Genomic DNA, 56656 nt, shown 5'->3' on the forward strand with positions numbered 1-56656 from the left:
TCGCGGGTCAGCACGCCGTCGATGCCGCGCCCGTCGTAGATCATCTCGCCGGGCTCGGCGTCGCGGAGGCGGATCGGGGTGGAGGAGGTGGTAGGCCTCCTCGTCGGAGCTGTCTGCGCCGCCTGCCCATGCGATGTGCCGCTCATCGGCTATCGGACACACCTCGCGGGACGACCCCATCGACACGTGGCGCGTCTTGGCCACCCGTCTCCTCGACATGCCCCGCTCGCGGGGCCGCATCGCCAGCTTCGCCCGTATCCTCCTCGCCATGTCGACCGCCCCTCCCGACTGGACGACATAGCGCGTCCAGCCCACGGGGCGACACGGATGCGGCGGAACGGCCAGGCGCGGAGGTGATGAGGAAAGCGCGAAAGAGGCGTTACGGGAAGCGCGCAATACTCAACCCGGGCGCCACCTGCGCCGTCAGCGGCGCCTCTGCCATGCCCCCATTGCGGCCAGCGCCTTTTCCCAGAAACTAACTCGTCGCGATCTCGGATTCTAAGGTGATGGCCGCTTCGCTTGCCAGCGGGACTTGCCTGCTTGGGCACTTGCGCCAACACTGATTAATAGCAATGCGATTGTCGTGGTCGCTTTGATGGCCGACTGTCAATCGCAAAGGACAGGCCTGCGGCAGTGCATCGACCCACACGCCAACCGTCGTCTTGGAGGCTGACCTGGAAATGGCCTGTCTCGCGCTGTCGGCGGCGCCCCGAAAGTCGGCCATGGCCTCATGGGAGCATGGACGTTACTGGACCCAGGCAGTCCGATTGCACCGCCCCGTCAGCGTTATGTCCGGCTTGCCTCCGGGACGCCGAACCTCCGGAGGGAGCTGCCGTGGGTAACGGCGCCGGGCTCGCCTCCCACCTGCAGGGGCTTGGCTTCAACGCTGCCGAGGCTCTCCAGCTCACACGAGACAAGCGTCGCAGGGGGACAGGCAGGAGCGATGCCGCCGACGCCGAGCTCGCGGCACGACGTGCCGCCGCCGGATGTGGAACGTCGACACCCGAGCCCAGGGATGGCTGGGCCGAGGCCGCTCATGCGTGCCGGGGAGACCTCAGCCGCCACTTCGATGAAGGCCACGAACGCGGTAAGGCCCCTGTTCAGCACGGATCCCGAGGCGATAAGGTCGAAACACTCCCGTATGCCGACCCCGTCGATGATGGTGACGCTCTCGCGTAAGGGGAAGAACTGCGGCGGCATCGTCTGCGATTCGCCCATGGCCTGCCTGCGGGCGCCGGCCAAGACGCGGAGAGAGCAGACGGCCCGGATCCGCGAGCCTGAGGAGCGCGTAGCCTCCCCGGTCAGGGAGAGCGCCCCCGCCCTGCTCGATATCGGCGGCTGCGGGGCCCTGGCCGCCACGGAGCCCGCCGTCGCGGCCGGTGACAATCCGACCCGCATGACATTGGCCACCGCACACATGACATGTTTCAAGGTATTGCCAGGTATCAAGCACATGCATGTCCCACTTGCCAGAAGGCGACAAACCTCCGCTTGAACCGTGGGGCGCATGGCATTGCGTGCAGCGTGATACTACGGGGAAGGGATTTCTTCTATGTGGGGAGAACACCGCCACAGTGCCGGGGCGCTCCTTTGTGAGGGCCCAGAGAGCGAGTCTCGCGAGACGTCCTACCTCGCGTTCGGGGGAGCCGTTAGCCCATCTTGGCGCAGCTTAGGCTCCTGAGGTGGCTAGCTGTTTAGTGCCAAGACGTTGTTTACGTCCGAGTGGTGACAAATAGGGAGGACTCCCGCATGCTGTGAGTCGTCTACGCTTACGGCAGAGGGGTCCCCCCATGTCACAGCATCCTAACGCAAGGCTCACCCCCAAGGGGCGGGAGACGCTCGTCTCCCGCATAGGATCCGGCGTCGGCGTGGCCGAGGCCGCCCGCCAGATGGGGGCCGGCCGGCAGACCGCGAGCAAGTGGCTGGCGCGCAGCCGCCGCGGCGAGGGGGTCTCCGACAGGAGCAGCAGGCCGCGCAGGCTCGCGCGGCTCACCCCGCCCGACGCCGAGGAGCGCGTCGCCGTGGCGAGGTCGTCGATGCTGCTCGCCCCGCTCGCCCTCGCCGCCGTCACGGGCGTTCCCGCCCGCACCTGCGCGAGGATCGTTGCCCGTCGGGGCATGCCCCGCCTGTCCGACGTCGACCGCGTCACCGGCGAGGTGCGCCGCCGCGGCCCCGTCACGCGCGTGCGCTACGAGCGGGAGCGCCCCGGCGAGCTCCTCCACGTCGACGTGAAGAAGGTCGCGCGCATCCCCGACGGCGGCGGGCACCGGGCGCTCGGGCGCGGCTGCGGGTCGTCGCGGGGCGCGGGGCGCTCCTGCCTGCATGTGGCGGTCGACGACTTCAGCCGCGTCGCCTACGCCGAGCTGCTGCCCGACGGGCGCAAGGGCACGTGCACGGCGCTCGTGTCGCGCTGCCTCGGATTCTTCGAGGGGATGGGCGTAGGCGTCGAGCGCGTCATGACCGACAACGGGCCGGGCTATCGCAGCGGCAAGCCCGACGACCTGCTCGGCCCCAGGGGCGTGCGGCACCTGTGCACGAGGCCGTCCGGCCCGTGGCAGAACGGCAAGGTCGAGAGGATGAACCGCACGATCGCGCAGGAGTGGCGGTACGGCCGCGCCTGGGACAGCGAGGCCGGGAGGGCAGACGCCCTCCCGGCCTTCATCGAGCACTACAATTGGGAGCGTCCGCACAGCGCGTGCGGGGGCCTCCCGCCGATGTCCCGCATCGTCGGCGTAAACAACCTGTTGGCACACAACAGCTAGCGCCTGGAGAAGCGGCCCTCTCGACTCAGGGCTCCGAGGCTTGTCGCCGCCGTTGCGTTCGTCGTTGCCTTGCTGGCCGAGGGCGCCCTCGTGTGGTGCGTGATCGTGCGGTACAACGGCTCGATTCTCGGCTGAGGCGCTGCACGTTACCTTCACCGATACGGGGAGCGAAGACAGGGGTCCTGCCATGGCATGGCCTTGTCAGCACTCATGCAATCACACCATCGACAAGCGTGACCACCCGGTCACACTTGGATGCCACACGCTCGTCATGGGTTGCGATGACGGCCCCCGCACCGTTGCGACAGGAGCTTCTCAGCAGTCCCATGACGACATCGATCAGCTGGCCATCGAGGGCGGCCGTGGGCTCATCGGCGAGAATCAACCTTGGGTTGTTGACGAAGGCGCGAGCGATGGCGACACGCTGCTGCTGCCCGCCGGACAGTCTCGATGCGCGGCGGAAGGAGGTGGCCTCGTCAAGACCCACCTTCCCCAATGACTGACGGGCTAGGTCGTGCCTTCGTTGCCGTGGTTGGCGTGGCAGGGCATACTCCAGGGGAATCTCCACGTTGGCGATTCCGCTGATGTCGTCAACCACAACGTACTTCTGGTGGATGGTTCCCAAGAGGGAGTTGCGCAAGCGTGCGCGGTCCCGCTCGTCATCGGGGACGGCCCTGCCCACGAGGCGGACGGTACCCGTCGTGGGGCGCAGCATGAGTCCCGCAATGGACAGGGCCGTGGACTTCCCTGACCCTGACGGGCCTACGAGCGCCACCATCTCTGACTCATGGACCTCTAAGGTGATTCCGCGCAGCGCCTCCACTGGCTCTGGGTTGCTTCGGAAGGTCTTGGTGACGTCCTCGAGCCTTAGAAGGCAGTTCATCCCGATCACTCCTTTCCCGGGGACACCCTGCGCAAGAAGGTGAGGAGGAGCACCGCATAGGTTGGCAGCAGGCTGACCAGTGCGGCGAGGGCTCCCGCGCTCGCCGGCCCACCAACAAGCATCAGGACAAGGCACATCGGCACAGGGAGCGCCAGCACGATCATCGCGAGAAACGACGCCAGGCGGACGGTGAGTGCCAGTCTCGTGGCTCCGCACATGCGTCTGATGGTGAACCCCCTTCTCTCCCGCTCTAGGATCTCCCGTGTGGTGGCCCCAAACGAGAGAAGCTCGAGGAGGAGAAATGCCGCCATCGAGATGACATACAGGCTCGCGCGCACCATCAACGAGGCAAACCTCTGAGGCTGTTCGATGGCAATGCGCTGTGGCACGAGGTAGAGTCCGCCCTTTGCCGCCTCCGCGATGTACTCTGCGATGAAGTCGTCTGACGCATCGAGAAACACTGCACGCAGCACGAGCTCCTCTTTGGCGTATACGTCAAGTTCCGAGAACTCCTCGGGCGTCACCTGCAGAACCTGATGGTCATCGAGCTCGATGCCGGCTGCGGACGGATCGAACCACACCGCGCCGCGGCGCAGCTTGCCCACGATGGGGATCTGCTTGCTCCCCAACCTCACCGATGAGGTCGGCGTGACGTCGGCCCCAACAAAGGCACCAGGGGCAGTGGGAGTCAGGCCGAGGTCCGGAAAGAGGCCGCCTACTCTCCCCCCGGCAACCAGGATGGTCGGTGCGACGAAGTCCTCGGGACTGTCCAGCCCCAGGTTATAGAGTACCGAGGAGTACGCCTCGCCCTTCTCTATCTTCTCGGACAGCATGCCGAGGAGGCGTGGGCTCGTCATGCTCACCGATTCTATGGGGTAGAAGGGGGCGAAGGCGACGGCCCTCTCCCTCCTGATGGCCTCCCCGCCCCGGAGCACTTCCACCTGGGTGATGACATCCCCCAAGACAAGGGACATCGCGAGGCAGACGAGTGAGAATATCAGGGTTGTTCCTACCAGCTCGCGCCAGCGGCGCAATGCCAGGGATGCCCCGCCTATGACTTCGCCAATCATGTGCGGTCCCCGAGCGCGTTTGCTATCGACGAGCGCAAGGCCAGCCAGTTGAGGAACAACAGGGCCGCGGCCGAGAGGCCTGTCGTGAGGCAAAGCCATCCAACGGACCCCTCGGGAGGTGGTGACTGGCTCACCAGTTGCGTGAGCATGCCTGACGCCACCGCCCCCAGCAAGATGCCGACAAGGACGTGTGCGACGCAGCCCGCAAACTCCCTTCTGACCATGGCATGCGCGGAACCGCCCACCATATGGACAAGCCTGAAGTCATCGCTCCGATTGCCCAGAGAAGTCCTCCAGTAGACACCGACGGTCAACAGGCCAAAGGCAAGAAGCAGAGAGGCAATCACAAACATCGGGCTGCTTATCAGCTCGAGCCATACTGGACTTGCACGTAAGGAGGCAATCTCCAGGCCAGAGGAGCGCAGGAAGGGGCGCAGCTCCTCGATGAGCCCCTCGGGCATGGACGAGAACGCATACGTGCCGGGGTCGAGGTGGTCTGCTGCCGCCGGCACGCAAACGGCCTGGAGGATTCCATTGCCACACGAGGAGTCAACGGTCCCGACGACGCGGGAGCCGTTTGGGAGGAGCGTGAGCGACGAGCCATCCTCCCACCTGTCCTCCGAGTAGCTGCCCTCGAACAGGATGGCCTTCGGCCTGTCTTCCGGCACCAGCATTCCTCGATATTGTGACAGCCAGGGGACGATGCCGCTGGGGTCCAGCACCTCCAAGACGGGGTGACCGTCACCGTTGCCATCGATGATGACGGCCACCCCATAGCGCGAGAGTATGTCCGCAAACTGCCCCGCAACGTTGTCGGACGCCGAATCCTCGTCCACTCCAGAGCTCCTCACACCCATCATGACAGGGTTGTCGCCAATTCCATGAGCCCTTGCGCTCCTGTCCTGGAGTGTCCATATGACGGACCAGGCCACGAACGAGGCAAGGACGCTCACAAGGAGGCTGGGAATCAGCGTGTTGCGGTGCATGGCTTCCTCTTACCAATAATAGAAGCCATAGTGATACTTCGTAGTGTATTGATCTCCCCAAAGGGGCGAATCCCAGACGCTGTCCGTACGGCTACGAACTTGCGAGTCATAACGTGAGGATGCCTGAGACGTGTGCATCCTTCCCGTATCGAGAGAAGGTCCAGCTTTCCTGGTGAAACGATGGTAGCCTTGCTTTGCATGTCGTCCACCGTCATTATATGAGGCCTGTATCTGAACATACCCGTTCCAGCGGGCTCCAGCAAGGTCTTCCCAGCATTTAGCATAGTTTTGGCCTCCTGCAAGGGCGGGCGCTGATACCATGACGATAGAGAGAGCCAATCCCGCAAGAATGGCGATAATTTTCCTCATCGCTCCTCCTTAACATAGAACATTCGCTGATCGTGTCATCTGCCCTTGTCTTGCTCCTTACATGAAGCCCTGAAGACGTTTGATCATGCTAAGCCGGAGCCATACGCCCATTGTACCCTCCCTTCTTGAATTACCAGCTATACATGGCAATATTCGAACAGAGGACTGTGGCACCATCTTGTGATTTTGAAAAGTAGTACGAATAGTATCCCGGACCAACATTTGTCCAGACGGTCTCGCTATAGCCATTTCTGCGCACCGAAGAAGAGCCCACAAACGAATTATTCCGGTAGAGACTAATTGTAAATGTTCCATTTATAGGACAACTTGCGGTTAGCTTGATGCCGATGTTGTGACCATCAAAGTACCTTGCGCTGAGCCTATAGCTAATTGCAAAAGAAATTGATGTCCCGTCCCAAGATTGTGTAACGAAGGAAGGAGGACTATCCGCAGAACTCAAATGGATGGCGGTTTCGATCGCGCTTTCGTTTTTCATAGCAGAGTCAGCTGTCGATTCCATTGCGCCTACCCTTTGTGAAGTGAGAAGCTCAAGTGCGAGGACGGGCATAAGTAGTAGGACGAACAGCAGTGGTTTGTTGTGGCTTAGCCTACGAGTTGCCATATGCTTGCCCTCTTCGATGTGAGGAGTGCTTTCGTAGAGGACAATAACAAGGTGAGGTCTTGAAGTCTGTCATCCCAAGGGATGCAATCTGCGTCTAGCCTGTCAAGCCGGCATCATGTTGAAGCAGCTTCCTCAGTTCCCGGACGTTGTGCACGCCAAGCATCTGATAAGTGCGCAACCTATAGGATTTGACCGTTGCCGTCGTCGTCTGACAGGTGGAGCAGATTTCTCGCGTGCTCTGACCTAGGGCGATGCCCAAAGCAACGTTTGCCTGGAGTTCTCCGAGCCCGCGCCCCTCCAGGTATTTCAGGGCTCTTTCGATTTGTCCGTGCGGTGGATGTCTGGGGACACGGGCGGCAAAGACTAGTTCAATGGTGCAGACCAGGCTGATGACGATGGAAGCCAGGCAACCGCATAGGGGGATGTCCGATGGAGGCATGTTGCCTATCTGTACGGAGAAAATGAAACCGAGCCCAACTAGCAGTACCCCATCGACGCCTCTGACAAGAAACGCGTCCATGCCCGCGCACAAGACTTTGGCAGCATGTGTGGTGAGGGGCGAATCCCTCGCCGGCCGCACGATCTCCATCCCAAGGGCAGTGAGACACAGACATAGGCAAGGTACCGTCCAGAACAGATACTCTGGCGACTGGATCCATGACAGATAGACGGTGATTGGAAGCGAAAGTGCACAGAGGGGGAGGACCGCAGAGGCAAACGGCAGACTAGCATCATGTGGCGGGTTCGCATTTCTTGGGGGTCTGGTGCCGAGGGTGCATCCTGAGGCAAGTCTCACGACGGATATCACGACCAAGACGAGTCCTGCCATCCATGCTAGATAACGAGGCATGTCGATGACCGTCGTTCCCCAGATTTCAAGATCGACGGGGGGCCTTAGAAGAATGACCGACAGGAGAGCGAGAACCCATATGATCCTTCGAAGAGTGCTGGTAGGGAAGTCCTCCCTCGACGCCTCATCGGTTTTCTCGGCTGGAGACGGGTGTCTTTCCCCCTGTGCGCCCGCGAGCGATTGGAATTCCCGTTTCCCATCCACGCCAAGCTTTTCATAGCCACGCTTACGGAATGTCGCGACGGTTGATGTAGCGATACCCAGGCGTCCGGCAATCATCCGCGCGGGTTCGTCTGTCAGCGTGTGTGCGAGAACCTCGAACTCCCGATTCGTCAGGGCACCATCGTTATCGATGGTGCGAAGGGTTGCCCTGGCCTTGTCGAAATCATCCGTAGTTGCGCTGCCCATCTCCAGCTCCCCTTTCCGTCTGGCGCGGAATGCAAGATAGGGCAGAGCAGCCAGAACGAGCAAGGAGAGCGGGAGAAGCCATTCAGCAGAGGGTATATAGCTGCAAAAACAGTAGTAGACATCACCTAGGACAAATGACTTGAGCGCAAGAAACGTCAGTTGGCCACAGAGGAGAAGCATGGCCTGAGGGGGGGAGGGCCGCCAGTCTGACGCTGCCCACTGCGAGGTAAGAGCCGCAACCATGCCAAATGTGCCGCACAGGATAAGCGACTCTAGAGCTGAGAAGACACCCATCACTTTCGAAAGCAGGACAGATGCCGCTGGCCACCCAATGCCTATGCAGAACAGCAGTGGTCTGGACGAGCTTGGCGCTCCGCTGTCCTTCGCAGGGGAGGAAAGTGCCCACCCAACAGTAGCGAGGATGAAGCACGAGAACTCAACGAGTGAGAGCGAAGAATTCGCCTTGATGGCAAAGGTCGATTCCAACGGCCCTCTTCCGCGAACGATTGCAATCGTCTCCGCTGCTGCGAGGACGAACATGACGTAGAAGCCCAAAAGAACAACGATACGTCTTGCCCTCTTTAGTCGTGCGGTTCCTTTGGCTGTTGAATGGGCCTCGCATCTGTCCCATAGCACAACACATGCAGCCACGATGCAAAGGGCGAAGACATTGCACTGGCCAGGAATAGCGGGAGCTGAAATGTTTTGTGCGATATAGGGCATGCCGGCCAGTCCCGCAAGCCAGAGGTGCCACTTCCGCTGCGATAGCGCGTGTCTGTCTCTCTGTAACATTGTGGCTCCAACCCCCCCGTGCTCCATTCTCGATTTTCACCGTCGACGCCGATTTTGGTTGACGGGATGCTCATGAACCGACGGGAAAGAGAGGGGCCCTGCAAACCGCCAGACTTGTCCATTAGCGCGACCTTTCTCTTCTGCGCACCTTGAGTGCTCGCAGCGCCCTCCGGGCCCACCCCTCGTCGTGGACCTCGCGGATCGGGATGCCGCGCCTGTCGAGGCCCCTGCGCAGGCGGGCCCTCTCCTCTTCCGTCATCCGCGCGAGCGGGACGGGCACCGCGGGGGTGATGCGGGCGCGTAGCCACGTTCGGTCAGTTGTTGCGAACAACCCTGATCGCCCACCCAGGAGTAGTAGCGCGCGTGTTTCTCCTCAGATGGAACCCGTGACCTCGACAAGCTCGTGACGACCGTCGACTGGCGTGAATTTCCGGTATGAGACAAGGGCCCAGGAGATGATTGATTTTCGGGGCCTCTTGCCGATTGGTGGCCCATACTTGACGAGAGAGACGTCGACGTTGTCATCGCTGACCGACACATCAAGTATGGGATTACTCCCGTGCCACTCCCCGTCGAGGAGGTGGAGCCAAAGCCTCTGAAGGCGTACGGCACCAAGCCAGGTGCAAAAGCTTGCCAGCAGCTCAAACAACAGAATAATCTCTGCGGGTATGAGCAGAATCACCCAAAAGGAGACGAGCGGGTCCTCTGCGACCAGCACGGGCTCTGCGAGCTTGAGGGTCACCCATGGCACGGAGAGCAGCGCGGACACCCCCATGGGGAGCTTGGAGATGGTGAACCTGGCGTAGAACCGCCGGAAGCCCTCGTCGAGGGCGAAGCCGGCCGTGATGGGCTCGCCGCGCATCTAGGTCCCCCTCCCCAGCTTCGAGCTGAGTGCCCGCAGCGCCCTGCGCGCCCATCCCTCGTCGTGGACCTCGCGGATCGGGATGCCACGCTTCTCGAGCGTGCGCCGCAGGCGCTTCCTGTCCGCCTCCTCCATCTGCGCAAGTCCAATGGGTACCGCGGGGGTCACGCGGATCCTTCGGGCATAGCCACCACGACCCCAGGTAATGGGGCACATTGACCAGCCACCCATAAGAATGAGAGCCATGTCCTTTCCCCAGACGGCTTCCGTCATCTCTTCCAATGGGTACGTGTTTGCCAAGGGGGGATAATCTTGAAAATAGTATTTCATTGCCTTGATACGCTTTTTATCTATCACACGAGACGTTTGCAAATTTGTAGCATCTCGAAAATGGTCTACCACAACCGTTGCATGATTGCTCTCTATGGTCACTTTCACAAATGGGTCACCCAAATAGAGCTCGTCTCCTGACAAACGCATCCATATTTGCTGGCGCGATCTTAGGCTCAGCCAGGGGAGAAGCACCATTAGCAACTCGAAAGCAAAATATAACGTGAATAAAATTGAAAGGGGGAAAAGGCATGAGAACGATATCGCTTCCTCAGACAGATGAAAGAGTTCATAGACGATCAAAAGAACCCCGCATGAAAGGCATGTCCCCAGAACGATCATGACCTTCTTTGAGATACTAAATCTCGTATAGAATTGTTGGAAGCTGCTATCGAAAGCAAATTGGGATCTAATGAGGGTATGCATGTGCATGCCGCCCTTTTGGCTGATCATATTTACCCGTCACCCAATCCCTCACAGGACTGCTTGTTACTTTATGTACAGCGTTGCTCCCTCCGAGCGACATTGCAGTACCATAAATGAGGCCAGCACTGGCACCGATAAGGGTTCCTATCCCCGGTGCGAGACAAGTTCCAGCAATTCCAAGTCCAATTGCAAGACCGACACTCGTCCCATCGACCCCAACCCTCTCGAGGCCCTCTGTTGTGGCCTCTATCCTACGCGAGCGCTCATCCAGCCAGAAGTCATCCTCATACTCGTCTGTAGCGGCGAGAAAGGTGTCACCCGCGACAAAGACAGCCGCTATCGCATGTCCTGCAGTACCAAATGCTGCTCCAAGTTTCTCAGAGCATAGCTCAGGTGCCTTATCCGCAAGGTATTCCAATACCCCCTGCTCCCCTCCTACATATGTGCCTGCTGCGGTGAACGCGTTAGACGCATCGCTTCCCTCGTCGTTCTCATCGTATCCCGCAGCCGACAACAGAGCGTTCCAGCTCACCCCCGTGCCATCCAGAATCTCTCCCAACTCATCGCTGCACTGGGGCGTAAGGTAACCGTCCTCGTCCCTCGAGCTGGTCACGAGTCCAGACTGCGCGAGCGCGGCAAGGGCGGCCTTCCGCGCGTCCGGTTCCATCGCCATGATCTCCTCGAGCGCGGCCTCGAGCATCTTCTTTGCGTCCCGGTACTGCTGGGAGTCCTCAGGGAAGGAGCGCATGATGCACATGTCGCGCTGCACCGACTGGGTGTTGACGGTGCCATCCGCGTTCATGGGTTCGCTCGGCTGGGTGTTCTCGGCGACATGATTAAGCTCGTCCGTCCACCCATCATCCCAGTCGTGCCAGGAGCTTGTGGTGGGGTCAAAGGTGCTTCCCGTCAGCGCGGAGACCCCGTGGGCGATGGCGTCCCTGTAGCCAGAGAGCTCGTCCCCCTCGTAGACGTGGTTGGTCTCCTCGCAGTACGAGTAGATCTTCGAGAGCATGGCACCGGCCTTGTCCAGCTTCTCCAGGTTTGTGCCCATGCGCTCGCTGGCATCCTGGAGCTTGGCGGCATTATCGGCGGATGCGTTATTCGGGTCGTATGCGTCGTTGAAGTCTTCCTCTGCGGCGTCATAGAGCGCTTGGGCCTCACTCTGCATCTGCAGCCACTCCTCCTCGTTGGCTGCCTCGAGGCTGCCGAACCGAGAGTTGAGCGCATTGAATACCGTGCTGTCCCCCATGCTGATGAGCCCGTAGGCATAGATGATTGCAGAAAACAGCTTGTCGTAGGCGCCTACGCGCTCCTTGGCCGCTCCCCAGCCCGAGCCCTGGAGCGATGCGTCCTTGACAAAGTTGCGCGCGGCTTCCTGCAGGCGCTCGCACTCTTCGCTGAGGGACTTCATGCTGCTTGTCTTGTCGTTGATCTGCTTCTGAACGGCTGCTGGTCGTATCTGAATCATACAGGCCTCCCCTGCATCCCCAACCATGCGATTGGCTAGTACGAGCCCGCCTGGCTCTCGTCCCACGAGTCGAAGGTGGCGGCAGCCGAGCGAATCGCCTCGGCATCCGCGTTCGCCGCCTCGACGAGCGACCTCATGGCATCTATGAGGTCCCAGGCGGTGGCGTACACACCGCTCTCGGCCAGGGTGTTGTCATCATCGACCCCGGCGAGGTCACTGATCTCAAGCTGCGACTCGAGCGCACTTGCATATGACTCGGCAGTGTCGGAGTTGGACGTGGTCGTGCACATGGGGCACCTCATGCATTCTCTGACGGGCACACACGGAGAGAGCGGTACAGAAGCATTCCCAGCGATGCGGCTCCCATCGCGTGATGCGGTGGGTGGGCCTGCTCCCTATCTTACAACTGAAGTACACAGATGCTTATGTCTTTTTGCGAACGGACGCACCTGGTCCGTGTGGGTGCCAATCGCTGCGTGTGGGTGTCGATCGATCTATGTGGGTGCGATTCTCCCGGATGCAGCCCACAAAACAGCAGGTCGCAGGAAGCTCGCCCGGGAGAAAGACACCCACACGCGGCAAAAGACACCCACACGCAGCGAATCGCACCCACATGCATCCACACGATAGAGGAGGGCGCGGGACGAGTCGCACGAGGCCCATCCCCAGCTACCGCAGGCGGATCCTCTCCACGTGCTGCCAGCAGGCCCTGTGCGCAACCGCCTCCCCTGAGCCGATGGCACCTTTGCTGCCTGGCCTTGCCGGGTCTTGTACGGTCAGGCTCATACCGGGGGTTGGGTGCTCGTTTGAGGAGCGGTTTGCCGGACGGACGGGTCCTCGGAAGCCGTCTTCCGCTTCCTTTGGCAGTTTGCTGGATGGCTCCCCAAGGTCCTCCCTCCTAGAATGCAGGAGGGAGGACATTCCATGGGAGATGGCGCGTGGAAAACGATGGCGTACCTTCTCGGCCACGATGGGGCGACGGCGCATGCCCTCGCGCAGGCCTTGGGTGTGAGCACGCGCACCGTTCGATCGTATGTGCGGCGTGCCAACGAGCTCTTCTCTCCCGTGGCGCGCATATCCTCCCCACACCATCAGGGGTACCGCGTGCAGGTGTATGACCAGGCTGCCTTTTTCGACCTCATCTCCCAGTATCAGTCCCGGCAGGAGGGGGCATGCCCCAGCTCGCCGCGCGATCGCCAGCGTCTGATCGCCCTGCGTCTCGTGGCTGGTGACGACTGGGTCGCCATCGCGGAACTTGCGCAGGCGACGTGCGTCTCCGTGAGGACCCTATCGGCCGACCTGCATGTCGTGGAGTCCATCCTGCGCTCTTGCCGTCTCGCCCTGGACCGCTCGCATGGGACCGTCCGCGCCGTGGGTGGTGAGTTCGACCGGCGCCTCTGCCTGGCCGCCCTGGCGGAAAAGGGGACCCCTGAGGGCATGCTGGACGATGATCCGCTGCGCAGGGTCTGCCGGGCCATGGAGACCCCTGTGCCACCCGCCCCCTCTGACGGCACTCCACCATCCTTTACCACGGATGCCTTGGCCAAGCTCGTCTCCACGGAGCTTGCCCGCGAGGGTATCGTGGCGAGTGCCCTCTCCCTGCGCGCCCTGGCCGTCCATGTGGGCATCGCGGTCCTGCGGGTGCGCGCGGGCCATGCCATCCCGCCCATGCTGAGCTTCCCTGAGCGAAGCTCTGCCATGAAGGAGTACGCCTGTGCAGGTCATATAGCTGCGGCGGTAGGGGAGCGCTATGGCGTGAGGCTCGGTGAGGACGAGGTAGCCTACCTGACCATACACCTCGCATCCAAGGAGACCGTTTGCGAGCATGCCACCCAGGATGAGCCAGCCGGCGCGCTCGTCGTCTCCGACGAGGTCTGGCGGATGGTGGCCCGCATGCTCGAGGTGGTGTGGCACAACTATGCGATCGACCTGCGCCAGGACATCGAGCTGAGGATGAACCTTGCCCGCCATGTGGCGCCGCTCATCGTGCGCCTGCGACACCACATGTCTGCCACGAATCCCCTGATCATCGACATCAAGGACCGCTTCCCGCTTGCCTACCTGATGGCCTTGGATGCCTCCTCGGTGCTGGGGGAGCAGGTGTCCCATGCCCTCACGGATGAGGAGGTGGGCTATCTCGCCCTCGCGTTCGCCCTGGCCCTCGAGCGACGAAAGGCTGGTCGGCCCCGAAAGAACGTCCTGCTTGTCTCGGCCTCCGGTGCGACGGGCGCGAGCCTCCTGGAGCAGCAATGCCGCTCGGCCTTCTCCCCCTACCTGGGCGAGGTCACGAGCTGTGACCTGATGCAGCTCGGCGATATCGATCTGTCGGACGTCGACTACGTCTTCACGACGGTGCCCCTTGGCCGTAGGCTTCCCGTCCCCGTATGCCACGTAGGGGTGTCGCTCACGCAGGACGTCGTCGCGCGGGTGCGCGCCGACCTGGAGTCCGCAGGTGGAGGCAGGGATGCGCCAGACATCTGTGCACCATCGATACTGGACGGAGGGCTCTTCCTCCCTCACCTGGGGGTGCACGACAAACGTGGGGCACTCGATGCGCTCTGTGCCCACCTGCGGCATCACGAGGGACTGGATGAGCGTTTCGATTCCCTCGTCGAGAGGCGTGAGGAGGTCGCGCGCACCACCTTTGGCAGCGGCGTCGCCTTCCCCCATCCCATCACGCCCATAGGTAGCCGCACGGTTGTCTGCGTCGGGCTGCCCGATGAGCCGATCGACTGGAGTGGGGAGGAGGTGCGCGCCATCTTTCTGGTCTCTCCGGCTTCGACGCCGCCGGGCCCGGGGGACGATGGCGCCCGCAGGGCCCTCGTCCGTCTCATCTCGGACCGCCAGGCGATGAACGAGCTGCTGCGTCATCGGGACTACGGGACCTTGGTGCGGCTGTTCGCAGAGCATATCGAGTAAGGACGACGGCGAGGGCCGAACGAGGGGTCTCGCGCACGAGGAGAGGAGAGTGGCCATGCAGGATGACGAGTCGGTGGCAATGGGGCTGATCGTGCATGGGGGCAATGCGCGCAGCGATGCGCTCCAGGCGATCTCCAAGGCACGGGCGGGGGACTTCGAGGCGGCCGACGCCTTGCTTGCCCATGGCGCACGGGAGCTTGCCGTGGCCCACGACATCCAGACCGACCAGCTCTCCGCCGAGGCGCGCGAGCCCGGAGCGACAGAGATGACACTCCTGATGGCCCATGCGCAGGACCACCTCATGAATGCCATGACGGTCCATGACCTGGCGACCCAGATGGTGGAGCTGTGCCGCCAGCTGGTCGGCGGACAGACGCAAGGAAAGGGGAGACGATGAGGAAGGTCTATCTGTTCTGTAGCGCGGGCATGTCCACGAGCATGCTGGCCCAGAGGATGCAGGCGGTTGCCGACGAGCACGAGATCCCCGTCAGGGTCGACGCGTTCTCGGTCAAGCAGGTGGATGACATCTGTGCAAGCGATCACCCCGACGTCATGCTGATAGGGCCTCAGGCGCGGTTCATGTACGACTCCATCCACGAGCGTCACCCCGACATCCCCTGTGCCGTGATCGATCAGGACGACTACGGGAGCCTCAATGGGGATCGTGTCCTTAGGCAAGCGATCTACCTGCTCAAGCATGAAAAGCAAGAAGGAAGGGCATAGGAGGGAGTTCACATGAGTTCGCACACGCGCACGACTTCCGCTGACGGGACGGGAGGCCTCTTGGGGCGAATGGAAAGCTGGCTCATGCCCCTTGCGGAGTCTGTCGGCAAGAACAGGTACCTGCTGACCCTCAGGGACTCGTTCTCGATGATCATGCCGCTTCTGATCATCGGCTCCATGTTCACCCTGGTGGCGAGCTTCCCCATCACGGCTTGGACGGACTTCCTGGCCGCAACGACTGTCGGAGACTACACGCTCAAGACGCTCATCGCCATCCCTGCGAATGCGACCGTCTCGTTGATGTCCATCTTCATCACCTATAACATCGGCCTCAACTTCGCGGGCTATCTCGGCCTCAAGGACCGCCCGTCCGCTGGCATCGTCTCCCTGGCGAGCTGGCTCATCCTGATGCCGCAGATCACCAGCTTCACTCCCGAGGGCGGGGACGAGACCTTCGAGGTGGCGAGCCTCAATCTCGAATGGCTGGGCGCCAAGGGCGTCTTCATCGGCATCATAGCGGGCTTCCTCTCGGTCGCGCTGTACGCCTGGTGCGTCCGGAAGGACTGGACCATCAAGATGCCTGCGGGCGTGCCACCCGTCGTGGCACGCTCGTTCTCCGCGCTGATACCCATGGCCGTCACCTTTGCCGTCGTGTGGGTCGTGCGCGTGGTGTTCGTCCTCACACCCTGGGGGGACGCGTTCACCTTCGTCTATGCGATCCTGCAGCTGCCCCTGCAGCACGTGGGAGGCACCGTCTGGTCGCAGGCGCTCGTGTACCTGTTCGCCCACTTCCTGTGGTTCTTCGGCATCCATGGGACCAACATCACCGATGCCGTCTACAACCCCGTGCTGATCCCGCTCTCGCTCGAGAACGCGTCGGCCCTCCAGGCCGGGATGGCGCTTCCCAACGTGATCAACCAGCAGTTCGAGCAGCTCTTCGCCACCTATGGCGGTGCTGGCTCGACGCTGTCTCTGCTGATCGCCGCCCTCATCATATGCCGCTCCAAGCGCATCCACTCCCTCGCGAAGATGTCGCTCCTGCCGGGCATCTTCGAGATCAACGAACCAGTCATCTTCGGCCTGCCCATCGTCATGAATCCCGTCATGGCCATTCCGTTCCTGCTGGTGCCGATGGTCAACATCTTCGCGACCTACGCCGTGATGGCCGCGGGCCTCGTCCCCATCTGCAACGGGACGCTGCTGCCCTGGACGGTGCCGCCCATCGTCTCGGGCTTCCTCTGCAGCGGGTGGCAGGGGGCCCTCTGGCAGGCGCTGATGGTGGCCGTGGGGGTGCTCATCTACCTGCCCTTCATCGGTGCGCTGGACAGGATGTACCTGAAGGAGGAGGCCGAGGCCGCCAAGGTGGCGTCCCCGCCTGCGCAGGGTGTGGGTGGCTCGCCGGTGGAGGCACACGCCTCGCGCGAGGCCTCTGACATCGATATCGACTCGATCGACCTCGATGCCGCCGACCTCAAGGACCTGTAGGCAACCCGTTGGCGGGCACGAGCGAGGATGAGAGGCCCCGCCCGCACCCGCCTCATGCAGAGGAGGGAGAGGGCTCATGCACCACTTGGGCATCTCCGTGTATCCCGACAAGTCGATCCCGGAGCGGGACGAGTCCTACCTTGCCGTGGCGGAGCGGCAGGGCTTCGACCGGCTCTTCACGAACCTCCTGGGGGTCGCCGAGTCCCCCCAGGAGACGGTTGAGACCTTCACGGCGTTCATGCGCCAGGCCCATGGGCATGGCTTTCGGGTGGCCGTCGACACCAATCCCAGCGTGCTCGCTCAGCTCGGTGCGACGCCCGATGACCTGTCCGTCTTCCATGAGATGGGCATTGACACGCTGCGGCTCGACTGGTCGCTGGGCCCCGAGGGGGACATAGCGGCCACGCGCAACCCCTACGGCATCTCCATCCAGTTCAACGCGAGCTCCATGCTCGCCCTGGACAACCTGATCGCACGTGGCGCGGATCCGCTCAACATGGACGTGTGCCACAACTTCTTCCCAGAGCGCTACACGGGCCTCTCGGAGGAGCGCTTCGGAGAGCTCTCGCGACGTTGGAGGAACATGGGCCTGCGTATCTCGGCATTCGTCTCGAGTGGGGAGCCTGACGCCTTCGGCCCCTGGGAGGTGTCCTGTGGGCTGCCGACCCTGGAGGATGACCGCGAGCGTCCCATAGACCTGCAGCTTCGGCATCTGCTGGCGACTGGCTTGGTGGACGATGTGCTCGTAGGCAACTGCTACGCATCGGAAGGCGAGCTCGCTGCGATGGCAGGGGTCGACCGCACCCAGGTGACCCTGCGGGTGGACGTCGCGCCCGACGCGACTGCCGACGAGAGGGAGGTCATCTGGGGGTATAGGCACGAGACCCGCACGGACGCATCGGCCTACTTGCTTCGCTCCTCACGCCAGCGGGAGCGCTACCGCGACCATCCCCTGCCTGCGCGTGCGGTGTCGGACGGCCTGTTCCACCGGGGGGATGTGCTCGTGGTGAACGACAACCTTGCGCACTACCGCGGGGAGCTTGAGGTGGCTCTGCGCGACATGCCCGACGACGGCACGCGCAACCTCGTGGGATGGGTGCCCCCGAGCGAGCGCTTCCTGCTCGACTACATACGTCCCGGCCATCCCTTCGCCTTTCTGCGGCTCCGGAGCTAGACGGGCGACGGCGGCTAGACGGGCGACGGAGGCCCTGGACTCGGTGTGGCTCGGGGCCACTGTGCCGCTCCCATTACGTGATGCGGTGGGTGGGCCTTCTCTTTTATCCTACCGCTAAGATACACAGATGCTTATGTCTTTTTGCGAACGGATGCGACCTGGTCCGTGTGGGTGCGATTCGCTGCGTGTGGGTGTCAATCGATCCGTGTGGGTGCGATTCTCCCGTAGACGGCCCACAAAACGGCAGGTCGCCGGAGGCTCATCCGGGAGAAAAGCACCCACACGCGGCAAAAGACACCCACACGGGTGGGAAGGGCGTCCACAGGGGAGAAGAGGGGCAGTGCGTGGCAATCACCCGAGCCAAAAGAGAGGGGCGCCGCACCAGCGACGCCCCTCCGGCTCGGCCTCTGTATGGTTGTCTACTTTTTGGCCTTGCCCTGGTTGGCGACGGCCTCGATCTTCTTGGCGATGGTCTCAGGATCGCCGATGTAGTGCTTGTCGACGACGTTCCAGCCCTTGTCGAAGGTGTAGGACAGGGGGACGCCGGTGGGGATGTTGACCTTCAGGATCTCGTCGGGCGTGAGGTGCTCGAACTGCATGTAGAGGGCGCGCAGGCTGTTGCCGTGTGCGGCGATGAGTACCCGCTTGCCCGCCTCGAGCTGGGGCTTGATCTCCTGCTCGAAGTACGGCCAGGCGCGCTTGATGGTGTCGTCGAGGCACTCGCAGTAGGGGAGGTCCTCCTGCGGCACATCGCGGAACATGGCCTGGACGTGCGGATCGCGCTCGTCGCCGGGCGTGAGCGCGGGCGGGCGGACGTCGAAGGAGCGGCGCCAGATGAGCACCTGGTCCTCACCATGCTCGGCGGCGGCATCGGCCTTGTTGAGGCCCTGGAGGGCACCATAGTGACGCTCGTTGAGGCGCCAGGTCTTGTGGACGGGGAGCCATGCGCGGTCGAGCTCGTCGAGCACGATGTTCAGCGTGTGAATGGCGCGCTTGAGCAGGGAGGTGTAGCACACGTCGAAGTCAAAGCCAGCCTCGCGCAGCGCCTTGCCGCCAGCTGTGGCTTCCTTGCGGCCCGTGTCGGTGAGGTCGACGTCGGTCCAACCGGTGAAGAGGTTCTTGAGGTTCCACTCGCTCTCGCCATGGCGCACGATCACCAGGTGCATACGTCCGTCATTCTCAGCCATTGTGGCTCCTTTCGTCGAGGACTGACTCCTTGGGTCCTGCGCTGTGCAAGGACACCATTGCCATCTCTATTACAGCACCTTTTTCGTCGCCTGTGGGTGAGATACTGTAAACCAGTACCCCAGTACCGGGAGCGCCGGCCATGGGGGCTTGGGAGGAGGAACGCACCATGGGGGAGTCCCACCAACGTCTGACCCATCGCGACTATGCCCGCCTTGCCCGGCTTGACGGGCGCGCGCTGGCTGCCCAGTGCTCCGTGGAGACCTTCCACGCCTCCGGCCCCGGCGGTCAGGGCGTCAATACGGCAGACTCCGCCGTGCGCATGCGGCACGTGCCTACGGGCATCGTGGTGGTGAGCCGCGAGCAGCGCTCCCAGCTGCAGAACCGCCAGTCGTGCCTGCGCAAGATCCACGCGGAGCTCAAGCGCCGCGCGCGGCCGCCTACGGTGCGCCGCACGACCAAGCCCACACGCGCGTCGGTACGCCGCCGCCTGGAGGGGAAGCATGCGCGTGCGAGTGTCAAGCGTCTGCGAAGAAGGCCGGGCATGGACGAATGAGCGCATCGTCTACTGGGATCTACCTTCTGCGCCATGTTATCATCCTCAAGGGCTTCCTTGGGGGCTTGGTTCGAGTTCGCAGGGGGCATGGACGCCTGCGGGCTCCTTCGTGCCGGGCTTCCGACAGAGGGACACCTTCGACGTCCGCCGAGCTGCTGTCTAGGGGTGATGTGGGGTGAGCACGTTGTGTCGTTTTGCACAGGGTCGGGCGGCCCTACCCCAATGGGTCCCTGCCCAGTGGGCTATCCTTACGCGCGCACGGGTTTAGTGGGGGGATTCATGGCGCAGCTACGAGATACGGGGTTAGCGGAAGAAGAGGCCTTGTCGGCAGACCCAGCAACGCATGCGAACGAGCTGCTCGCACGAGTCAGGGCCACGGCAGAGGCCACCCCGAATGCGACGGCCTATCGTGCCGCGTGTCGCCCAGAGGTGACGTATGGCCAGCTGTGGGCAGACGCCTGCAAGGTTGCCCGTGCACTCCGGGAGCGTACGGGTGGCCGTGCGCCCGTGATCGTGTACTGCGACAAGTCCGCCCTCGCGGTGGCCAGCTTCCTGGGCTGCCTGCTCTCGGGCCATGCCTTCGTGCCCGTCGACTGCGAGCTGCCCACGATGCGCGTGCACGACATCGCCTCGCAGATCGAGCGGCCCACGCTCCTCGCATGCGTCGATGTTCCCTCCAAACTCTCCGCCGAGCTCTCTGGGAGCACCTTGATCGATGCCCGTGCGGCGGCCCATGCCCCCTGGGAGGCTCCCGTCCCGCCCGAGGGCAGGTGGGTGCGTGGCGAGGATACCAACTACATCATCTTTACCTCTGGCTCGACGGGCCGCCCCAAGGGCATCGAGGTCTCTGCTGCCAATGTCCAGCACTTCATGCACTGGCTGCGCACGTTTCCGGTGGTGCGCGATGGCCACCGTGTCTTTCTGGACCAGGCGCACTACTCCTTTGACCTCTCGGAGTACGAGCTGGTCGGGGCCCTTTCCACGGGTGGCTGCCTGCATGCCGTCTCCGACCACATGTCCGGCGACTACCGTGCCCTCTTTGCGGACCTTGCCGCCTCGGACGTGGAGGTGTGGGTGTCCACGCCCTCGTTCGCGGACTTCTGTCTGGTGGACAGGACCTTTGACGAACACCTTCTGCCCAAGCTCAGGCTCTTCCTCTTCTGTGGGGAGGAGCTCCGCCATGCGACGGCGGCCAAGCTGCGCCAGCGCTTTCCGCACGCCATTGTTGCCAACACCTACGGCCCCACGGAATCCACCGTGGCCGTCACCTATGCGGAGATCGATGATGTGGCGCTCATGGGTGCGGAATCCCTTCCCGTGGGTCATGCGCGCGAAGGCACGGAGCTGCGCATCCTCGACCAGGCGACCGGCGCGCCGCTTGCGCCCGGCGCGACCGGCGAGATCGTGATCATTGGCGACACCGTGGCCAAGGGCTACTATGGCAACCCCGAAAAGACGGCGGAGGCGTTCTTCGATGCCAGGTGCGGGGACGGCACGCCCGTACGCGGCTACCACACGGGTGATGTGGGACACCTGGATGAGAATGGCACGCTCTTCTGCGAGGGGCGCATGGACTCGCTCGTGAAGCTCAATGGCTTCCGCATCGAGCTGGGGGAGATTGAGGGGTGCCTCGAGCAGATGGAGGGTGTGAGCCAGGCCGTGGTCGTTCCCACGCGCCGTTCGGGACGCGTGTATGGTCTGCGCGCCTACGTGGTGCTGGACCAGGGACATCCGTGCCCGAGGGGGAAGGAGGCTGCCCCCACAGCCATCACCGACTTCGCGCGCGCCGTCAAGCGGTACCTGGGCCAGCACCTGCCAGGTTATATGGTTCCCCGTACCGTTCGTGTGCTCGACCAGCTGCCGCTCACTGCCAACGGCAAGGTGGATCGCGCGGCCCTTGCGGCACGCAAGGGGTAGCCATGGTTCTCTTTGGTGTACCTAGCTTCTTCGCCATCCTGGTCGTCGTCGTGCTCGTCGCGGCGGTGTTGGGCCTCACGGGGCGTCCGCTCGCCCCTTGGGGCATGGCTTCCTCCCTTGTGCTGCTCGTCCTGCTGCTGTGGGGCCATCCCGACCAGGCAGTGGCGTTGGCCGTCTTTCTCGTGCTCTCTCTTGGCATGACGCGCTGGCTCATGGCGCGTCCGCAGTCGCAGCCGCGCTTCTATGCGTCCGTGGCACTCGCCTGCGCCCCGCTCGTGACCTACAAGCTCACGGTGTCCCTTACGCCCGCCGGACTCATGGGCTTCGTGGGCATCAGCTATGCCACGTTCAAGTCGATCCAGATTCTCATGGAGACGCACGACGGCCTTGTCACGTCGGATGGCCTCTCCCTTGCCGACCAGCTCTACTTCCTGCTCAACTTCTTCGAGCTTGATTCCGGCCCCATCGACCGCAGCCGTCGCTTCGTGGCCGATGCCCACCGACGCATCCCACGCGACGAGTATGCGGGCATGCTGGCTCGCGGCATCCTGCTCGTCCTGGGTGGCATCGCCTACAAGATGGTGATCGCCGCCTATGTGCACCGCGGCTATGCACTCGTGCCCTGGGGGACGGGCCCTGTATGGCAGGAGCTCTGGCAGCAGGTCGTCATCTGCTACCAGTACGGCCTCTACCTCTTCTTCGACTTTGCAGGCTACACCATGATGGCCATGGGTGTGGGCTACTGCCTGGGCATACGCGTGCCACGCAACTTCCGTGCGCCCTTCCTCGCGAGCGACCCCATGGACTTCTGGAACCGCTGGCACATCACGCTCTCCACCTGGCTGCGCGACTTCGTGTTCATGCGTATCACGCGCGTGCTCATGAGGCATCGTGTGTTCAAGGGCACGAAGGGGCGCCTGCGTACGGCGCAGGTGGGACTCATCGTCAACATGCTGCTCATGGGGTTCTGGCATGGCGTCACGATCGACTACATCGGCTACGGCCTCTACCATGGCGTGCTCATGGCCGTCACCGAGGCCTATCATAGGAGTGCGTTCTTCAAGGCGCATCGGGACGCCGTCTGGCTTACCATGCTGTCATGGTTCGTGACCATGCAGCTGGTGTTCATGGGCTTTGCGCTGTTCTCGGGACAGGTTTCGTTTCTGGTGGGAGGGGCACTCAATGGTTGAGAGGATTTCCGCAGGTGAGCTTGAGGCTCGTATGCTCGACCTCATGGAGGAGGTCTGCGAAGACGCTGCCGTGCGCGACCATCGTGACGACGACCTCTTTGAGAGTGGCATGCTCGACTCCATGGCTGCCGTGGAGCTGCTTGTGGGCATCGAGGACGAGTTTGGCGTCTCCATCGCTCCCACGGAGCTCCCACGCGAGGAGATGAACACAGTCAACAAGATCATCGCCCAGGTAGCAAGCAGGTTGTAGCATGCGAGGGCGTCTGCGCATGCGGCTGGGCGACATGGGCCCTGGCAAGCACCTGCTTGTGGGCGTGTGCGGAGGACTTGTCGTTGCCGCCGTGGCGCTTGTCGTGATGATCGCGGCGCTGCCCGCCATGGGTCCCGCTCCGAGCTGGCGCTTCTATGACTATGTCTATGCCAGTGGCAAGTCCGAGAGCAGCTCGTTCGTCACGAGCAACATGGCCCCCGGCAGCCACCTCGTCTTCGGCTCCTCGGAGCTCTACATCTCCAAGGACACCGTGCCCACCTGCCCGCAGGCGGTGTTCGGGGAGGGTTGTGCAGACATGGGCATGACCTATGTGGGCGAGGCGTTCGACCAGAGCCTGTGGCAGGCCATCGCCGCCGGTGCCTATGCCAACAAGGTGCAGGACAAGAAGGTCATGATCATCGTCTCTCCCCAGTGGTTCTTCCGTGGGTCGGGACAGGAGGGCAAGTTCCCCTCTAAGTTCAGCTATTCGCTCTACCAGGAGTTCTGTGACAATCCCACCATCTCTGACGGAACGAAGGACTACGTGCGGCAGCGCGTGCTCGAGCTGGGCGTGGATGCAGGACAGGTGGCTGCCGCCAACAGGGACACGCCCGCCGATGCGCTCAATGGCCTCCTCTACTATCAGGCCGACCAGCTCTCCTTGCGCGGCAAGCTCGCGAACGTCATCGGCCTGGGCACAGGCAAGAATGCTGACCAACTGGCGGGAAGGGACAACGGCGAGCCTGACTGGCCGACGCTCCTTGCCAAGGGAAGGTCAGAGGGTGCGCAGATGTCCACGACCAATGCGTATGGCATCAATGACTCGTTCTGGCGTCGCAACGCCAACTATGATGCCGAATGGCACCAGACGTTTGACGAGGCGAGCGGCGAATACGACGATCTTGCCTGCTTCCTGCAGGTGTGCCATGAGAGCGGGCTCGATCCGCTCGTGTGCATCGTGCCGCTGCACGGAACGTGGTATGACCATGCGGGTGTGGGCAAGGATGTGCGCCAGTACTACTACCAGCGTATACGCGAGGTCTGCAACGATGCGGGCGTCTCGTACGCGGACTTCTCCAGCTGCGAGTATGAGCCGTACTTCCTCTGTGACACCGTGCATCCCGGTTGGGTGGGCTGGGTACGCATCGAGGAGGCCTTCTATGACTTCATGAAGGGCCGGGACGACGCCTTCCTGGGCGGCGGTGACCGGGGCGTGCCGGCGGGGCTCTCCTCGCCCGACGCGACGCAGCCCGCAGGCGAGGGGGCGTCCTCGTGAGCGGGATCGCCGCGCCGCTGCGGCTCCTCCGAAAGCGGCATCCCCTGTCCGGTGGCAGGGAGCTGGCGCTGGCGTGGTCGGAACGCCACCCCCTGCAGCTGGCTGTGGCCGCTGGCGTGCTCACTGTGGCCCTCGTGCTGATGATCGCATGGTTCCTGCTGTTCTCGGGGCTCAACGGCCCGGTGCAGTTCGTCTACGCGGCGTTCTGACGGGGCACGGGATGCGGGTGCGGCCGTCTTGCCCCCCGTGCCTGGTGCCTCCCCCATTTCCTCCCTCGCCATGCCCGCGGAGTTGGCCCATAATGAGGGGAGGGGAAATGACGCGGTGCCTGTTGGCCCGTGCAAGTGAGAGGACATGCGCCATGCCTGGCACCATGCGGGGGGTCTACACCAACCTTACGAAAATCCGTCGCGATGTGTTTCGCGAGGTATCGAAGGTCTGCTACCAGGCGGGCGAGGACTCGTCCATGACCAATGCCGACATCGACGATGCCTTCGACGAGCTGCCCTTCAAGATCCTTCCTGGCGACGTCGCCACCTACCGCGAGAGCGTCTTCCTGGAGCGTGCCATCATCGGCGAGCGCATTCGCCTGGCCATGGGCCTGCCGCTGCAGGGCGTGGATCGGCCGCAGCGCATCTCGGACGGCTTCAACAACGCGCAGATCGACAACATGTCGTACTACGAGCCACCGCTCATCAACATCATCAAGTTCGCCTGCAATGCCTGCCAGGACAACGTGTACGAGGTCACCAACATGTGCCAGGGCTGTCTCGCGCACCCCTGCCGCGAGGTGTGTCCCAAGCAGGCCATCTCGTTTGTGGACAAACGGGCCCACATAGACCAGGACGCCTGCGTCCACTGTGGCATGTGCGAGCGCACCTGCCCGTATGAGGCCATCCACCATCACGTGCGGCCCTGTGCCGCGGCCTGTGGCATGGGCGCCATCGGCTCCGACGAGCATGGCCGTGCCGACATCGACTACGAGAAGTGCGTGAGCTGTGGTATGTGCCTCGTGAACTGCCCGTTTGGCGCCATTGCCGACAAGAGCCAGATTGCGCAGGTCATCTGGTCCATCCAGCATGGCGAGGAGGTCATCGCCGCCGTGGCGCCGTCGTTCGTGGGGCAGTTTGGCGGCAAGGGCAACGTGGGCAAGTTGCGCGAGGCCTTCAAGCAGCTGGGCTTCTCCGGCGTGGAGGAGGTGGCCCTCGGCGCGGATCTCTGCACCGTGCAGGAGGCCGAGGACTTCCTGGATGAGGTGCCCGACAAGCTTCCCTTCATGGGAACGAGCTGCTGCCCGGCCTGGTCCGTCATGGCCAAGCGGGAGTTCCCCGAGTACGCGGACACCGTCTCCATGGCCCTCACGCCCATGACCCTCACGGCGCGTATGATTCGCACGCAGCACCCCCATGCCAAGATCGTGTTCGTGGGACCCTGCTCGGCCAAGAAGCTCGAGGCCATGCGCAAGAGCGTGCGCTCCGAGGTGGACTTCGTGCTCACCTTCGAGGAGATGGCCGGCATGATGGATGCGCGGGAGATCGACTACCTCGCCCTCGAGGATGACAACAAGAGTGACTTTGACGTCGCGAGTCGTGATGGCCGCGACTTCGCCGTCGCTGGTGGCGTCGCCAACGCCGTGGTCAATGCCATTCACCGTCGCTACCCCGAGCGTGAGGTCAACATCGTCGGCGCGGAGGGGCTCGAGGACTGTCGCAAGATGATGAGGGCTGCGGTCAAGGGCAAGTATCCAGGCTATCTGATGGAGGGCATGGCGTGTCCTGGCGGCTGTGTGGCTGGTGCCGGCACGCTCGTGTCGGTTGTCAAGTCAACGGGCGCGGTGCACCGCTATGCCAAGCGCTCGCCACGCCAGAACTCGACGGAGAACTCCTATCGCATGCTCATTCCCATGCTGGAGCAGGGCTTTACCAAGGACGACGAGGACACCGAGGTGTCCGAGAGCCGCGAGGCCCAGGTGCCCAAGGCATAGGGGACGCCCGTCGTGTGACATACGAACGGCGGGACGTCCGGGGGCGTCCCGCCTGCTCCACTACGTTGCGATTGGGCCCTATGACTCCTTGGCGCCCTTGATTGATTCGTAGAACCTTGCGTGGGAGAACACGTCCTTGATGGTCTGGCCATTCACGAAGGGCAACGCAAGGAACTCGTCTACGGTGTTGACGAGGTCGCTGCAGTCCACGAAGTGGTTCTTGGAGTTGCGCAGGCTGGTGTCCTGTGCGCGCCATGCCTCGTAGTTGGCATCCGTGAGGTAGTAGACATCGCTGTCCACCTGCATGTACACGGAGTGATGGGCGTGCAGGTAGTCGGCCAGATCATCGTAATCGATGTCGAGTGCCTCAGCGGCTTTCTTTCCCATAGCGTGTCCTTTCTCCCAAGGGACTACCTGGATAGATGTGAGGGGAGGAGCCTTTGTGGAGCGAACCCTCGCCTTGAGAGGATTCTACTCCTCCATCCTGCGCGTCCCAGGGCAGGGGAGCAATGGTCTGGCAAGCGTACCGGAGCTTCGGGCGGACGTCTTACGGTTGACAGCGGTGGAGCATGGGGTAAGGGCAACGTGCGAACCACAGGGGCCCTGCCCCACCGCCTGCTTGTATGCCAGCCCCCTGCCGTGCCGCTACATGAGGATGGCCTCGGCCAGCTCCTCCGTGGTGTCGGCAATGAGGGTGGCCCCGTGAGCAACCAGGAAGTCGCGGTCGCGGAAGCCCCACGAGACGGCGGCACACGCACATCCCACGTTGGCGGCCGTCTCGAGGTCGACCTCGGAGTCGCCCACATAGATCACGTCATTCACGCCTACGGAGAGCTTCCTCGTCACGGCCAGTACCGTATCCGGTGCCGGCTTGCGTCGGATGCCCGCGCGCTCGCCCACCACCACGTCGAACATGCGGGGAAAGTACCGCTCCACCAGATCCTGTACGGCAAAGTCACCCTTGTTGGAGACCACGCCGCGGCGCACGCCCTCGCCCGCGAGGATCTCGATGAGCTTCACGACCTGGGGGTAGGGGGCCGTGTGGTCGGCGCTGTGGACGGCATAGTGCTCCTTGAACTCGGCGAGCAACCGTGCCTCCACCTCAGATGAGGTTCCCGCAGGCACGCTCAGGTGCATGAGGGTGCGCATGCCGTTGCCCAAGAACGCCCGCACGTCGTCCCTGCTGCGTTCGGGCATATCGTGCGCACGCAGCGTGTGGTTGACGGAGCCCCAGAGGTCCTCGAGGGTATCGAGTAGGGTACCGTCCAGATCGAAGATGGCTGCCTGGTAGGTCATCATGCCTCCTCTGTGCTGACGCGGGAGATCTGGCTCATGGCAACGCGTGCCGCCTCATCCGGGTCGTCCGTCACGTGAACGAGCTCGATGTCCGCCTGTGAGATGGTCCCGCGCACGGCCATGGTGCCGTGCATCCACCCCAGGAGACCCCGCCAGTAGTCCCTGCCGAACAGCACGATGGGCATGGGTGCCGTCCTGTGCGTCTGCACGAGTGTGAGCAGCTCGAACGTCTCGTCCATGGTGCCAAAGCCACCGGGGAACACCACGGCGCCCTGCGAGTACTTGACGAACATGGTCTTGCGCACGAAGAAGTAGCGAAAGTTCATGCCCAGGTTGACCCAGCGGTTGACGGCCTCCTCGCAGGGCAGCTCGATGGCGAGTCCCACCGAGGTGCCGCCGCGTTCGGCGGCACCTCGGTTGGCCGCCTCCATGATGCCGGGACCGCCGCCTGTGATGACGGCGATGTCGTTGTCTGCAATGAGATTGGCGCAGCGGCGCGCGGCCCGATAGGTTGGGTCATCCGCCTGGGTCCGCGCCGATCCATAGATGGAGACGGCAGGTCCCAGCTGGGCCAGCGCATCGAATCCGTCCACAAACTCCGACTGTATGCGCAGCACGCGCCATGGATCCTCATGGAGCCACCCCATGTCGTCCCCAGAGCGCAGGATGTTCTGGTGCCCGGCGCCCTCTGGAATCATCTTTCCGCGCATGACCACGGAGCCGCTGTGGAACGTTGGGCCTAGCGGCTGCTCGCTTGTGTTGCTGGCTTGCTCGTCCTCGTCACTCATTTCTCGTCCTCCCGTGTGCCGGTGCGGCTCATAGTCTAGAGCCCCTCCCAAAGTGCACACACAACGCATTGTTACACCATCGTGCATACATGCCAACAGGGCAAACGTGACGCGTGGCACATTGCGTGTGCACTTTGTGCGGCGACCCCACATATGGGCTTCCCATTATGTTGCAAATGCGACGTATGGGAGGCCCACGCGCTGGCATGATGGGCAGACCATACGGCGCAAGGGGATGTCGCGCCAGGAGAGGAGCATGATCATGGACCAGAAGATGTTCTGCTACCAGTGTGAGCAGACCGCGCGGGGCGTTGCCTGCACGGGGAACGCCGGCGTCTGCGGCAAGCCCTTTGACGTGGCACTCGACCAGGACGAGCTGACGGGCGCCCTCGTTGGCCTGGCGCGCACCTGCCTTGCCGCAGGCACGCGGAGTTCCCACGCGGACGAGCTCGTGATACGCGGGCTCTTCACCTGCATCACCAACGTCAACTTCTCGCGCGAGGCCGTGCGCGCCCTCACCGACGAGCTCCGTGCCGAGAAGGAACGCCTCGCCGCCCGGGCGGGCATCGACCCCGTCGAGGACCTGCTCCTTGGCCAGGTGTGGGCCGATGATGAGAACACGCGCTCACTCAAGTCGCTCGTCCTCTTTGGCCTGCGGGGCGCGGCGGCCTACGCCTACCACGCCCGCATGCTGGGCAGCGTGAGCGACGAGGCGCAGCAGACCTTCGTGCGGGCCCTTGCGGCGCTCGCCACCGAGAGCGACGGTGCCGCCCTGCTCGACCTCGCCCTCGAGGTGGGCAAGCTCTCCCACGACGTGATGGGCCTGCTCGATGCCGCCAACACCGGGGCCTATGGCAACCCCGAGCCCACGGAGGTCTCGCTCAAGGTCGAGAGGGGTCCCTTCGTCGTCATCTCCGGCCACGACCTGCGCGACCTCAAGCTCCTGCTCGAGCAGACCGAGGGCACGGGCGTGAGCGTCTACACCCATGGCGAGATGCTCCCTGCCAACGCCTACCCCGGGCTCAAGAGGTACCCTCAGCTCAAGGGCAACTTCGGCACCGCCTGGCAGAACCAGCAGAGGGAGTTTGCCAACGTTCCGGCGGCGTTCCTCTTCACCACCAACTGCCTCATGCCGCCCCGTCCCTCCTACGCGGACCGCGTCTTCACCACCGAGGTCGTCTCGTACCCCGAGCTGGTGCACGTCCCCCAGGCAGCCGACGGCACCAAGGACTTCACGCCGGTCATCGAGAAGGCCAGGGAGCTGGGTGGCTACGACCACGACGTACAGCTGACGGGCATCAATGGTGGCACCACCGTCACCACCGGCTTTGCGCATGGCACGGTGCTTTCCATCGCCGACAAGGTCATCGATGCCGTGAGGGCAGGCAAGATCAGGCACTTCTTCCTCGTGGGGGGCTGTGACGGCGCCAAGCCCGGTCGTACCTACTACACCGAGCTCGTGAAGCGGATTCCCGATGACTGCGTCGTGCTCACGCTCGCCTGTGGCAAGTACCGCTTCAACGACCTCGACCTGGGCGATATCGATGGCATCCCCCGCCTGCTCGACGTGGGTCAATGCAACGATGCCTATAGCGCCGTGGAGATCGCCCTCGCCCTGGCCAAGGCCTTTGACTGCGGCGTCAACGAGCTGCCGCTCTCGATCGTGCTCTCATGGTACGAGCAGAAGGCCGTGGCCGACCTGCTGGCCCTGCTGTACCTGGGCATCACGGACATCAAGCTGGGTCCCACGCTGCCTGCGTTCGTGAGTCCGGGCGTGCTTGGCACCCTGGTGGAGAAGTTCGACCTGGCTCCCATTGCCACGCCGGAGGAGGACCTCGCCCAGATGCTCGCGTAGCAATCGGGTCGAGTAGGCAGACAGGGACAGGCGCCCGGGAGGCGGCCCATTGCGCTCGCGAGGATGGGGCGCCTCCCTCAAATGCGCGCACGCTGCCGTGTCACGAGGCGCGGGGCAGGTGGAGGAGCATCACCGGCGGCAGGCGCCCTCCGGCACCCAGGCGGCGTCCGTTGCCACGATGACGTTGTTGTCCTCACAGGTGGGGCTATCGGGACTGCAGGGAATCACCCATACGTGGGCAAAGGCGGTCTCCAGGTTGTGCATGACCTCGTGCAGCGTGCGCGCGTGTGCACCCTCAAGGGCCCCGATGACATTGGCAAGATAGGCGCCAGATGGGTCGAGGAGCCTGTGTATGAGCGCCGCGGCATCCGGCGTCGCGAGCGTACGCAGTGGCTCCTCTGCCGCGAACACGTCGTTGAGGATGAGGTCCCAGCGTGCGGCTGGATTGTCGGGCGCGCCCAGCTCGAGCACGTCATGCGCATCAGCCACCAGCGTGCGCAGCCGTCCTTGCGCATCGCGACCACCGCACGCCTCGTCGAGCCGGTCGAGCAGGAAGTACCGGTGGGCCACCTCCACGATGGCGGGATCTGCCTCTACGACATCCACCTGCACATCGGGCAGCAGCATGAGCAGGTGCTTGGGATAGGCATAGCCGCCACCCCCCAGCATGAGGACGCGCCGGGGGCACAGGTGCCCAAGCGCCACGTCATAGAGCTGGTGGTAGGGGAAGGCGAGGTCTGCCCACCCCTCGTCCAGGTACGTCGCGCTCTGCCAGCTGCCATCGACCTCCAGGATGCGCACGGGCCGACCCGCCTGGGTGGTGTCCACCACACGAACCCTGCCAAAGAGGGTCCTAGGCAGGCGCAGGATGGTGCGCTGCGGCCTCAGCGATCGTCGGAGCGTCGCGAGGTAGCCCTCCACTGCCGTTCTCATGCCAAAGACGTTCACGCTCCAGCCTCCCTCCGACAAACCGATGACGGGACTCCCGTACAATGGGATACCACCGGGAAGGCGTATGAGGGGAGTCGTACCCATGGCTGGCGGTCTGCATTGCTGCGACTGTGTGTTTGCCACACTGTCAAAAAATGAGGAATCGGGCGCATACCAGTGCGCGTGCGGTAAGGGCTACACCCTTGCCAACCCCCATGTACACACCGACCCCGAGCGCTTCTTTGACGAGGATCCCCGCAAGCTCGTTCCCATGGTCGACCCCTTTGGAAAGGAGTTCCTGCGCACCGAGAACGTCTGCAAGTCGTTCCGGCCTCGTGCGGCGGCCATACACGGCCCCAAGGGCCGACGGGCCAACTGGAACTTCTGGGGCAGGCACAAGCGCATGTAGCGCGCGGGGCCGTTAGCGTGCCGTGGCACCACCGGGGATCTCGCCTGCGCAGTGCGGGCAGCGGGTGGCGCCGACCTTGACCTCCTCCAGGCAGTGGGGGCAGAGGGGAGCTGCGGCCTCCTCTTCCTCCTGCCGCTTGTGCGTGAGCCTGGCGGTGGCCTTCTGCAGCCTGTTGATGGCCTTGACCATCATGAACACGATGAGAGCCACGATCAGGAAGTTGATGATCGCGGAGATGAAGTTGGAGAAGCCGATGGTGTTGTTGCCCACGGTGATGTCCATGCCCGTGGCATCGGTGCCACCACCGGAGAGGATGGCGATGAGCGGTTGGATGATGTCGCTGGTGAGTGAGGTGACGATGGCCGTGAACGCGCCGCCGATGATGACACCGACGGCCATGTCCATGACGTTGCCCCGCATGATGAACTCTTTGAACTCGCTCATGAACCTCTTCATCTGTTCCCCCCTGGTCGTGGTGCAATCGTTTGGCATGATCCTGAGCCGCAACTAGAGGGCATGGTAACAAAAGTCTTGCTAGCGGTGGCGTGGGGTCGTGAGCTCGTCAGTGTCCAGGCAGATGGTCACGGGCCCGTCGTTGACGAGCGAGACTTCCATGTGCGCCCCAAAGGTGCCGCGACCCACCTGCGCCACATCCGCCTCGGCAAGGCTGCAGAAGCGCTCGTAGAGCCTGCTGGCCACCGCGGGTTCGGCGGCACCGGCAAAGCTGGGCCGCCGACCGCGTCGGCAGTCCGCATAGAGCGTGAACTGGCTCACCACCAGCACCTCGCCCGACACGTCGAGGAGCGAGCGGTTCATCCGTCCCGTCTCGTCGGCAAATACCCGCAGGTGGGAGACCTTGTCCCAGAGGAGCCGCGCCGTCCTGTCGCTGTCATGGGGCGCCACGCCCAGCAGGATGAGGTAGCCGCTGCCGCAGCGGCCCACCTCCGTGCCATCCACAGAGACGGATGCGCGCCGCACGCGCTGGAGAATCGCTCGCACGATGATCCTACAGCCCGTAGAGGGCCGAGAACTTCTCGGTGAGATAGGCGGTGTAGTAGCGCGCCGAGAAGGGCTCGCCACAGGCTGCCTCGATGAGCTCGCCCGCGTCCCTGGAGCGCCCGAAGCGCCATATGTGCTGCCTGAGCCAGGCGTGGATGGGGGAGAGATCGCCGCTCGCGAGCACGCCATCCCAGTCCATGCCCTCCGCGATCATCCGATGGCGCAGCTGTGCGCCGATGGCACCACCCAGGGCATACGTGGGGAAGTAGCCAAAGAGGCCATCGGCCCAGTGCGTGTCCTGCAGGGCGCCCTGGGCGTCGCTCGGCACCTTGACGCCCAGGTACTCCCGGTACTTGGCGCTCCACAGCGCGGGGACGTCCCTGGCCGCACACTCGCCCGCAAAGAGCATCTGCTCGATCTCATAGCGGACGAGGATGTGCAGGGGATAGGTGAGCTCGTCCGCCTCGGTGCGGACGGGCGTGCCCTCGGCTCGGTTGACGGCCAGGTAGAACTGGTTGGGCGTCACACGGCCCAACTGCCCCTTGAAGTGGCTGGCCATCACGGCGAGCAGCGGCCCGGCAAAGGCGCGCGAGCGGCCCACGTAGTTCTCGAAGAAGCGGGACTGTCCCTCGTGCATGCCCGATGACGTGCCACCCTTGAGGGACGTGTAGTTGTAGGCGGACTCCACGCCCGTCTCGTAGAGGGCATGGCCCCCCTCGTGCAGCATGGTGAACACGTTGGAGCACACGTCATCCTCGCGCACGTGACAGGCGATGAAGCCGTAGTTGGTGGTGAGGGCGTCGCTGTAGGGGTGTTCGGTGGTGGCCAGGAGCATCTTGTTGCCGTCGAGCCCCTCGAGCCTCATGAGGTCGTAGGCGAGTTCCATCTGGCGGCGCTCGTCGAACTTGCCTTCGACGACGGTGCGCGGCGGCTGCCAGCCCTTCTGCCGGATGGCGGAGAGCAGGGGCACCACTGCCTGCTTGACCTCGGCAAAGAAGGCGTCGTAGAAGCCACGGTCGGTGCCATGCTCGAAGTCGTCCAGCCATACGTCGTACGGGGCGGAATCGGGTCTGCGAAGCCTGGCGATGGTGGTGGCCTGCGCCACCAGGCGGTCGAGGTAGGGCTCGAAGGACGCCCAGTCGTCATCCGCCTTGGCCTTGCGCCACACGGCGTCCGCCTCGTTGGTGAGGCGTGCGAAGCCACCCTGTACGTCGGCGGGGACGCCCACGAGGCGCGCCCGGTCGCGCTGGATGATGCGTGCCTGTGCCTCCTGCGTCTCGGTGAGGATGTGCCCCATCTTGGAGAGGCGCTCCAGGAGCTCGCCAGTCTCCTTGGAGCAGAGCAGGGCCTGGTCCTCCTCCTCGAGGATGGACAGCGCCTCGCCGCGGTCCGCCGTGGCGTCCGCGGGATCGAGCGAGGGGCCATAGCACGAGATGCCCGTGCTCGCATAGCGATGCGCGTAGCGGTGGCGCTCGAGGTTGTCGAGGGCGTCTATGTCCGCCTTGGGGTTGCCGATGGCGGCCGGGCTCGTCTTGGGCGGCATGCCGTCCGAGGGCGCCGCATGCGCGGCCTGATGGGTGTTGGGTGCGGTGACGCTCTCGTCTGCCATGGGGTTCCCCGTTTCTCTTGCGTTTGACGGTGTTGTGGACATACGCCCCTAGTCTAGTCCGCACGCCAACCAAATGGAGCGGCTATCGACCTGTGAGGCCCATTTGCGTTCCCGAGCGCGATACTGAAAGGGTCTGTGAGCATGAGTGCCCGATGGTATCGGGCGGGGAGAACGGAGGCCAATCATGGCGGAGGAAACCAGGTGCGTGCTAGGCATCGATGTGGGCGGCACATCCATCAAGGCGGGGCTGCTCTCCCTTGATGGCGAGGTCATTGGCAGGACCAGGATCCCCACGGGCGAGCTGACGAGCACGGCGGCATTTGGGGAGGTCACGGAGGGACTGGACCAGCTCGTCGTGTCGGCGGGACACACGGGGTCCGATGTGGTCGCCATGGGGCTTGACGTGCCTGGCCCCGTGGACGATACGGGCAAGGTGGGCTTCTTCCCCAACGTCGCGCTTGATTCCGAGGGCATGCGCAACGCCCTGCAGGAGGCCTTTCCCGGCTCGCAGCTCGCCTTTGTGAACGACGCCAACGCCGCCGCCCTCGGCGAGCTCTGGAAGGGCACGGCCAAGGGCATCAGCAGCTTTGTGATGATCACGCTCGGCACGGGCGTGGGTGGCGGCGTGGTCATCGGCGGCAGGCTCGTGAGTGGTGCGTTCGGTGCCGGCGGCGAGATAGGCCACATCACCGTCCAGCCCGAGGGCGAGCAGCGCACCTGCGGCTGCGGCCGCCATGGGTGCCTGGAGCAGTATGCCTCCGCCAAGGGGCTGGTATGGCTCTACCGCCGCGAGTGCAAGCGATCTGATGCCGTGCCCGCTCACATCGTGCACGAGACCGACACCATCTCCGTCTTCCGTGCCCTGCAGGAGGGTGACGAGTGCGCAGACATCGCGGTGGACGTCATGTGTGACCGTCTGGGCTTTGCTCTGGCACAGATATCCGCGACCATCGATCCGGCCGCCTATCTCGTCGGCGGTGGCGTGGCGGGGGCATTCGACCTCTTTTCCACGCGCCTGGCGGCGGCGTATCGCTCGCACTGCCTGTCCACCTCGGCGGACGCGCGCATCCTGCCATGCAGCCTGGGCAACGATGCCGGCATGTATGGCGCCGCCTATGCAGGGCTGACGCAAGCGGGGCTGCTGTAGGTCCATGCCCCGCATTTGGTGGTATTCTTGACTCACGTTACTGATGCGGCGTCCAGGGATGCAGCAGGCAGTCCCGAGCCACCGAACGGATCATGGAGGAGAAGTCGATGAGTGATTTTGTCAAGGCAAGCAACGTCTTTCTGGATAACCCCGCCACCACCGTTGATGAGGCACTCGATTTCATCTCGGGCAAGGCTGTGGAGTTGGGCCTTGCCAACGACAAGCAGGCCGTTCTCGAGGCCTTCAAGGCCCGTGAGGGCGAGGGTACCACGGGCATGATGGGGAGCTTCGCCATTCCGCATGCCAAGAGTGCCGCCATCACCGATGCCGCCGTCATCGTGGTTAAGTTTGCGGGTGACGTCGCATGGGAGTCCATGGACAAGAAGCCCATCCGCGTTGCCATCGCCCTGCTCATCCCCGATGCGGAGGCTGGCACCACGCACCTGCAGATACTCTCCAAGGTCGCCATCATGCTGATGGACGAGGAGTTCCGCTCCCAGACCCTGGAGGATGGCGACCCCGCCTCCATCGCCCGGCGCATCAACGCTCGTCTCGACTAGCGCCTTCCCAGGCCCTCCGGGGAGTCCCCGTGCGGACAGCTCCTTAGGCTGTGCGAGGTTTTTTAGCGATCCTTGTCTCGCGTGCGGATTCCAGTCCGCACGCGAGACGTTTTTATCGAGAAAACCTCGCACAACCACAACCGGGATGGAGGCGATCCGGGGGAGGGAAGGGCGAGGGGAGTGGGACATGCCGAGCGGCATGAGCTGACCGTGCCGCCCGCAGCCTGTCCCTCCAGGTGGCCCTGGAGGGACAGGCGAGCCTGCCAAAGCGGACGATCTGTCGCGGACAGCCCTCGCTTTTGGCTAGGCGACGACATCGCCGGTAAGACCGGGCATGTCCCCATGCCATGAGCCGGTGGCGAAGCGTGTGGGGAAGCCTGCCAGGAGCGCATCCTGCCGACCCGTGGGGTGGGCGTGAAGCCTGCGCCAAGGACATCGGCACTTGTGGACGACTTCCCGCGTTCCCGTGTCGGCGTGTAATCTGACGGGACAAGCTACATCGCCAGGGCGGTCTGGGCGGTGTAGGTACGCGTCTGGTATTCGCGGTCTAGGTTGTAGAGTCCCATGGGGTCGGAGCCGAAGAGGTTCATGTTGGTGACCATCTCGGTGGCGTTGGCCTCCTCCTCGCCCTGCTCCTCGACGAACCAATCGAGCATCTTCATGGTGCGCAGATCGCTGACCTTCTGGGCTACGGCGTAGCACTCGCTGATGCTCTTGGTGATGTACTGCTCGTGCTCGAGGGCGGCCGTGAGGGGCGCGAGGTCGTCCGCAAAGGTGAGGTCGGGCTGGGCGATGGCCTCCATCTTGGGGAGGACGTCGTTGTCCAGCAGGTAACGGCGCAGGATCTTTGCATGGTCGACCTCCTCCTTCGACTGGATCACGTACCAGTTGGCGAAGCCCTTGAGGCCACGGTCGTCGTAGTAGTCGGCAAAGGTCATGTAGAGGTAGGCGGAGTAGAGCTCCTTGTTGATCTGTGCGTTGAGAATCTGAGAGACGCTGTTGTCGAGTGCCATGATGGCTTCCTTTCGCTTGTCGGCGATACCGGTGGGCTATGTCGTGCCGCTACCCTCATCTATACCCGTCCATGGTGTGCTATGCACGGAGGAGTGGCATAGTGCTCGCGTAAAAAGTCCGCACGAGTCTCGAGAGCCCGTCGCCATGATACCAGCTACAGCTCGCGCGCCTCGTAGAGGCGTACCGAGAGGAGCGCACTTGCGGCGTAGAGCACAAGGGAGCCTGCGAGGAGCAGGACGGGCGCGGTGGTGCTCAGGGAGCTGCTGAGGGAGCTGCTGAACTCGCCGAGGATGGTGTCACCAAAGGCGCTCAGAAGCAGAGGCGGGAGCATGACGAGGAGCAGGGCGATGACCCTGGCGCCGCGGTTGAGGCCGAGCCATATGACAAGGGGCATGAGAAGCGAGGCGCCTGCGAACAGCGCCGCCATGCCATAGAGCGTCATCATGATAAGGCCTGATGACGGGGGCATCTCGGAGGGGAACAGGCCAAGCGGCTGGGAGGTGGCGATGACACCATATGCGATGAGGGAAAACAGCGCGAAGGCCGCAACGGCGCTGACGAGCACGCTCAGGTAGCGACCGAGCACCACCTGTCTGCGCGTGAGCGGCAGCGCGAGGCGGTACTGACCCCAGCCGTTGTTCTCCTCCATGCTGAAGACACCAAGGAGATACGTGTAGGAGGAGACCATGCCGCACATGATGCACAGCAGGAGGAACACAGTGACGTCTTTGAGGATATAGGCGTTGAACGCTCCGAGGACAACCAGAACGAGGCACATGAGCACGGCGTTCTTGCGCATGGTCACGAGGTCGATCAGGAGCATGGTCTTCATGCGAGGTCCCCCTTCAGCGTGATGGTCATGTACGACTCGATGTCGGCGGCATCGACGGCGATGTTCGGGTGCTCGCGGGCGAACGCGCGGCGGTCCGGCACGAGCAGGTCGCAGGAGTACTCGTGGCGCAGGTAGCGCATGCCGGGCCCGAGGAGGTGCTCGGCCTCTTCGGAGCGCAGGTGCGCGATGCCCGCCTCGTCGCAGATCGCATCGCGCGTGAGGGCAAAGGTGATGCGGCCCTCGTCCAGGCAGACGATGCGGTCGGCGATGTGCTCGAGGTCGGTGGTGATGTGCGTGGCGAGCAGGATGCCACGTCCCTCGCGCTCGGCCATGAAGCCGCGCAGGACGTCGAGCACGTCCTCGCGGGCGAGGGGGTCGAGCCCGGCCGTGGCCTCGTCAAGGACGAGCAGGTCGGGGCGGTGCGCGAGCGCGAAGGCGAGCTGCAGGCGCATGCCCATGCCGCGCGAGAGGTCGCGCACGACCTTCTTGCCGTCGAGGGCGACGTCGTGCACGAGGCCATCGAAGAGCTGGTAGTCCCACATGTCCCCATATGACAGGGAGCCCAGGGTCGCCACATCCCGCACCCTGAGGGTCTGCGGGAACGCGATCGTGTCGAAGACCGTGCCGACATGCCGCTTGACGGCGGCGAGCCGGGGGTTCGTGACGCTCGCCCTCTCGCCGAGCAGCTCTGCGGCGCCGCCGTCGTAGGGGATGAGGCCGAGGAGGCTCTTGATGAGGGTCGTCTTGCCGGCCCCGTTGCGCCCGACGAGGCCCACGACCTCGCTCGGCGCGACGTCGAGCGAGACGCCGTCGAGCGTGAAGCCCTCGTAGCGTTTGGTGAGGTCCTTGATGCGGATGAGGTCTTCCATGGCGTCTCCCCTCAGTCGGACTCGGCGAGCGTGTCGAGCATCTCGTGCAGCTCGGCCGTGGCGATGCCGACGGCCTTGGCCTTGTCCAGCGCCTTGCCGAGCAGCTCCTCCACCTGCCGCATGCGCTCCTCGCGCAGCAGCTCCACGTTGCCACCGGTGACGAAGCTGCCCTTGCCCTGCACGGTGTCGATGAAGCCCTGGGCCTCGAGCTCCGCATAGGCGCGCTTGGTGGTGATGGCCGAGATGCGCAGGTCGTTGGCGAGCGAGCGGATGGAGGGGAGCGCCTCGCCCTGGTCGAGCTCGCCTGTGAGGATGGCGTCCCTCATCTGCGAGACGATCTGCTCGTAGATGGGCTTGTCGCTCGAGTTGGAGATGATGACGTCCACGCGAGCCCTCCCCCGCTGCTCTGTTGCCTTACTGTATATGTACAGTATATACAGTAGATACGGATGTCAAGGGATTTGGGGATTTTACCCACCGGCTGACGTATGTCATATCGCACTGCGAAGGTGCGATTTTGGAAGGCACGATGATACGGATGCCAAGGAAGGCAGGGGAATTTTGGGGCACACATCCTCTAAGTTCCGAGTAGCGCGCAAAAGGTGATGAGCCATTCGCGCATATTCCGTTGCACTAGGGTGCTCAATAGCAGTGCTCGTGGTTCTTCGCGTCTGCTTGGGTGACGTAAGGGTGGGCAGGAGTCAGCTCAGTGCCTCGATGAGACGGGTGCAGTGCCATGGGGCATCATGGTTCGGGTACACGTCTCATGTATGGTGAAGAAGTCGGGCTTCTGTCGGATCTCGGAGTACTCGAACATGATGCCCTGAGAGTCGAAGAAGTGCCCGCGTATGACCCCAACTGCCTGGGGGCCATCGATGCCAAAGATCATCTGGTCATCATCGTTGGGCGCCTCTATGGTGATGGTGCGTTTGCCCGTGGTGATTGCCACGCCCTGTGACTCGAGGTACGCATAGAGCGAGCCTTCCACGTCACGAGGCGTGAGGGCGGGTGCCTCGGTAGCCAGCAGATGGGAGGTCTCGATCGAGACGGGGATGCCATCTGCCGACTTCACACGGTTGATGACGAAGATAGGCGTTCCTGGACTGAAGCCGGTTGCCTGAGAGAGTCGCTCGTCAACAGTGATGCGCTCGAAGGAGCGCACGTATACAGTGCTCTCGAAACCCTGATGCCTTGCACGCTCCGCAAATGACTCAAGGTTATCTGGCGCGCCCCTGTCGTCAGTCTGCGGTCGCCAGATGATGCGAACGCCTTTGCCCTGTATGGGTTGCACATAGCCGTTGAGTGCAAGCTCCGAGAGTGCGCGGCGTACCGTGGAGCGCGAGCATCCGTAGCGGGCGCACAGCTCACTCTCGGACAAGAGCATCGACTGATAGCTATAGAGTCCACGCTCGATGCCGCTCTGGATGTCCCTGTATATGTTCTGAAACAGTGCCCTTGCCAATGCCCATCATCTCCCACCAGGGCGCATGTCATGTCGTTATGCCGCTCAGCCCACATATATGTCCGTTGGTACAAATCTGTTCGAACAAGCTATTCCTGTCCGAACAAGTTGATTAAAAATACTATATAAGTTGTCCGGACAAGTGTGATGTTCCCTTAGGCGCCGAGGAGATGGAGTCTGTTCGGACGATGACGAGGAGTCGTCTCAGGGCGAGCGACTTCACCGGCTCACGGAGAGGATCATGCCTATGATGCAGAAGATTCAAAAGTTTGGTGGTGCGATGTTCACCCCCGTGCTGCTCTTTGCCTTCGCGGGAACGGTCGTTGGGTTGGGCACGCTGTTCACGACCGAGGTCATCTTTGGTAGCCTGGCCGCCAAAGACTCACTGTGGTACCAGTGCTGGAACGTCATCCTTCAGGGTGGCTGGACGGTGTTCAACCAGCTTCCCCTGCTGTTTGCCGTCTCGTTGCCCATCGGCCTGGCGTCAAAACAGAACGCCCGCTGCTGTATGGAAGCGCTGGTGGGATACCTTACCTTTCAGTACTTCGTCAACACGATGCTCACACAGTGGGGAGGTGTTTTTGGTGTCGACATGTCGCTTGATCCGGGTGCAGCCTCGGGCCTGGCCCTCATAGCGAGCATCAAGACGCTCGACATGGGCATGATTGGGGCCCTCTGCATCTCGGGCATCATCATTGCCATTCACAACAGGTTCTTTGATGTCGAGCTACCCGAGTGGCTGGGTGTGTTCAACGGCTCGGTGTTCGTGTACGTCGTCTGCTTCTTCGTCCTTTTGCCTACGGCGCTGTTGACCTGCGTTATCTGGCCTCATGTCCAGGACGGCATCTCGGCCCTTCAGGGCTTCCTGTTGAGTACGGGGTACGTGGGCGTCTGGGTGTTCGTATTTCTGGAGCGCATTCTCATACCATTCGGCCTGCATCACTTGCTCTATTCGCCCCTCTTCTATGACAACATCGTCGTGCATGGCGGCATCTACTCGGCCTGGGCCAACGAGCTGCCCAAGATTGCGGCATCCACCGACTCCCTGGCACAGATTGCGCCTTGGGCGCGCTTTACCAGCACCGGCTGGTCCAAGGTCTTTGGCTGCCTGGGCATAGCGCTTGCCTTCTATAACACTGCGAAACCCGAGCGTAGGGCAGAGCTGTTGGGTCTTCTCATTCCCATCACGCTCACGGCGGCGCTGTGCGGCATCACCGAACCCATCGAGTTCACGTTCCTCTTCATAGCGCCCGTGCTCTTCGTTGTCCATGCCATCTTAGCTGCCTGCCTCTCTACCTGCATGTATCTGGCAGGTGTGGTTGGCGTGTTCTCCGGAGGGCTTATCGAGATGAGTTCCATGGACTTCATTCCCCTCATGGCCTCTCACGGCATGACGTACCTGCTGGCTCTCATCATAGGTCTGGTGTTCACCGGCATCTGGTTCATCGTCTTTAGGACGCTCATCCTGAGGTTTGACTTCAAGACGCCCGGGCGTGAAGATGTCGATGAGTACATCGAATTCAAGTCGAAGAGGGACTACCTCGAATCAAAGGGCGGTACCGTCCAGGGGGAGGGCCCGTCCAAGCGTGCGATTCTTGCCGCCAACGTCATGGACCTGCTTGGTGGCCCTGACAACATCGTTGACGTTACCAACTGTGCGACTCGCCTGCGTGTCAACGTGAGGGATGAGGCGCTTATAGGCGAGGACAAGGACTTCAAGCAGGTGGGCGCCATGGGCATCTCGAAGAAGGGCAAGTCTGCCCAGGTCATCATCGGTCTTTCGGTTCCTTATGTGCGCGAGGAGTTCGAACGGCTGCTCGGTGAGCAAGAGGACTAGGTAATGAAGGGCATGGTACGTCGGGCCGCCGTGCCATGTCCCACAAGGATGAGCGGCCAGTTGGAGGAACCATGTCAAAGAAGAGCTATGCGGTTACCATCGCCGGTGGCGGGTCGACCTTTACCCCGGGCATTGCCCTCATGCTGCTCGAAGAGCATGATCGCTTTCCCGTCGACAAGGTCGTCTTCTACGATAACAACGCAGAGCGTCAGGAGACGGTTGCCAAGGCGTGCGAGATCTACTTCAGGGAGCATGCTCCCGAGCTCGACTTCTCGTATACCACCGACCCAGTCGAGGCGTTCACGGGCATCGACTTCGTGCTCGCTCACATTCGCGTAGGGCTGTATGCCATGCGAGAGCTCGACGAGAAGATTCCACTCAAGCACGGTGTGCTGGGCCAGGAGACGTGCGGGGCCGGCGGCATCGCCTATGGCATGCGCTCCATTGGTGGCGTGATCGAGATTCTCGATTACATGGAGAAGTACTCTCCCAACGCATGGATGCTCAACTACTCGAACCCTGCCGCGATCGTCGCGGAGGCCTGTCGCGTGCTGCGTCCCCACTCCCGCATCATCAACATCTGTGACATGCCCATCGACCTCATGGACAAGATGGCGACCATGTGCCATGTGAAGGGTGGGCGCAGGTCCCTGCAGTACAGCTACTATGGCCTCAATCACTTTGGCTGGTTCACGAAGGTGTACGACAGCGAGGGAAACGATCTCATGCCCGAGATCAAGAGACACATGGCGAAGAACGGCTACCTTGACGGCATCGAGCACGAGGAGGGCAGGGAACAGCACATCGACGAGTCGTGGATTTATACCTTTGGCAAGGCCAAGGACGTCTGGGCCGTCGATCCCGAGACCATCCCCAACACGTACCTCAAGTACTATCTGTTCCCCGACTATGTCGTCGAGACCTCGAATCCAAACTATACGCGTGCCAATGAGGTCATGGATGGACGAGAGAAGCGGGTCTTTGGCGCCTGTCGCGACATCATTGCCAAAGGCACCTCGGAGGGTTGCGGGTTCGAGGCGGATGCCCATGCGACCTACATCGTGGACCTGGCATGTGCGCTTGCCGAGAACACCAAGGAGCGCTTCCTGCTCATCGTTCCCAATGATGGCGCCGTCTCCAACTTCGACGAGACGGCCATGGTGGAGGTTCCCTGCATCGTAGGCGCCAACGGTTACGAGAAGATCTGCCAGGGCAAGGTGCCGCAGTTCCAAAAGGGCATGCTCGAGCAGCAGGTCTCGGTCGAGAAGCTGGTGGTGCAGGCCTGGGTCGAAGGCAGCTACCAGAAGCTGTGGCAGGCGCTGACCCTTTCGGCAACCATCCCGTCGGCTCAGGTCGCCAAGGAGGTCCTCGATGACCTCATCGAGGCCAACAAGGGCTACTGGCCCGAGCTCAAGTAAGTCGGTGCGCCATCTCAGTCTCGATGCTGGCCACGTCCTCATGCAAGCCGTGTGGGGCGTGGCCTGCGAATCGGGCGTACGACATGACGTGGGGGAGGGCACGATGGGCAAGGGGCATAGGAAGTCACAGAGGTCACGGTCTGCGGTGATGGGCACGCGAGCGGATCCGCATCGTGTCGAGCGCGCGTGCCGAGCGGCACGTGCGCATATGCGGGCAGATGCTCCTTGGCTCATCGCACCTCTTGACGCATCGTGCCTTTCAAAGCGCGAACAGCTTACGAGACGGACGTTCACTGTGGTCGAGGTCGTTCTCTGCCTCGATGTCCTCGCCATCATCGTCAGCCTGTCATTCGCCACAGGTGGTCTGACGTCAGATAGCCTGAGGGATCTCTTCAATGGGAGTCCGTCGGCAGCCATCGACCTTGTTGCCGGGTGCGCCCAACTGTTTGTGGCATACCTCCTGCGAATTGCCTACAGGCACTACCGCGTGGGTGACGCAGGCTATGCCCTCGGAAACCTCATCGCCCTTGCCTGCGCGGAGCTCCTGCTGCAGAGCATGGTTGGGTTTATTGCCCTAGTCGTACTCCTGTGGCGTACATATCACCGCTGCTCGTCGGCACTGATCCCCTGGGCTCGCCATCGTCGCCTTGGCGGCGTGCTTGTTGACGTCTCGGGAGCCCTCGTCGTCCTCGTGCTGGCGGCGATCCTGTTCTATGCCCATATGCGGCTTGCCGCGTAGTCGGTGTACCTGCGTCGCGTCGTCATGCGCCCTGGACGATATGCGGGGGTGACCGGGGCCTTGCTCCATGAAGCAGAGGCCATCTATGTGACAGCGTGGGTTAGGCTTCGGTTGTCGTAACCGACATACCATATTCATGGGGGATCCCAGCCATGGCATATCGCACCAGCATCGGGCCCGACGTTCGCGCGCGATCGGTTGCAGCCGCGGCGTTCGTTCCCGGGACCGGGGAGGTCGTCCAGAAATCGTTTCCGTACGACCAGTGGGCGGTGGCGGAGTGGGCCAGGTTCATCCCAGCCCGCAAAATGTGTCTGCGGGTCCGGCTTGACCAGGTTCGGTCTGCAGCGGAAGCTCGGAGAGGCGGGCGTGGAGTGTTGCGTGGGTGCCGTCTTGAGGATGCCGCTCCCCTCGGGCGACCGCGTGAAGTTCGACAAGCGCGACGTCATGTTCCTGTCCCGCATGTTTGTGATGGGGAACGTCATCAAGGTGGCTATGCCCACGTTCGCGAGGACTGTCGGCACGACTGAACCGCCTCCCATCTCTTGGGCATTGAGATAGACATTCGAAAGATGGAAGGATTTGTTGTGCCGATCGACCCGCAATGCAAACGCGATCGATTGCTCAGGGCACGCGCTGCCGAGATGTTCGCCAGACGACTCAGCTACAGATTCGTTACCAAGGAGCCTGACGCCCCCGCGGAGGCCGTGAGAAACTGGCAGCCTAGTGACCACTACGCAGTCGCGCACCCCAAGGTGCCGACCAGACCGACCACCTTACCCCGCTCGATGTCGACTCAGGTTCCGCACCTGTACGACTGACCCCTGCCCTGGAACCATGGTCGCCTCCGAGCCTGTCCTATGGTCTTATCCCGCACCCACAGAGTAGTCCAGGTGCCACTATCGTTTCGCGCGGCCGAGGACGAACGCGGTCGCAACGGGGACGAACGCAAGATGCCGCGATTGAATCAAGTGCCCTGACGGACACCGTATGTTCGGTGAGGTGTGGCATCCCGGCATGCACGCACGGCACGTCACGGCGGTGGCTCGAAGTTTGCCGTCCAGGGTTTAAAACCGACCGTTTGCGAACGAGCCTCATGATCTCCGGAGTCGCTGCCTTCGACTGTCGGCGTCAGGATGACAGCAGTCGGATGGGCAGTGGGCTTCCGACAGTCTGTCTACCAGCAGGTTCTATCATCCTTTTGACAATCTGAAGAGAGTAATTATTTTTACTAATAAATCAATATTACTTAGAGATAAAACGCAAAAAAACAACAAATATATCAGCTTTACCATTCAGAGTATGCCCCAGTGAAAGGGGTTGGCGGTCGGCCGATGACCGAGTGGAATCCCGAATCCATACGGGGCCCGGACCCAATCGGGATTCCGGACAGTGCCAGGAAACATCCGAGAGGAGCTGGTTTTTATGAGTTGGAAGATCACGCGCAGGAACGAGGCCACGTTCTACGAGCCGCCAGCTCACTTTGACGTGCGCTGCACCCGTCTGAACAACGCAGACGAGGTCAATGATGGCAGGGTTGTCTTTGGTCTCTCACACTTCCTGCCTGGCGGTGGCTGTGAGTATGGTTCCAACCCCTGCGAGAGCATCTACTACATCGTCGAGGGCGAGATGGACATCACGACCGACGACGGCAAGACGACGACCCTTCACAAGGGTGACTCGTACCACTGTGGCCCCAACACCGAGAAGGGCATCAAGAACAACGGTCCTGTCACTTGCCAGATGCTGACCATCATCGTTCCTCCCACAGCCAAGTGAGGCCATTCTAGAAAGTTTGGAAGAGTGCCGGCACATGCCTGATACGTGTTGGCCGTCATTCATGAAAGGGGTATTGCAATGACCGACCTATTTGATCTGACGGGCAAGAAGGCCGTTGTCGTCGGTGGCGCTGGTGGCATCGGACAGGCTATCGCCGAGGGGCTTGGCGAGGCGGGTGCTCAGGTTATGATTGCAAGTCGCAAGGAGGACTCCCTCAAGCGCGCCCAGTCCGAGATCAAGGCCAACTCCGGTGTCGATGTCGTGTACCACGTTGCCGACGTTACCGACGAGGATGCGGTCGAGGGGCTGCTCAAGGCTGCGGTCGACGAGATGGGGACGGTGGACATCCTCGTCAACTCTCAGGGCTACAACAAGAAGTTCCCCGGCACCGAATTCCCCGTCGACGAGTGGAACAAGCTCATGGACGTCAACGTCAAGTCCCTGATGCTCACCTGCAAGCACTTCGGGAAGTACTGGAAGGATAACGACAGGCAGGGCAAGATCATCAACGTCGGATCCGTGCGCGGCATCCGCGCCGTGGGCAACGGCGGCATGGGAAACGTCGGCTACTGCTCGACCAAGGGTGCCGTCGAGATGCTCACCAAGGCATACGCTTCCGACCTTGGTCCTAAGATTCAGGTCAACTGCATTGGCCCCACCATCACCTACACCCCAATGATGGTCGGCCTGCTGCCGGATGACGAGACCGCTCGCAATGCCATCGCCAAGGCCATGCCCGCCCAGCGCATCGGCTATCCCGACGACTGTAAGGGCGTGTCGATCTTTCTGGCCTCAAAGGCCTCGGACTTCATCACCGGCTCGTCAATCTATCCCGACGGCGGTCTGAACGCCGTGGGTTAGGCCCACTCGCGTGCGGCGGGGCATCCTGCCCCCACAGCTCTCTGGGTGGACATCACGTACATGAGAGAAGAGACATATGAGCCTCACGTTTGAGAAGAACAAGATATACGAGATGCCGGTCTTCTTCGGACCCTCGCCCGATCCGAAGAACCCCCGCCCGGACGGCACGATCCTCAACAAGCCGGCTGACGTCGAGGCGGCCACGGTCATGTTCGAGACCGATGTCGGCATGCTCGAGGCACTGCTTCCGGATGGCTTCTCGCTGGCGGAACCCGTCCTTTCGGTGGCTCAGTGCGAATTCAAGCACATCGGCAACTTCGCAGGAAACTCCTATACGCTCATCAACATCTCGGTACCTACGAAATTCGATGGCGAGCGCGACCATCTGCGCGGGGATCTCGTGCTTGCCATGTACGAGAATCACGCCGAGCCAATCATCGGCGGTCGCGAGCTTCTCGGCTACAGCAAAATCTACGCAGACATACCCTGCCTTGCCGAGCATGACGGCATCGTGAGGGGCCAGGCCTCCGACTGGGGCTTCAAGTTCCTCGACCTCAGGCTCGACCTGAACAGGCAGCCCGAGGACGGCGAGTACATGAGTCGGATCACGGGCGAATCAGAGGCGAAGTTCAACTACAAGTACATCCAGGCGTGCCCCGAGAAGGGGCAGAAGCCGTGGGAGGCTGCGGTGGACGCGAGCTATCCCGTCGCCAACCCGACGATCGGCTGGGAGGCGCCCGAGGGCTACCCCTACACGCTCGCGGAGCCAAGGAGGCAGCCCTGCGCTGGTACGGTCGAGTTTCATGCCCCTACAGGCGAGGACATGCCCATGTCCTGGTGGATTCCCGCCTACCTTGCCAAGCTCCCTATCAAGCGCTACATCGGTGCCTCGCATACTTTCTATACCGACCCTGCCGACTACACGCGGATCTACCGACTGCGCTAGTCGCGTCCCTACGGGCCGGCGCCCCCAACCGCACCCGTTGCGGTTCCCCTATTGATGAAAGGAACCTTATAACATGTCTGTCGAGCGCAAGGGCTACTGTGTCAACGGCGAGTGGAGGGCGTCCGTGACGGATACCTACACCCCGGTCACTGACTCCAGCACGGGCGAGGTCATCGCGGAGGTGCCTCGCTGCACCGCCGAGGAGGTCGGGGAGGCCATCGCCTCCGCGCAGGCGGCCTTCCCGGCCTGGTCGGCGCTCTCCCTCTCCAGGCGTGTCCAGATGATGTTCAGGTGGCGCGACGTCCTCGTCGACCATCTCGACGAGCTCACCCTCCTGTGCGCAAAGGAGCACGGCAAGAACCTCAACGAGAGCCGAGGCGACATCCTGAAGGCCATCGAGCCCACCGAACTAGCCTGCTCGCTACCCTATGCCATACAGGGCTCGAATGCCGTTCAGGTGACGACGGGCTTCGATTGCTCCACGTTCCGTCAGCCGCTCGGTGTCGTGGCCGGCATCGTGCCCTTTAACTTCCCGGCCATGATTCCCTGGGGCTGGATGGTGCCCCTGGCCATCGCCTGCGGCAACACCGTCGTCCTCAAGGCCGCCACGCCCACTCCGCTCACCTCGATGAGGATCCTGGAGCTGTTCTACGAGGAGGCCCACTTCCCCAAGGGTGTCGTCAACCTCGTCACCTGCACACACAACGAAGCCGACATCCTGCTCACGGACGAGCGGATCAAGGCCGTGACCTTCGTGGGTACCACCGGCGTTGGCAAGCAGGTCACTGCGACGGCGGCTGCGCACGGCAAGCGCGTCCAGGCGCAGTGCGAGGCCAAGAACCACGCCCTTGTGCTGGCGGACTGCGACCTCGAGGCCACGACCAACGCGGTCATCAACTCCGCCTTCGGCTGCGCGGGCGAGCGTTGCATGGCGCTCCCAGTGTGCTGCGTCGAGGAGTCCATCGCTGACGAATTCGTGGCGATGCTCAAGCAAAAGGCGGAGGCCATGGCCATCGGACGCGCCTACGACCCCGAGACCAAGCTTGGTCCGCTCGTCTCCGCCGAGCACAAGGCTCGCGTCGAGGGCTGGATCGCCAAGGGCGTCGAGGAGGGTGCCCAGCTCGTCCTCGATGGGCGAGACCGCGTCATCGAGGGTTCCGAGGGCGGGTTCTACCTCGGCCCCACCATTTTCGACCACGTCGAGCCTGGCATGACCGTCGGCGAGAGGGAGATCTTCGGACCGGTCGTGTGCATCAAACGCGTGCATGGTTACGAAGAGGGCATCAAGGTCATGAACGCCAACCCCTTCGCCAATGGCTCTTCCATCTTCACACAGGACGGCTATTGGGCACGGCGCTTCAAGCTGGAGACCGATGGCGGCATGGTGGGCGTCAACGTCGGCATCCCCGTCCCCACAGCCTATTACCCCTTCAGCGGGAACAAGCAGTCCTTCTTTGGCGACCAGCATGTCCTCGGCCTCGACGGCTACCGCTTCTACACGCGCGCCAAGACCGTCACCGAGCACTGGTTCGACGAGGGAAGCTCCGCGAGGAAGCTCGACAGCTGGGAGGGCACCGTCGAGCGCGAGTAATGCCCCCGATGCAGGGGCCGCGACACTTGTTGCCACGGCCCCTGCGGCCCCCTTCTAACGTGACAGGAGGAGCTGCCACAATGTCAACCCAAGGAAGCGGACACAAATGGCTGGGGTTCGCCATCCTGATGCTTGCCGGCATCACGATCAACATCTCCCAGCTCAAAGTCGTCCCCATCAACAATAACATCGTTACCGCGCTCGGCGTCGATCTTACGAGCGTTGCATGGCTCACAAGCGTCTTTACCATCGCCGGCATCTTCCTCGCGATTCCCGGCTCCGGGATCATGGCACGTATCGGCCTCAAGCGCATGCTGGTTGCCCTTCTGGCGTGCCTGCTGGTCGGCAATCTTCTCGGCATCTTCGGCTTTGCCGTCTCGTCCTACGCCGTCGTCCTCATCTCCCGCATCGTCGAGGGCATCTCGTGTGCCCTGGTCATACCCTGCGGCTTGAGCCTGCTGGCCTTCTGGTTCGGCGGCACGTCGAGTATGGGTCTGGCGACGGGCATGTTCACCATCGCCAATCCCGTCGCCAACTTCGTCGTCATGAACGTGAGCCTGCCTCTCACGATGGCCGCAGGCAGCGTGACGGGGTGCTGGTGGTTCGTCGCCATCCTGGCGCTCGTTAGCCTGGTCGGCTCCGTGGCTCTGATCGATGACGGCACCTCCGCAGGCGAGGGGTCAGATGCGTCCGAGAGGGTCTCCCTCGCCGACGCCACCATCAACAACAGGCCGCTCGTGGTCATCTGCATCGCCATGTTCTTCCTCTCGTTCTGCCTGATGGGCGTCGTGACCGACTATCCCACGATCTTCACGGTCGCTCATGGCCTCGATCAGGCTATGGCGAACTTCTACACGAGTCTCAACGGCCTCGTAGGCATCCCGGCCGCCATCGTCCTAGGTTGGGTCATAGGTAGGACGGGCAAGCCCTTCATGGTGGCCTTCATCGGCGCCGTCGGTACGCTCCTGGTCGACCTCGGCCTCCTGTGGCTGAGCCCGGCGACCTATCTTGTCAACGTAGTTGCCGCGTCCATCTTCACGGGCGGCTTCGCGGTGACGGCGTTCTTTGAGATTACGCCCCAGCTGGCGATGCGCAAGGAGTACGTCCCCTTGGCGTCCGGTGCGCTCAACACCTTCTACTACCTCGGCATCTTCCTCTCTACTCCTTGTCTTACAGCCCTATCCGCGCAGGGCAGCGACTGGACAGTCCCGGCGTTGCTCATGGCCTGTTCGGCCGTAGTTCTCTGCGTGCTGGTCATGGTCGCGAGGCGGCTGGCCGAGGCTGAGGGTGTCGAGGTCCACTAGCGTTCGCTACCGGTTCCTACGTCCCATCCCATTGGTGTCAGAGCGCCTCGCGCGCCTGGAAACATAGGACCGTGCCGTCAGGCACAGACAAACAGAAAGAAGGCAGGTCATGGGTAAGCCACTAGCAGACTATGTCAAGCTCCCACAGCTTGAGGAGTACAAAGAGTGGTTCAAGGACTTCGCGGACCTCTATCGGGAAGATGGCATCCTCCAGGTCACGTGGAAGACCAACGACGGACCGATGTACCATTCCGGCATGAGCCATCGCGCCTGCAGCCAGCTTACGCGCGTGCTCTCCCTCGACTGGAAGAACGAAATCATCATCTTCACCCACATCGGCGACAATTGGATGACCGAGAGCGACCCCAACGGCTGGGACACGTATGCCGAGCTGCCCACCCAGCGCTTCCAGCATCAGTACTTCGATGATACCAATCTCATCAAGAACATGGTGTTCGACCTCGACGTGCCTACCATCGGTGCGATTCCCGGCCCTGGCTTCCACTGGGACTCCGCAATGCTCTGCGACATCACCATCGCTTCGGATGACACGTGGATGGAGGTTCCCCACGCCCACGGTGGGCTTGTTCCTGGCGACGGCATGGGACTCATGGCCCAGCACTTCTTCGGCACCAAGCGTGGCAACTACTACGCCATGACCGCTCGTCAGTGGACTGCCCAGCAGATGCTGGACTGGGGCATGGTGTCCGAAGTCGTCAAGAAAGGCACGGTCATGGACCGCGCGTGGGAAATCGCACGCATGCTCAAGACCATGCCCTACGAGAATCGCACCATCATGTCCAACCTCGCGAAGCGCCCCCTCAAGAAGCTCTTCGTCGAGGACCTCAAGCTGCATACGGTGTCTGAACAATATGCCTCCCTGCTGCGTATCGCTGCAGGTGACCTGGGCGACACTAACGCCGGTCAGCAGGACGAGAAGTACATCAGCCAGACCAACGACTGGCGCTACTGCCATGACTGGATGCAGCAGCCTCCCACTCGTGAGAGCTGGGACGGGTTCCGCACCAAGCCGTTCGAGTGGGCAAAGGGGGTCGAGGAGGGCAAGGAGACCAACCCCTTCACACCGAAGCCGACCGAGCCATACAGGCCCAAGAAGGCATAGGATGATACAGCTCGCCTGATCTCTGGGAGAGGGCTTCGCATCCCCCTCTCCTCGCGCTGCTCTCGGGGCCAAGTCCATCACGGCTATTGAGGGACATATGGAAATCAGACAATTGCGCTACTTCGTGGCGGTCGCGGAGATGCAAAGCTTCACCAAGGCGGCCAAGATGCTCTTCGTCTCCCAGTCCGCGCTCTCTCAGCAGCTGGGCAAGCTCGAGGACGATATCGGCCTGCGCCTGGTGGACAGGACGACGCGTGCCGTGAGCCTGACGGATGCCGGGAGGGAGGTCCTGCCTTCCGTCCGTCACATCCTGCGCGAGGTGGACCATCTCGCCTCCATCGATGAGTCCTCCAGCGACCTCCTGCTGGGCGAGCCACACGAGATTCGGGTTGGCTTCGACCTTCGCGGCATGTACAACCGCGATCTGCGCCATACGGTCACCGACTCCCTCTTCGAGCTGCGCGTGCTGGCACCAGATCTGCACGTGAGCTTTGCGACGTTGAACTACGAGAACCTCGTCAGCGAGTTGGAGGACGGGCGTGTGGATTTGGGCTTCTTCCTTCATCAGGACAAGCGGCTGCATGGTGGTGATGCGCTTGAAGTACGGAACCTCGGCCAGGACGAGATGGTCATCGCAATCCGCTCGACGGGGGACGTCGGGGAAGGTCCCAACGCGGCCAGGGATGTCTTGAGAGAGCACGGCGTCTGTCTGCTCGACCGCGAGAGCATGGGTTCCTACCAGTCGATGAAAATCTTCCAGGAGCTCGGCGTCGAGCCGAGGTTCTATTTCGCCTCGAATCGCGAGAGTATGCTAATGCTGCTTGATAGCGGAGAATATGCGAGCGTGCTGCCTCGCGGGGTCATACTGGGACACGACCGTAGCAACGTTCACGCCATCAGGCTCGGTATGGCCGACGCGCTATTGTACTGGCTTGCCGCCTGGCGCAAAGATGATGACAGTCACATCATTGACATCATCCTTGATGCCATCTCGTGCCGAGAGGGCCTGTTCCTCGCGTAGCCCCACCGCGCCCCTAGTGATGGAACAGCCTCATGCCGGTGAAGGCCATGGCCATGCCGTACCTGTCGGCCGTCTCGATGACGTTGTCGTCGCGGATGGAGCCGCCTGGCTCCACGATGTAGGAGACGCCGCTCTTGTGGGCGCGCTCCACGTTGTCACCGAAGGGGAAGAACGCGTCTGACCCCAGCGTCACACCGGTCTGCGTGGCGATCCAGGCGGCCTTCTCCTCGCAGGTGAGCACCTCGGGGCGTACGGCGAACCACTTCTGCCATTCGCCCTCGGCCAGCACGTCGTCATGCTCGTCAGAGAGGTAGACGTCGATGGCGTTGTCGCGGTTGGCGCGGTGGATGCCCTCCACAAACTCGAGGCCCAGCACCTTGGGATGCTGGCGCAGCCACCAGGTGTCGGCCTTGCTGCCGGCGAGGCGGGTGCAGTGCACGCGGCTCTGCTGGCCGGCGCCCACGCCGATGGCCTGGCCGTCCTTCACATAGCAGACGGAGTTGGACTGCGTGTACTTGAGCGTGATGAGCGAGACGATCATATCGACCTGCGCGGCCTCGGGAATCTCCTTGTTTGTGGTCACGATGTTGGTGAGCAGCGCGCGATCTATCTTGAAGTCATTGTGCCCCTGCTCGAAGGTGATGCCAAAGACATCCTTCTGCTCGATGGGTGCGCATTGGTAGGTGGGGTCGATCTGCACCACGTTGTATCTGCCGCCCTTCTTGGAGCGCAGGATCTCGAGCGCCTCGTCGGTGTAGGCGGGGGCGATGACGCCATCGGAGACCTCGTGCTTGAGGTATTGGGCCGTTCTTGCGTCGCAGGTGTCGGAGAGGGCCGCCCAGTCGCCGTAGGAGCTCATGCGGTCGGCGCCGCGAGCGCGGATGTAGGCGCAGGCGATGGGGGAGAGCTCGCCCTCGTCGTCCACGAAGTAGATCTTCCTGTCCGTCTCGGAGAGGGGGAGTCCCACGGCGGCGCCGGCGGGCGAGACATGCTTGAAGCTTGCCGCGGCAGGCATGCCCGTGGCCTCCTTGAGCTCGCGCACGAGCTGCCACGAGTTGAGGGCGTCGAGGAAGTTGATGTAGCCTGGCTTGCCGGAGAGCACGGTGACGGGGAGGTTCGAGCCGTCCCTCATAAAGATGCGGGAGGGCTTCTGGTTGGGGTTGCAGCCGTACTTGAGTTCCAGCTCGTTCATGGGGGATCCTTTCGGGGGGTGCGTCACATCCTCAGTGCTCAGACATCCTCGCGCACAATGCGCGCCGCGGAACTGCGCCTGAGGATGTGACGCACCCCCGCATGAGGTAAAGATGAGAAAGAACCTATGCCATCGCCTAGTCCCCCAGGTTCTTGTTGAAGAGGGTGACGTGGCCGCCCACATTGACATATAGGGAGACCTTGTTGTCCGCATCGAGCGCGCTCCAGACGTCATGGGGGTCCTCGGGCAGAGTGACCTCGATGGGCTCGCCTGCAAAGCTGGGCAAGGGGCTGCCATCCCCCTGATAGGTGCTGATGAGATAGCCCGTTCCCGCATCTGCGTCCTCGTAGGCAAAGAACTCGCGCAGACAGCGGTTGGAGGCGCCGTCGCTCACGTCGTTGCCTGCCTGGCGCTTGAGGATGGAGAGTGCGAACGAGCCCTCCCTGTGCAGGACGGCGGAGATGCGCGGGGTGAAGTTGGGGCTGTCAGGCTCGTACGTGCGGGCCATGCAGCCAGCATGGAAGCTGCCCTTCTCCACGATGGTGTCGGTCTGGTCGCCATTGGTGACCACGAGGCTGTCCCCCATGGTGCGCACGGGATGGTAGATGACGAGTGTGGGATCCTCGAGCCTGTTGGGGTCATGCGCCTCGGTCTTGATGCCGTCCTCGGTGAGGGTGAAGACGCGGTTGCGACTGTTTATGCTGCGACCCATGATCCAGTAGCATGCGACGCGCTCACCTGTCGCACTCGTACCCACCACGATGCCGCGCCCGGGATAGGGATTGCCCCTCAGAAGCTCACATAGGTCGTGCATGATCGTCCTTCCTGGTGGTCGTATGCCCAAGGAAACAGGTAGGCCCCTCCCTTGCGGAGAGACGTGCCCAGACGGTCGGCGCTCCGTTGCGTGCCACCCCACCGTGGTGCCCCACGAAGCCCCATCAGTCACGGCACGCAACCTGATATGACTGTATCACGTGATGGCGGCCTTGCCACCCTGCGGGTGCCGTGGGAAACGAGATGCACATCAGAGTTCTCCCGCGTCTCGACGCATGCGGCACAGGAGAGCGGGGACGAGGGAGATGTCAGCGTCTACGGAAGAGGGATGTGCCATGGCAGAGCTCAAGGATGTCTACGACTTTCTCAAGCAATCAAGCAGGCAGACACGTATCATCTGGCTACCGTCGCGGGTGACCAGCCGCATGTGTGCCCCTTTGGGACGATTGACCTGTTCGAGGGCGGGTTCTACCTTCACATGGGCAAGGGAAAGGACGTGTTCCAGCAGATTGTGGCCAATCCCACGGTTGAGATCGAGGCGCGCCAGGGAGCCGATTGGCTCCGCGTGAGCAGTGGGCTCACGGTGGATGGTCGCGTGGAGGCAAAGAGGCACATGCTGGACGCCTATCCCAACCTGTGCGGCATTGTATGACGAGCACGATCCCAACGCGGCAGTGCTCTGCTTCAGGCATGGTACGGCCCCGCTTGCCTCACTGGTGCGCATCCCCGGCTGGTCCGTGGCATGGTAGCTCGCGTGCGGGTTTGCGTGTCCATAACCTCTGAGAGCATCTCTCGGCCAATCGTAGGTGAGACATCATAAAGTTTTCCATCTGATGAAACATCGATTCCTGGTGCGCGCGAATGCTCGCCTTGTGGCATGGTAGATGCTGATACAAAAAATTGTGCATAAATAGTGAATAGCATTCGATATATAAGAAAATTGTTCCTCAAACATGAGTTTTCTGCAAGGGGAGATGTCCGGCATGAGTGAGGAAGTCGTCAACATTTGCGTCGTGGGGGCCACGGGCTATGCGGGCGTGGAGGTGGCTCGCCTGGTGCTCGACCATCCCACGCTGCGGCTGGTCATGGTGACGGATCGCAAGATCGCCGGTACGCCCCTTGCCGAGGCGTATCCGTCCCTGAGGGGCATCACGGATCTTGCGTTCTCTCTGCCTGAGCCTGATGCCATCGCGAAGACGGCAGACGTCGCCTTCCTGGCTGTGCCCCATACGGCGTCCCTCTCCCTCACGCCTCAGCTTCTGGCGCGTGGTGTGACGGTCATCGACCTCTCCGCTGACTATCGCCTCAAGGATGCGGCTACCTATGAGGCCTGGTACGGCGTGCCCCACACAAGCCCCTCCCTGCTGGCGGAGGCGGTCTACGGCCTGCCCGAGCTCAATCGGGACAAGCTCACGGACCTTGCCCGGACACGTGCCGCCGGCAGGCCCGTCCTGGTGGCGGCTCCCGGTTGCTATCCCACGGCGACTGCGCTGGCGGCCGCCCCGGCACTTGCGGCGGGACTCACGACCACCTCGCTCGTGATCTCCGATTGCATCTCGGGGGTCTCGGGTGCTGGGCGCGCCCCCTCGGAGCGCACGCACTACTGCCATGCCGCCGAGTCCGTCGAGGCGTATGGCGTAGGCAGGCACCGTCATACGCCCGAGATCGAGCAGACGCTCACGGGCGTGGCGGGCCGTCCGATGGATGTGGTCTTCACGCCGCACCTGGCGCCGCTCACGAGGGGGCTGCTCTCCACGGTGTACCTGGAGGCCGCTTCCGGTGTGACCACTGCGCAGGTTCAGCAGGCCTATGGGGAT

General features: G+C 62.7%; 53 protein-coding genes, 1 pseudogene and 1 riboswitch (1 of these 55 cut by a window edge). Of the genes and pseudogenes, 30 read left to right on the plus strand and 24 right to left on the minus strand.

Translation table 11 applies throughout. From position 1 onward, the window contains the following. Positions 1 to 786: 786 nt before the first annotated feature. Positions 787 to 1431 carry a hypothetical protein gene (locus HMPREF1316_RS12925; RefSeq protein ID WP_198009526.1) on the minus strand — a complete coding sequence of 215 codons (645 nt, stop codon included), beginning with the start codon at positions 1429 to 1431 and terminating at the stop codon, positions 787 to 789. Between the two features lie 359 nt (positions 1432 to 1790). On the opposite strand from HMPREF1316_RS12925, the gene HMPREF1316_RS00470 reads away from it, so the two are divergent. Further along, entirely contained in the window at positions 1791 to 2762 is a 972-nt protein-coding gene (locus tag HMPREF1316_RS00470) for an IS481 family transposase (RefSeq protein ID WP_021725014.1), read from the plus strand. 208 nt (positions 2763 to 2970) lie between these two features. On the opposite strand, the gene HMPREF1316_RS00475 is transcribed toward HMPREF1316_RS00470, so the two are convergent. The 8 genes from HMPREF1316_RS00475 to HMPREF1316_RS00510 form a co-directional block, all read right to left on the minus strand. Next, on the minus strand, positions 2971 to 3645 hold the full coding sequence (locus HMPREF1316_RS00475; protein WP_021724962.1) for an ABC transporter ATP-binding protein: 675 nt from the start codon (positions 3643 to 3645) through the stop codon (positions 2971 to 2973). 5 nt (positions 3646 to 3650) lie between these two features. Beyond that, entirely contained in the window at positions 3651 to 4715 is a 1065-nt protein-coding gene (locus tag HMPREF1316_RS00480) for a hypothetical protein (protein ID WP_021724988.1), read from the minus strand. Beyond that, positions 4712 to 5551, minus strand: coding sequence for a hypothetical protein (locus HMPREF1316_RS00485; RefSeq protein ID WP_232204373.1), 840 nt, complete (start codon positions 5549 to 5551; stop codon positions 4712 to 4714). The genes HMPREF1316_RS00480 and HMPREF1316_RS00485 overlap by 4 nt, the downstream gene beginning before the upstream one ends. Positions 5552 to 6786: 1235 nt before the next feature. Then, positions 6787 to 8601, minus strand: coding sequence for a helix-turn-helix transcriptional regulator (locus HMPREF1316_RS00490; protein WP_232204375.1), 1815 nt, complete (start codon positions 8599 to 8601; stop codon positions 6787 to 6789). 514 nt (positions 8602 to 9115) lie between these two features. After that, on the minus strand, positions 9116 to 9604 hold the full coding sequence (locus tag HMPREF1316_RS00495; RefSeq protein WP_021724978.1) for a hypothetical protein: 489 nt from the start codon (positions 9602 to 9604) through the stop codon (positions 9116 to 9118). After that, on the minus strand, positions 9605 to 9850 hold the full coding sequence (locus HMPREF1316_RS13920) for a hypothetical protein (RefSeq protein WP_156900952.1): 246 nt from the start codon (positions 9848 to 9850) through the stop codon (positions 9605 to 9607). It lies immediately after the preceding gene. A 493-nt stretch (positions 9851 to 10343) separates the two neighbouring features. After that, positions 10344 to 11855, minus strand: a complete 1512-nt coding sequence (locus tag HMPREF1316_RS00505) for a hypothetical protein (protein WP_232204376.1) — start codon at positions 11853 to 11855, stop codon at positions 10344 to 10346. A gap of 8 nt (positions 11856 to 11863) precedes the next feature. Next, the gene (locus HMPREF1316_RS00510; protein ID WP_021724951.1) at positions 11864 to 12118 is read right to left on the minus strand and encodes a hypothetical protein; all 255 of its coding nucleotides are present in this window, start codon (positions 12116 to 12118) and stop codon (positions 11864 to 11866) included. Positions 12119 to 12776: 658 nt separating this feature from the next. On the opposite strand from HMPREF1316_RS00510, the gene HMPREF1316_RS12930 reads away from it, so the two are divergent. The 5 genes from HMPREF1316_RS12930 to HMPREF1316_RS00535 all read left to right on the plus strand — a co-directional run bounded on the left by HMPREF1316_RS12930 (position 12777) and on the right by HMPREF1316_RS00535 (position 18129). After that, on the plus strand, positions 12777 to 14747 hold the full coding sequence (locus HMPREF1316_RS12930; protein WP_051332850.1) for a BglG family transcription antiterminator: 1971 nt from the start codon (positions 12777 to 12779) through the stop codon (positions 14745 to 14747). A gap of 55 nt (positions 14748 to 14802) precedes the next feature. After that, positions 14803 to 15144 carry a PTS lactose/cellobiose transporter subunit IIA gene (locus HMPREF1316_RS00520; protein WP_021724927.1) on the plus strand — a complete coding sequence of 114 codons (342 nt, stop codon included), beginning with the start codon at positions 14803 to 14805 and terminating at the stop codon, positions 15142 to 15144. After that, on the plus strand, positions 15141 to 15470 hold the full coding sequence (locus HMPREF1316_RS00525) for a PTS sugar transporter subunit IIB (RefSeq protein WP_021725002.1): 330 nt from the start codon (positions 15141 to 15143) through the stop codon (positions 15468 to 15470). Before HMPREF1316_RS00520 ends, HMPREF1316_RS00525 begins: the two co-directional genes overlap by 4 nt. Positions 15471 to 15482: 12 nt before the next feature. Beyond that, complete coding sequence (locus HMPREF1316_RS00530) at positions 15483 to 16955, plus strand: PTS sugar transporter subunit IIC (RefSeq protein ID WP_021724984.1); 1473 nt, start codon at positions 15483 to 15485, stop codon at positions 16953 to 16955. 76 nt (positions 16956 to 17031) lie between these two features. After that, positions 17032 to 18129 carry a DUF871 domain-containing protein gene (locus HMPREF1316_RS00535; protein ID WP_021724976.1) on the plus strand — a complete coding sequence of 366 codons (1098 nt, stop codon included), beginning with the start codon at positions 17032 to 17034 and terminating at the stop codon, positions 18127 to 18129. A 419-nt stretch (positions 18130 to 18548) separates the two neighbouring features. On the opposite strand, the gene gpmA is transcribed toward HMPREF1316_RS00535, so the two are convergent. Continuing rightward, on the minus strand, positions 18549 to 19316 hold the full coding sequence (gene gpmA, locus HMPREF1316_RS00540) for a 2,3-diphosphoglycerate-dependent phosphoglycerate mutase (RefSeq protein ID WP_021724955.1): 768 nt from the start codon (positions 19314 to 19316) through the stop codon (positions 18549 to 18551). Positions 19317 to 19570: 254 nt separating this feature from the next. Here gpmA and HMPREF1316_RS00545 point away from each other — a divergent pair. From HMPREF1316_RS00545 to HMPREF1316_RS00575, 7 genes and pseudogenes are all read left to right on the plus strand, one after another. After that, a pseudogene (locus HMPREF1316_RS00545) lies at positions 19571 to 19870 on the plus strand (peptide chain release factor-like protein); the annotation flags it as partial. Between the two features lie 321 nt (positions 19871 to 20191). After that, positions 20192 to 21787, plus strand: coding sequence for a D-alanine--poly(phosphoribitol) ligase subunit DltA (gene dltA / locus HMPREF1316_RS00550; RefSeq protein ID WP_021725019.1), 1596 nt, complete (start codon positions 20192 to 20194; stop codon positions 21785 to 21787). A 2-nt stretch (positions 21788 to 21789) separates the two neighbouring features. Next, positions 21790 to 22977, plus strand: coding sequence for a D-alanyl-lipoteichoic acid biosynthesis protein DltB (gene dltB / locus HMPREF1316_RS00555; RefSeq protein ID WP_021724948.1), 1188 nt, complete (start codon positions 21790 to 21792; stop codon positions 22975 to 22977). Continuing rightward, positions 22970 to 23227 carry a D-alanine--poly(phosphoribitol) ligase subunit DltC gene (gene dltC, locus HMPREF1316_RS00560; RefSeq protein ID WP_021724949.1) on the plus strand — a complete coding sequence of 86 codons (258 nt, stop codon included), beginning with the start codon at positions 22970 to 22972 and terminating at the stop codon, positions 23225 to 23227. Before dltB ends, dltC begins: the two co-directional genes overlap by 8 nt. A 1-nt stretch (position 23228) precedes the next feature. After that, positions 23229 to 24503, plus strand: a complete 1275-nt coding sequence (dltD, locus tag HMPREF1316_RS00565; RefSeq protein ID WP_084620782.1) for a D-alanyl-lipoteichoic acid biosynthesis protein DltD — start codon at positions 23229 to 23231, stop codon at positions 24501 to 24503. Continuing rightward, the gene (locus HMPREF1316_RS00570) at positions 24500 to 24712 is read left to right on the plus strand and encodes a hypothetical protein (RefSeq protein WP_021725018.1); all 213 of its coding nucleotides are present in this window, start codon (positions 24500 to 24502) and stop codon (positions 24710 to 24712) included. The genes dltD and HMPREF1316_RS00570 overlap by 4 nt, the downstream gene beginning before the upstream one ends. Before the next feature lie 152 nt (positions 24713 to 24864). Beyond that, the gene (locus HMPREF1316_RS00575) at positions 24865 to 26487 is read left to right on the plus strand and encodes a 4Fe-4S dicluster domain-containing protein (protein ID WP_021724994.1); all 1623 of its coding nucleotides are present in this window, start codon (positions 24865 to 24867) and stop codon (positions 26485 to 26487) included. A 78-nt stretch (positions 26488 to 26565) separates the two neighbouring features. Here the strand turns inward: HMPREF1316_RS00575 and HMPREF1316_RS00580 are convergent, their stop codons facing one another. The 3 genes from HMPREF1316_RS00580 to HMPREF1316_RS00590 all read right to left on the minus strand — a co-directional run bounded on the left by HMPREF1316_RS00580 (position 26566) and on the right by HMPREF1316_RS00590 (position 28571). Continuing rightward, positions 26566 to 26874: a hypothetical protein gene (locus HMPREF1316_RS00580; RefSeq protein WP_021724925.1), complete on the minus strand. Its 309-nt coding sequence runs from the start codon at positions 26872 to 26874 to the stop codon at positions 26566 to 26568. A 258-nt stretch (positions 26875 to 27132) separates the two neighbouring features. Next, the gene (locus tag HMPREF1316_RS00585; protein ID WP_021724932.1) at positions 27133 to 27783 is read right to left on the minus strand and encodes an HAD family hydrolase; all 651 of its coding nucleotides are present in this window, start codon (positions 27781 to 27783) and stop codon (positions 27133 to 27135) included. Beyond that, positions 27783 to 28571, minus strand: coding sequence for an LOG family protein (locus HMPREF1316_RS00590; RefSeq protein ID WP_021725011.1), 789 nt, complete (start codon positions 28569 to 28571; stop codon positions 27783 to 27785). Before HMPREF1316_RS00590 ends, HMPREF1316_RS00585 begins: the two co-directional genes overlap by 1 nt. Before the next feature lie 262 nt (positions 28572 to 28833). On the opposite strand from HMPREF1316_RS00590, the gene hcp reads away from it, so the two are divergent. Continuing rightward, on the plus strand, positions 28834 to 30426 hold the full coding sequence (hcp, locus tag HMPREF1316_RS00595; RefSeq protein WP_021724931.1) for a hydroxylamine reductase: 1593 nt from the start codon (positions 28834 to 28836) through the stop codon (positions 30424 to 30426). A 129-nt stretch (positions 30427 to 30555) separates the two neighbouring features. On the opposite strand, the gene HMPREF1316_RS00600 is transcribed toward hcp, so the two are convergent. Beyond that, a complete protein-coding gene (locus HMPREF1316_RS00600; RefSeq protein WP_021724959.1) occupies positions 30556 to 31374 on the minus strand; it encodes a spermidine synthase in 819 nt (272 codons plus the stop codon). Positions 31375 to 31459: 85 nt separating this feature from the next. On the opposite strand from HMPREF1316_RS00600, the gene HMPREF1316_RS00605 reads away from it, so the two are divergent. Continuing rightward, the gene (locus HMPREF1316_RS00605; RefSeq protein WP_021724943.1) at positions 31460 to 31765 is read left to right on the plus strand and encodes a hypothetical protein; all 306 of its coding nucleotides are present in this window, start codon (positions 31460 to 31462) and stop codon (positions 31763 to 31765) included. Positions 31766 to 31777: 12 nt separating this feature from the next. On the opposite strand, the gene mscL is transcribed toward HMPREF1316_RS00605, so the two are convergent. The 3 genes from mscL to HMPREF1316_RS00620 form a co-directional block, all read right to left on the minus strand. Then, complete coding sequence (mscL, locus tag HMPREF1316_RS00610) at positions 31778 to 32209, minus strand: large conductance mechanosensitive channel protein MscL (RefSeq protein ID WP_232204377.1); 432 nt, start codon at positions 32207 to 32209, stop codon at positions 31778 to 31780. 90 nt (positions 32210 to 32299) lie between these two features. Next, a complete protein-coding gene (gene dtd, locus HMPREF1316_RS00615; protein ID WP_021724939.1) occupies positions 32300 to 32764 on the minus strand; it encodes a D-aminoacyl-tRNA deacylase in 465 nt (154 codons plus the stop codon). A gap of 7 nt (positions 32765 to 32771) precedes the next feature. After that, positions 32772 to 34373 carry a carboxypeptidase M32 gene (locus HMPREF1316_RS00620; RefSeq protein WP_021724961.1) on the minus strand — a complete coding sequence of 534 codons (1602 nt, stop codon included), beginning with the start codon at positions 34371 to 34373 and terminating at the stop codon, positions 32772 to 32774. A gap of 184 nt (positions 34374 to 34557) precedes the next feature. Between HMPREF1316_RS00620 and HMPREF1316_RS00625 the strand changes: the two genes are divergently transcribed. After that, the gene (locus HMPREF1316_RS00625) at positions 34558 to 35520 is read left to right on the plus strand and encodes an ROK family protein (protein ID WP_040650689.1); all 963 of its coding nucleotides are present in this window, start codon (positions 34558 to 34560) and stop codon (positions 35518 to 35520) included. Between the two features lie 107 nt (positions 35521 to 35627). Next, complete coding sequence (locus HMPREF1316_RS00630; protein WP_021724979.1) at positions 35628 to 36080, plus strand: fructose PTS transporter subunit IIA; 453 nt, start codon at positions 35628 to 35630, stop codon at positions 36078 to 36080. 494 nt (positions 36081 to 36574) lie between these two features. Here the strand turns inward: HMPREF1316_RS00630 and HMPREF1316_RS00635 are convergent, their stop codons facing one another. The 5 genes from HMPREF1316_RS00635 to HMPREF1316_RS00655 form a co-directional block, all read right to left on the minus strand. Further along, a complete protein-coding gene (locus tag HMPREF1316_RS00635) occupies positions 36575 to 37093 on the minus strand; it encodes a ferritin (protein ID WP_021724982.1) in 519 nt (172 codons plus the stop codon). 155 nt (positions 37094 to 37248) lie between these two features. Next, entirely contained in the window at positions 37249 to 37926 is a 678-nt protein-coding gene (locus tag HMPREF1316_RS00640) for an ABC-2 transporter permease (RefSeq protein ID WP_021724989.1), read from the minus strand. Beyond that, on the minus strand, positions 37923 to 38795 hold the full coding sequence (locus tag HMPREF1316_RS00645) for an ABC transporter ATP-binding protein (RefSeq protein WP_021724980.1): 873 nt from the start codon (positions 38793 to 38795) through the stop codon (positions 37923 to 37925). Before HMPREF1316_RS00645 ends, HMPREF1316_RS00640 begins: the two co-directional genes overlap by 4 nt. An 11-nt stretch (positions 38796 to 38806) precedes the next feature. Next, positions 38807 to 39181 (minus strand): GntR family transcriptional regulator, encoded by a 375-nt coding sequence (locus tag HMPREF1316_RS00650; RefSeq protein WP_021724991.1) that lies wholly within the window; start codon positions 39179 to 39181, stop codon positions 38807 to 38809. A 320-nt stretch (positions 39182 to 39501) separates the two neighbouring features. Then, the gene (locus HMPREF1316_RS00655) at positions 39502 to 40257 is read right to left on the minus strand and encodes a GntR family transcriptional regulator (RefSeq protein WP_021724998.1); all 756 of its coding nucleotides are present in this window, start codon (positions 40255 to 40257) and stop codon (positions 39502 to 39504) included. Positions 40258 to 40498: 241 nt separating this feature from the next. On the opposite strand from HMPREF1316_RS00655, the gene HMPREF1316_RS00660 reads away from it, so the two are divergent. The 11 genes from HMPREF1316_RS00660 to HMPREF1316_RS12935 all read left to right on the plus strand — a co-directional run bounded on the left by HMPREF1316_RS00660 (position 40499) and on the right by HMPREF1316_RS12935 (position 52873). Further along, entirely contained in the window at positions 40499 to 42094 is a 1596-nt protein-coding gene (locus HMPREF1316_RS00660; RefSeq protein ID WP_232204379.1) for an alpha-glucoside-specific PTS transporter subunit IIBC, read from the plus strand. A gap of 71 nt (positions 42095 to 42165) precedes the next feature. Continuing rightward, positions 42166 to 43512: a 6-phospho-alpha-glucosidase gene (locus tag HMPREF1316_RS00665; RefSeq protein ID WP_021724950.1), complete on the plus strand. Its 1347-nt coding sequence runs from the start codon at positions 42166 to 42168 to the stop codon at positions 43510 to 43512. A gap of 295 nt (positions 43513 to 43807) precedes the next feature. Next, on the plus strand, positions 43808 to 44251 hold the full coding sequence (locus HMPREF1316_RS00670; RefSeq protein WP_051332851.1) for a hypothetical protein: 444 nt from the start codon (positions 43808 to 43810) through the stop codon (positions 44249 to 44251). A gap of 378 nt (positions 44252 to 44629) precedes the next feature. Beyond that, on the plus strand, positions 44630 to 44809 hold the full coding sequence (locus HMPREF1316_RS00675; protein ID WP_021724922.1) for a hypothetical protein: 180 nt from the start codon (positions 44630 to 44632) through the stop codon (positions 44807 to 44809). An 864-nt stretch (positions 44810 to 45673) separates the two neighbouring features. Beyond that, positions 45674 to 46027 carry a cupin domain-containing protein gene (locus tag HMPREF1316_RS00685; RefSeq protein ID WP_021724973.1) on the plus strand — a complete coding sequence of 118 codons (354 nt, stop codon included), beginning with the start codon at positions 45674 to 45676 and terminating at the stop codon, positions 46025 to 46027. A gap of 78 nt (positions 46028 to 46105) precedes the next feature. Next, positions 46106 to 46888, plus strand: a complete 783-nt coding sequence (locus tag HMPREF1316_RS00690) for an SDR family NAD(P)-dependent oxidoreductase (protein ID WP_021724971.1) — start codon at positions 46106 to 46108, stop codon at positions 46886 to 46888. Between the two features lie 76 nt (positions 46889 to 46964). Further along, a complete protein-coding gene (locus tag HMPREF1316_RS00695; RefSeq protein WP_021724946.1) occupies positions 46965 to 47834 on the plus strand; it encodes an acetoacetate decarboxylase family protein in 870 nt (289 codons plus the stop codon). A 73-nt stretch (positions 47835 to 47907) separates the two neighbouring features. Further along, positions 47908 to 49425, plus strand: a complete 1518-nt coding sequence (locus HMPREF1316_RS00700; protein ID WP_021724960.1) for a CoA-acylating methylmalonate-semialdehyde dehydrogenase — start codon at positions 47908 to 47910, stop codon at positions 49423 to 49425. A gap of 80 nt (positions 49426 to 49505) precedes the next feature. After that, complete coding sequence (locus HMPREF1316_RS00705) at positions 49506 to 50729, plus strand: MFS transporter (protein WP_021724920.1); 1224 nt, start codon at positions 49506 to 49508, stop codon at positions 50727 to 50729. Between the two features lie 109 nt (positions 50730 to 50838). Continuing rightward, entirely contained in the window at positions 50839 to 51852 is a 1014-nt protein-coding gene (locus tag HMPREF1316_RS00710; RefSeq protein WP_021725029.1) for an enoyl-CoA hydratase/isomerase family protein, read from the plus strand. A 97-nt stretch (positions 51853 to 51949) separates the two neighbouring features. Continuing rightward, positions 51950 to 52873, plus strand: a complete 924-nt coding sequence (locus tag HMPREF1316_RS12935) for a LysR family transcriptional regulator (RefSeq protein ID WP_021724995.1) — start codon at positions 51950 to 51952, stop codon at positions 52871 to 52873. Between the two features lie 13 nt (positions 52874 to 52886). On the opposite strand, the gene HMPREF1316_RS00720 is transcribed toward HMPREF1316_RS12935, so the two are convergent. Then, positions 52887 to 54065, minus strand: a complete 1179-nt coding sequence (locus tag HMPREF1316_RS00720) for a phosphoribosylaminoimidazolecarboxamide formyltransferase (RefSeq protein ID WP_021724947.1) — start codon at positions 54063 to 54065, stop codon at positions 52887 to 52889. Positions 54066 to 54201: 136 nt separating this feature from the next. Next, positions 54202 to 54879 (minus strand): IMP cyclohydrolase, encoded by a 678-nt coding sequence (locus HMPREF1316_RS00725; RefSeq protein ID WP_021724964.1) that lies wholly within the window; start codon positions 54877 to 54879, stop codon positions 54202 to 54204. 58 nt (positions 54880 to 54937) lie between these two features. Then, a riboswitch (ZMP/ZTP riboswitch) is annotated at positions 54938 to 55021 on the minus strand. 296 nt (positions 55022 to 55317) lie between these two features. Between HMPREF1316_RS00725 and HMPREF1316_RS15125 the strand changes: the two genes are divergently transcribed. Together HMPREF1316_RS15125 and argC are read left to right on the plus strand one after the other, a co-directional pair. Then, complete coding sequence (locus HMPREF1316_RS15125; RefSeq protein WP_462937973.1) at positions 55318 to 55491, plus strand: hypothetical protein; 174 nt, start codon at positions 55318 to 55320, stop codon at positions 55489 to 55491. Between the two features lie 331 nt (positions 55492 to 55822). After that, on the plus strand, positions 55823 to 56656 hold the 5' portion of the coding sequence (argC, locus tag HMPREF1316_RS00735) for an N-acetyl-gamma-glutamyl-phosphate reductase (RefSeq protein WP_040650715.1). The gene runs 249 nt beyond the window's last position; 834 of the gene's 1083 nt are visible here — the first part of the coding sequence; it begins with the start codon at positions 55823 to 55825; its stop codon lies off the right edge, out of view.

Origin of the sequence: Olsenella profusa F0195, from assembly GCF_000468755.1 — a bacterium.
GTDB lineage: Bacteria > Actinomycetota > Coriobacteriia > Coriobacteriales > Atopobiaceae > Olsenella_F > Olsenella_F profusa.

Excerpts from the sequence above, each read along its gene's own strand:
- HMPREF1316_RS00470 (WP_021725014.1), top strand. The coding sequence starts at position 1,791 with ATGTCACAGCATCCTAACGCAAGGCTCACCCCCAAGGGGCGGGAGACG.
- HMPREF1316_RS00475 (WP_021724962.1), bottom strand. The coding sequence starts at position 3,645 with ATGAACTGCCTTCTAAGGCTCGAGGACGTCACCAAGACCTTCCGAAGC.
- HMPREF1316_RS00480 (WP_021724988.1), bottom strand. The coding sequence starts at position 4,715 with ATGATTGGCGAAGTCATAGGCGGGGCATCCCTGGCATTGCGCCGCTGG.
- HMPREF1316_RS00495 (WP_021724978.1), bottom strand. The coding sequence starts at position 9,604 with ATGCGCGGCGAGCCCATCACGGCCGGCTTCGCCCTCGACGAGGGCTTC.
- HMPREF1316_RS13920 (WP_156900952.1), bottom strand. The coding sequence starts at position 9,850 with ATGGCTCTCATTCTTATGGGTGGCTGGTCAATGTGCCCCATTACCTGG.
- HMPREF1316_RS00505 (WP_232204376.1), bottom strand. The coding sequence starts at position 11,855 with ATGGTTGGGGATGCAGGGGAGGCCTGTATGATTCAGATACGACCAGCA.
- HMPREF1316_RS00510 (WP_021724951.1), bottom strand. The coding sequence starts at position 12,118 with ATGTGCACGACCACGTCCAACTCCGACACTGCCGAGTCATATGCAAGT.
- HMPREF1316_RS12930 (WP_051332850.1), top strand. The coding sequence starts at position 12,777 with ATGGCGTACCTTCTCGGCCACGATGGGGCGACGGCGCATGCCCTCGCG.
- HMPREF1316_RS00520 (WP_021724927.1), top strand. The coding sequence starts at position 14,803 with ATGCAGGATGACGAGTCGGTGGCAATGGGGCTGATCGTGCATGGGGGC.
- HMPREF1316_RS00525 (WP_021725002.1), top strand. The coding sequence starts at position 15,141 with ATGAGGAAGGTCTATCTGTTCTGTAGCGCGGGCATGTCCACGAGCATG.
- HMPREF1316_RS00530 (WP_021724984.1), top strand. The coding sequence starts at position 15,483 with ATGAGTTCGCACACGCGCACGACTTCCGCTGACGGGACGGGAGGCCTC.
- HMPREF1316_RS00535 (WP_021724976.1), top strand. The coding sequence starts at position 17,032 with ATGCACCACTTGGGCATCTCCGTGTATCCCGACAAGTCGATCCCGGAG.
- gpmA (WP_021724955.1), bottom strand. The coding sequence starts at position 19,316 with ATGGCTGAGAATGACGGACGTATGCACCTGGTGATCGTGCGCCATGGC.
- dltB (WP_021724948.1), top strand. The coding sequence starts at position 21,790 with ATGGTTCTCTTTGGTGTACCTAGCTTCTTCGCCATCCTGGTCGTCGTC.
- dltC (WP_021724949.1), top strand. The coding sequence starts at position 22,970 with ATGGTTGAGAGGATTTCCGCAGGTGAGCTTGAGGCTCGTATGCTCGAC.
- dltD (WP_084620782.1), top strand. The coding sequence starts at position 23,229 with ATGCGAGGGCGTCTGCGCATGCGGCTGGGCGACATGGGCCCTGGCAAG.
- HMPREF1316_RS00575 (WP_021724994.1), top strand. The coding sequence starts at position 24,865 with ATGCCTGGCACCATGCGGGGGGTCTACACCAACCTTACGAAAATCCGT.
- HMPREF1316_RS00580 (WP_021724925.1), bottom strand. The coding sequence starts at position 26,874 with ATGGGAAAGAAAGCCGCTGAGGCACTCGACATCGATTACGATGATCTG.
- HMPREF1316_RS00585 (WP_021724932.1), bottom strand. The coding sequence starts at position 27,783 with ATGACCTACCAGGCAGCCATCTTCGATCTGGACGGTACCCTACTCGAT.
- HMPREF1316_RS00590 (WP_021725011.1), bottom strand. The coding sequence starts at position 28,571 with ATGAGTGACGAGGACGAGCAAGCCAGCAACACAAGCGAGCAGCCGCTA.
- hcp (WP_021724931.1), top strand. The coding sequence starts at position 28,834 with ATGGACCAGAAGATGTTCTGCTACCAGTGTGAGCAGACCGCGCGGGGC.
- HMPREF1316_RS00605 (WP_021724943.1), top strand. The coding sequence starts at position 31,460 with ATGGCTGGCGGTCTGCATTGCTGCGACTGTGTGTTTGCCACACTGTCA.
- mscL (WP_232204377.1), bottom strand. The coding sequence starts at position 32,209 with ATGAGCGAGTTCAAAGAGTTCATCATGCGGGGCAACGTCATGGACATG.
- HMPREF1316_RS00620 (WP_021724961.1), bottom strand. The coding sequence starts at position 34,373 with ATGGCAGACGAGAGCGTCACCGCACCCAACACCCATCAGGCCGCGCAT.
- HMPREF1316_RS00625 (WP_040650689.1), top strand. The coding sequence starts at position 34,558 with ATGGCGGAGGAAACCAGGTGCGTGCTAGGCATCGATGTGGGCGGCACA.
- HMPREF1316_RS00630 (WP_021724979.1), top strand. The coding sequence starts at position 35,628 with ATGAGTGATTTTGTCAAGGCAAGCAACGTCTTTCTGGATAACCCCGCC.
- HMPREF1316_RS00635 (WP_021724982.1), bottom strand. The coding sequence starts at position 37,093 with ATGGCACTCGACAACAGCGTCTCTCAGATTCTCAACGCACAGATCAAC.
- HMPREF1316_RS00640 (WP_021724989.1), bottom strand. The coding sequence starts at position 37,926 with ATGAAGACCATGCTCCTGATCGACCTCGTGACCATGCGCAAGAACGCC.
- HMPREF1316_RS00645 (WP_021724980.1), bottom strand. The coding sequence starts at position 38,795 with ATGGAAGACCTCATCCGCATCAAGGACCTCACCAAACGCTACGAGGGC.
- HMPREF1316_RS00660 (WP_232204379.1), top strand. The coding sequence starts at position 40,499 with ATGCCTATGATGCAGAAGATTCAAAAGTTTGGTGGTGCGATGTTCACC.
- HMPREF1316_RS00665 (WP_021724950.1), top strand. The coding sequence starts at position 42,166 with ATGTCAAAGAAGAGCTATGCGGTTACCATCGCCGGTGGCGGGTCGACC.
- HMPREF1316_RS00685 (WP_021724973.1), top strand. The coding sequence starts at position 45,674 with ATGAGTTGGAAGATCACGCGCAGGAACGAGGCCACGTTCTACGAGCCG.
- HMPREF1316_RS00690 (WP_021724971.1), top strand. The coding sequence starts at position 46,106 with ATGACCGACCTATTTGATCTGACGGGCAAGAAGGCCGTTGTCGTCGGT.
- HMPREF1316_RS00695 (WP_021724946.1), top strand. The coding sequence starts at position 46,965 with ATGAGCCTCACGTTTGAGAAGAACAAGATATACGAGATGCCGGTCTTC.
- HMPREF1316_RS00700 (WP_021724960.1), top strand. The coding sequence starts at position 47,908 with ATGTCTGTCGAGCGCAAGGGCTACTGTGTCAACGGCGAGTGGAGGGCG.
- HMPREF1316_RS00705 (WP_021724920.1), top strand. The coding sequence starts at position 49,506 with ATGTCAACCCAAGGAAGCGGACACAAATGGCTGGGGTTCGCCATCCTG.
- HMPREF1316_RS00710 (WP_021725029.1), top strand. The coding sequence starts at position 50,839 with ATGGGTAAGCCACTAGCAGACTATGTCAAGCTCCCACAGCTTGAGGAG.
- HMPREF1316_RS12935 (WP_021724995.1), top strand. The coding sequence starts at position 51,950 with ATGGAAATCAGACAATTGCGCTACTTCGTGGCGGTCGCGGAGATGCAA.
- HMPREF1316_RS00720 (WP_021724947.1), bottom strand. The coding sequence starts at position 54,065 with ATGAACGAGCTGGAACTCAAGTACGGCTGCAACCCCAACCAGAAGCCC.
- HMPREF1316_RS00725 (WP_021724964.1), bottom strand. The coding sequence starts at position 54,879 with ATGCACGACCTATGTGAGCTTCTGAGGGGCAATCCCTATCCCGGGCGC.
- HMPREF1316_RS15125 (WP_462937973.1), top strand. The coding sequence starts at position 55,318 with ATGGGCAAGGGAAAGGACGTGTTCCAGCAGATTGTGGCCAATCCCACG.